This window comes from Desulfotruncus alcoholivorax DSM 16058 (assembly GCF_000430885.1).
Classification (GTDB): domain Bacteria; phylum Bacillota; class Desulfotomaculia; order Desulfotomaculales; family Desulfallaceae; genus Desulfotruncus; species Desulfotruncus alcoholivorax.
The window spans coordinates 1-57671 of sequence record NZ_AUMW01000003.1 but is presented as its reverse complement, the minus strand read 5'-3'; the positions used below and the strand labels follow the sequence as shown (position 1 = coordinate 57671).

Here is a 57671-nt window from a genome sequence, read left to right as displayed (position 1 = left end):
TCTGGGGGTGAGTTGATGTATATCGGTATCGATGTTGGGGGGACCTGCACTGATGCTGTATTGCTGGATAATGGATTAGTACGGGCAACCGCAAAGGTGCCCACCGGCAGCAATGATATACTTACATCTCTGCTAAATGCGCTGGATCAAATTATGAAAGGTGTTCCTGCCGAATTAATTGACCGGGTGGTTTTTAGCACAACATTAATAACTAATTTTATCGTGGAGAGAAAATATGACCCGGTAGGCCTTATTTTAATCCCCGGACCAGGATTGAGCCATGTTCACTACCGGTACAAAACCGATACCTATATAATCTCCGGTGCCATAGATTACAGGGGACGGGAGATTATGCCATTACGATTCGATGAGATAGAAAACGCTGTAGTGGATTTGCTAAATAAAGATTATAAGAAGGTAGCAGTGGTAGGAAAATTTTCAGTACGTAATAATAAGCATGAAATTGAGGTTGCGGAAGTACTTAAAAAGTATTGTCCTGAATGTCATGTTGAGATGGGACATCAAGTGTCGGGACGATTGAGTTTTCCGCGGCGTGTCGTCTCTACTATGTTGACTTGCGCTACCAGGGATAAGTATTCTTATTTTATGGATTCGGTTAAAGAAGCAATGGCTAGGCGCGGTATCACCGGTTCAGTTTTTATACTTAAAGCTGATGGTGGCACGATGCCACTTGGTAAAGAAACATGTGTCCCCATAGAAACAATTTTCAGTGGCCCCGCAGCCAGCACCCTTGGTGTTCAGGCATTAATTCCCCCTGGGGAGACTTCGGTAGTTGTTGATATCGGTGGTACCACCACCGATTTGGCCCTTATATTAAGCGGCCAGCCGCTGCTTGCAGCCAGGGGGGCTACTGTTTACGACCAGCTGACTCAAGTGCGTGCGCTAGCGGTTAAATCCGTACCCGTGGGCGGTGACAGCATAGTTGAGCGGGTTGGCAAAGAGATTGTCGTTTACTCCGAAAGATTGGGTGCGCCATTTTGCCTTGGCGGGCCAATGCCCACACCCACTGATGCACTGCGGGTGCTCGGCCTGACAAGCGTTGGAAATGAAGATAAGGCGCGGGAAGCGATGGAATCTTTAGGAAAACCGCTGGGGATGAGCTGTTATGATGTGGCCAATCACATTACCAACCTGGTTATTGATATAATTATCAAGGAAATTGATGCAATGTTCCTACAATGGGAGCAGGAGCCTGCATATAGAGTTTGGGAGGTATTACAAAAAAGAAAAGAACGCCCCCGAATAGTTGTTGGAGTTGGTGGCGGTGCAGCAGGTTTTATCACTAAAATAGCGGCTAAAATAGGCTGTTACCCGGTAATTCCACCATATGCTCCAGTAGCCAACGCCATCGGTGCAGCTGTGGCCTTACCGACTTTACAGGTTAGTTTAAGAGCAGATACTGAACAGGGCTATTATACCATCGAAGAAGAGGGTTTTCAGGGTCAAATTGCCAAAGAGCGTTTTACTGAAGAGGACGCCTTGACTCTGGCTAATGACTGGATTAAAAAACGGGCGAAAAAGTACGGGCTTACAATGAATATTGAAAAAACCGAAGTGACCCGTAGGGATGTTTTTACTATGGTGCGTAATTGGGTGACCACCGGTAGAATATATGATATTTGTGTGCAAACTCCAAGGGGCATAATGGGACATATCGGGTCAAGGGGTGATTTTTAATGGAAAAAACCGGTCTAATATTTTTCCCTGCGTTCGATTGGGCCATATCACCAACTCACCCTGAAAGGGAAGAAAGGTTGTTGTATACCCGTGACCAAATATTTGAAGAAGGTGTAATGGATTTACCCCAAATCAAAGAGTTTGCGCCGCGACTGGCAACCTTGCACGATATTGCCAGGACACATTTTTGTGTGCCGCGGGTACAAAGCCAGGTAACTGAGGCCCATCTTATCGCTGCTGGTTCCACTTTACAAATGGGAGATAGTTTAATTAGCAAAGAAATTAAAAATGGATTTGCTTTAGTGCGTCCTCCCGGTCATCACGCCATGCGTGTGGTTCATGGGAACCGTGGATTTTGCAGTATCAATAACGAAGCCATTTTGGTTGAGTATCTGCGACGGCGTCACGGGATAAAAAAAGTTGCCATTGTGGACTCAGATGCCCACCACGGTGATGGAACGCAGGATATTTTTTACCATGACCCCGATGTATTATTTATATCTTTCCACCAGGATGGTAGAACTATTTTTCCCGGAACCGGTTTTACCCATGAATTAGGAGGACCGGGGGCTTACGCCAAGACGTTGAACGTACCACTGCCGCCGGGTACATCTGATGAGACCTTTCTATACGTTGTAGATAATTTAATCTTACCGGTTCTGAACGATTTCAAACCGGATATAATTATCAACTCGGCAGGCCAGGATAACCACTATACCGACCCGCTTGGTAGTATGCGTTTTACCGCCAGGGCTTATGCCGATTTTACGAGTAAGTTAAAACCTCATCTTGCCGTTCTGGAAGGTGGTTACGCTATTGAATCAGCTTTGCCTTATGTTAATCTGGCCATAATATTAGCATTGGCAGGCGAAGATTATTCATACGTAATGGAACCCGACTACTGGCCGGGTAGGTTTCAAGAGAGCCAGGATAGACTGGCACAAGTTAAAAAAATGGTTGATAAACTCTTGGAAACTTGGGAAAACAGGGACAAAGCAGATATCCAAAAGATTTTTGGCACCGGCAAATACTATCAGAAGAAGAAGTTTATATATTATGATACCGATTATATAGAAGAAGAGCAATTTGAAAAGGTTCGTGTTTGCCCGGACTGCCCGGGTTATATTATTATTGAATCCCGTGGCGACAGGGGGTATAAACAACCGGTTAGAATTTTTGCAGTTTCAGTACCCTTTCAGGCCTGTAATGCATGCCAGAATGAAGCATATGAAATATATGACGAGGCCAAAAACAAAAAAGATTTTGATTATATATATATGCAGGATAAATCTACCGACACATGTATTTCCTTCGATAAGAAAAAGGGTCAAGAGTGGGTAACGGAAGGGTAGATATGTAAATGCCTAAAATTATTATTTTGGATGAAAACACAGCCTGTAGAATTGCTGCCGGTGAAGTCGTTGAAAGGCCTTTATCAGTGGTAAAAGAACTGGTGGAGAATTCATTGGATGCAGGTGCCGGAAACATTACTGTCTCTATAGCCGGCGGGGGATTGGAGTCCATTACAGTGGTCGATAATGGTTGTGGTATTAGCCAGGAGGATGTCCCCCTGGCTTTTCAGCGTCATGCCACCAGTAAAATAAAAACAGCGGGAGATTTATACCAGATTCAAACCCTGGGATTCAGGGGTGAAGCACTTCCGAGTATTGCCGCTGTTTCCGATCTGTTAATAAAAACAAGAATACGCGAAAACAGTGAGGGGTATTACCTAAATCTACGTGGTGGTAAGTTAATTGAAGAAGGCCCTGTCGGGTGCCAGGTGGGGACGACGGTGACTGTGCGTAAGCTGTTTTTTAACACCCCTGCCCGGTTAAAACATTTAAAATCAAAGGCGACTGAAATTGGACTAATTAACGAACTACTTTATAAAATGGCCTTAATTAACTCTGGCGTTGGTTTTATTTTAACCCATAACGGCCGCCAAATATTTCAGTCACCGGGTTCGGCCAAACTTTTGGAAACGGTTGCTGCGGTTTACGGCGTAAACGCTGCGTCCGTAATGGTACCGCTGGAATTTAAAGATAATGAGATTCAAATCGAGGGATATATTAGCAAACCGGAATTAAGCCGTAGTTCAAGACAGCAAATAACAACTGCAGTTAACGGGCGGCTGGTAAGAAGCTTTGCCATAAATTCCGCTATTGAAGAAGGCTATCGCGGGCTTTTGACCGTTGGGCGATACCCGGTGGCAGTGCTTTTGCTGCAAATGCCACCAGGCGTGCTGGACGTTAATATTCATCCTGCCAAGATGGAAATTAAAATTGAAGCGGAAGAAAAGGTTTTATCGCTAATTACTACCGCAGTACGCAGCGCTCTGCGAGAAGTCAATCTTATACCTGGATTTAGCCGGGTTGTACATGAAAAGGTAAGTTTGCCACCGTCGGAAGAACCCTACCATTTAGATATGCTTTCCATTGAAAAAACAAAGCCCGAATCACAGCAAAAATTTTCTTTGATCCCTTCTTCTAAGGAATCTGCTTATCTAAAAAAAGATGAAGGCTTAAAGAATAGCTCAAAAAATTATTTAAAACAAGACAATTTGAACATGCCAGAACAAGCCATGCAGTTCTCAACACAGGATAACGTGGAACGGCAGGTGTTTGCTGAAACAGTTTCTAATTATCTAAGCAGCAACTTTCCTGAACTGCGTGTGGTAGGTCAACTTATTAACATGTATATTATTGCCAGCAGTGATGCAGCATTGTATATTATTGATCAACATGCTGCTCATGAACGGGTTTTATTTGAAAAATATTTTAGTAATTTACAAAACGGGAATGCTGAAATCCAATATCTGCTTGCTCCCGTTAATGTAAATTTAAAATACTATGAATTAGAATTATTAGCTCAGCATAGCCAGTCACTAAAAGCGTTGGGTTTTGTTTTTGAAGAGTTTGGCAAAGACGCCGTATTACTGCGCGGTATTCCTGCAGATTGTTCCGCAGTCGAGGCCCAGCAGATTATTGCAGACATGATGGAGATATTGGTTGATACCGGGAAACTGGGAACTACCGATCTAAATTATAAACTTGCGTCTTTATTGGCATGTAAGGCGGCTATCAAAGGCGGGGAGAGTTTATCTATTCAATCCATGCAGACACTAATCAATTTGTTATCCAAGTCTAAAGAACCGTATACTTGCCCTCATGGCAGGCCAACTGTGATTTCTTTTTCACGTCAGGAACTAAATGCAATGTTTAAACGTACTTAGCGGAAGGATGCTTGGAAAGTACATATGGTTAATTCCGAAAAAAATTTTATTATTACTACGTCTTTAGGTGCGCGAGCAGACCAATATGAATTGGCAGCCCGTATAAGCAATGAAACAGGAATACCTTATGTTGCCAGGGGCAAGAAGACTATTAGTGAGCTGAAAGATAGCTGGAAACCTGACGGCATGGTTGTGGTGGAACCACTTAGGATAATTTGCATTGTTGGTGAAAGTGAATTTTTTTTTCATCCGTCGATGGCTGTAATTCGCATAAAGGAAATTAAGTCTGGAAAAAATGATCAGATGATTAATGCCATGGGTTTATGTGATGGGCAGCGCTTGCTGGATTGTACCTTGGGTCTGGCAACTGATGCAATAGTTGCCAGCTATATTTTGGGGCCGAAAGGTTTTGTTTTAGGAATTGAAAGTTCACCTCTGGTTGCCTCCATTGTTCAGATCGGACTTCAAAAAAGTTATAAAAAGACAAGTCATGATGTATTAAATGCAATGAGCCGGATTAAGGTTTTCAAAGGTGATCACAGGATTACCCTGGAGGAGCTGCCGGATAATAGTTTTGATGTAGTTTATTTTGATCCAATGTTTAGGATACCAATGTCTAAATCAAGTGGTATAAACGCTTTAAGGCCACTTGCGGACCACAGACCTATTACAAATAGGGTGCTTGATTCAGCTCTGAGAGTTGCATCAAAAAGAGTTGTTGTAAAGGAAAACAGGTGGGGCAATGAATTAGAAAAACTGGGTTTTAAGTACATTGAGGGGGGTAAAAACAGCTCCGTGAGATACGGAATTATGTTTAAGGATGGTTGAATTAATTAGGATGAAACAAATTTCCAAAATACCGCTATTGATTATAACTGGTCCAACTGCTTCAGGGAAAACATCTGTAGCCGTAAAAGTGGCAAAAAAGCTGGATGGTGAAATTATATCGGCTGATTCTATGTTGATTTACCGCTATATGAACATAGGGACCGCAAAGCCAACCCCCGAAGAAATGGAAGGAGTGCCCCATTATCTAATTGATATCGTTGATCCTGACGATAAGTTTTCGGTCCAAATCTATCAAAGACTTGCCAGGGAGGCAATCCAAAATATATATGGCAGGGGGAAAATTCCGATCTTAGCCGGTGGAACCGGTTTCTATGTTGATTCGGTAATATATAATTATGATTTTGGTTTTTCAGGGGTCGATCAGGAGTATAGAAGTTTCCTGCAACAAATAGCTGAAGAAAAGGGTAAACAAACAATACATAATATGCTTAAACAGGTTGACCCGGAAGCCGCGGAGCGCATACACCCAAATAATTTAAAACGGGTAATCAGAGCTTTGGAAATTGTTCGCCAAGCAGGTAGAACCGGTTCCATAGCCAGAAGTGATTACAAAAATGAATATGAATCATATAATATGTTACTTACCGGTTTATACTACGACCGCAACAAACTATACCAAAGAATAGAAACGCGTGTGGATCAGATGGTAGCCCGGGGCCTTGTAGAGGAGGTTTCGAATCTGTTAAAGGCCGGCTATCAAAAAGAACTTGCTTCTATGCAGGGTTTGGGCTATAAAGAAATTATAGGTTATCTACTAAACGAGTATTCGTTGGAAGAAGCGGTTATGATTTTAAAAAGAAACACACGGCGATTTGCTAAGCGACAGTTGACTTGGTTTAAACGATATAGTAATATCAATTGGATAGATATGGAGAATTATGATACAATAGATCAGACGGCGGATGATATAGTTAAGCTTTGGGATAGTACAGTTGGGGCAGAAATAAAGAAAAAAGAAAAATAGCCAACGGAGGGAGACATATGTCAAAGACCCAAATAAATTTACAGGATGCTTTTTTAAACCAGGTTAGAAAGGATAATATTCCTGTTACAATTTTTTTGATTAACGGCTTTCAATTAAAGGGAATGGTTAAAGGGTTTGATAATTTTACGGTAATCATGGAAAGTGATGGTAAGCAAATGATGGTTTATAAACATGCTATTTCCACAGTAAGCCCCATGAAACCTGTTAATACCTCTTTTTCTGAACCAAAGTTAGGTTAAGCCTTATCATACAACCCAGGGTCTATCAAAATGCAGGTCTCTCTTTAGAGAGACTTTCATTTTTAAGGCAGTTTAACCAAGCCGGTTGCATAAACATTTTAATAAATGCCCGGTGAGGTGATCTATATTGGTAAAAGTTCGAATGTGGCAGTCTTCCGAGGTTAAGAACTCGACCTTGCAGCAGCCAATAAATCGGGCATCGTCCGTAAAGGATAGGATCAAATCCAATCAGCCCAATGAAAATGAGGACAAAATCAAGGCAATTAAACTGGAGTTGGAATCCCTGGTTGGATTAAATAATGTCAAGAAACATATCAATGAGATCTATGCTTTTGCCGAAATACAAAAGAGGCGTTCAAGAGAAAAGCTGCATACAGAAGCCCAGGCATTGCACATGGTATTTAAGGGCAACCCCGGAACTGGTAAGACAACTGTAGCCAGAATACTTGGTAAATTATTTAGGGAAGCAGGTATTTTACCAAAAGGCCACCTGCAGGAAGTGGAAAGAGCGGACCTGGTAGGGGAGTACATAGGACATACGGCCCAAAAGACAAGGGAGCAGATCAGAAAATCGCTGGGAGGTATTTTGTTCATTGACGAGGCCTATTCACTTGCCAGAGGTGGAGAGAAAGATTTTGGTAAAGAAGCTATAGACACTATTGTTAAAGGCATGGAAGATAATAAGGATAATTTGATTATCATCTTGGCTGGATATAAGTATGAAATGGAAAAGTTTATGGATACAAACCCCGGGTTAAGATCACGTTTTCCTATCCACATAACCTTCCCCGACTATTCAACAGCCGAACTGACGGATATTGCGGATTTGATGCTGCAGCAAAGACAATATCTTCTTTCCAGCGGCGCCAGGGAAGAGTTGATTATGGTTTTAAAATCTATAAAAAAATTGCATGAGCATAATGGAAATGCAAGGCTGGTCAGGAACCTGATTGAAAGGGCCATGAGGGTTCAAGCGGTTAGGTTGGTCAAAATGAGTGAGACAACCAGGGAGGACTTGATGGTAATAAACAGGCAGGATATGTTGGGTGCCAGGGAATCAATTGATAATTGACATACGAGGAGTGCGTATTTTGAAAGATTTAGCGTTGGTAGCGGAAAAAGTAAATAAGGAAGTTGTTGAAATATACCGTTCTATCGAACCCGTTGAATTATTAAATCATAAAAAAGTTATAAACGCTTTTAGACAATCCAAGGTAAGTTCATTTCACCTTGGAGGATCAACCGGCTACGGCTATGACGATGCTGGCCGGGAAAAGCTGGAAGAGGTTTTTTGCCGAATCTTTCAAACAGAGGATGCTCTGGTTAGGGGGCAAATAGTTAGTGGCACGCATGCTATTGCTTTGTGTTTATACGGCATTTTAAAAAGCGGCGACCTGTTGTTGACGGTACAGGGTAAACCCTATGATACACTGGATAAAATTATTGGCTATCATACAAAAAGCGAAGGATCGTTGGTTAGCATGGGGGTGTGCTGCCGTCAAATTGAACTGCTTGATGATGGGACTTTAGATTGGGGAAGGCTGGACGAAGAATTACGCCAGCCCGTGAAAATGGTTTCAATCCAGCGCTCTTGTGGATACAGTTTAAGACCATCCCTTAATATGGCGGAATTGAGTAAGCTGTGCAGTTTCATTAAGGCCAGACAGCCAGATACAATAATATTTGTGGATAATTGCTATGGCGAATTTGTTGAAGAATCAGAGCCAACGGAAAACGGAGCTGATATAATAGCAGGTTCATTAATCAAAAATCCTGGAGGAGGGTTGGCTCCTACAGGAGGATATGTAGCGGGAAAAAAGAAGTTAGTTGAGCTAGCAGCAAATAGGTTGACTGCTCCGGGTATCGGTGCTGAAGTAGGGCCCACTTTAGGCTGGCAGCGTCTTTTTTTCCAGGGTTTATATTTAGCTCCGCATCTGGTGATGGAGGCCTTGCGGGGAGCTATCTGGGCGGCTTTGTTTTTTAAAGAGTTAGGTTTTGATGTTTTTCCATCACCATATGATAAGAGAACTGACATTGTTCAGGCGGTAATTTTAAAAACCCCTGAACGTGTAGAGGCTTTTTGTCGTGGTATCCAGGGAGCCTCTCCTGTGGACAGTCATGTCGTTCCTGTCCCTTCACCCCTGCCCGGTTACCAGCATCAGGTAATAATGGCGGCAGGTACTTTTGTTCAAGGTGCTTCTCTTGAATTTACAGCAGATGCACCAATGCGAGAGCCATATGGGGTTTACTTTCAAGGAGGCCTTTCGCTTACTTATACTAAAATTGGTTTAATTGAAGCTGCCAGCGAAGTTTTACGGTGGTGATATACCATGAATTTTAAGCAGCTTGAGGCTTTTGTTCGGGTGACTGAGCTGCAAAGCTTTACACGTGCAGCAAAAAAACTTTATATGAGCCAGCCAGCTATAAGTTTTCAAATCAAAGCCCTGGAAGAAGATCTGAAGGTTACCTTATTTCAGCGTAATGAAAAGAAAATCATCCTTACAGAAGCTGGCCAGTTGCTTTATCCCGAAGCGAAAAAAATGCTTGGGCATTATCACAAAATAAAGACTGGTTTAGATGCAATTCGGGGTCTTAAAGCCGGGCGTTTAGCCATTGGTGCCAGCACTATCCCAGGGGAATATATTTTACCCGGATATATTGGCAGGTTTAAGCGCAAATATCCAGGCATTCATATGAGCCTGCGGGTTGCAGGCAGTGGAGAAGTAATATCCTGGGTACAGGATCGGGATATAGATATTGGCGTAGTTGGAAAAATAGTAAAAAAAGAGAATTTAAAATTCACAAAATGGTTGGATGATGAATTGGTTTTAATTGTTCCACCGGGCCATCGCTGGTCAGGAAAAGCTATTGAGGCAAAAGAATTGTTAACTGAAAAACTAATTCTCCGTGAGGAAGGTTCAGGTACACGCCAATCCATGTGGGAAATCTTAAACAGGTACGGGGTTGATTGCCAGCAAATTGAGGCTGAAATGGAACTTGGCAGTACCAGGGCGGTAATTAGCGCGGTTCAATCCGGAATTGGTGTTGGTTTTGTTTCCAGCCTTGCTGCTTCTGATGTGTTGGATACGGGGAAAGTTCAAAAAACATTGCTTAAAGGTGTCGACATGACAAGGAGTTTTTTTCTTGTTCGCTATACACCTGAAATGATCAACTATGCTACAGATGCCTTTCAAGAGTTAATTTTAAACAAGGGCGAATAACTCCTGTAACCTGGAACGGGTTACAGGAGTTATTCGCCTGAAGTTATTGTCTGACGTAAGAAAGGTTATTTTTGTTAAAACAATTTGGCTATGAAACATTTTTATATTTTTTAGAAGGATAAATTAAAAAATAGTCGAATTAATCAGAAGAATAAAAATTTACCCTAACGAGAAGGTGTAAATATTGGATAATAAGATTAAGGTGGCTATTATTGGTATTGGTGACGATGCTTTATCCGTTTATAACCTGCTTAGAAACTTAAAGGATATTGAGGTTACTTCTTTTTTTAATATTTATGATGAAATAGTGCCTTCTAATTTATTAAAGGCCAATAATATTACATTTCATAACTCACTTGATAAAATCTTTAAAATTAACGGTTTGAGCATAGTTATTAATACTGTTAAAGACATCAAAGTTGAGGAGAAGCTTAAGCAAATCAGGGGTAATGTTTCAATAATCGAAACCGGCTCGGTAAACTTAATGGTGCGCCTTTTTCAAGAAAAGAAAGAATTACTCAAAATTAAAAGAATTCAAGGTGAGCTGTCTACTATTTTGAATTCGGTCCAAGAAGCCGTGGAGGTGGCCGGCAAGGACGGGATCATTAAATACGTAAACCCCGCTTTTGTCAGGATAACAGGTATACCTGCTGAAGAAAGAATAGGCCAAAATCTTCTTGAAGTTTCCCCTGATGGGGCCCTGGCCATGGCTTTGCGAACAGGCAAAAATGTTTTTGGACATAGGACCAAAGTTGGCGGAAGTAATGCTGAGGTAATAAGTAATGCTTCACCAATTATTATTGATGGCAGTTTGGAAGGAGCTGTTGTAGTTTTTCAACATTTTACAGACGTTATGAAGTTAATGGACGAATTGAAGCAGCGAACTAGTCTAATAGAAAACCTTTCGGACAAGTTCGGCCAGGTAACGACTTGTAAGTATAATTTTTCTGACATCATTGGCGAAAGCAGCGAGCTAAAAAAATGCATCCAACTTGCTGAAAAATCTGCACGCAGCAATACAACCGTTTTACTGTTGGGTGAAAGTGGAACCGGGAAAGAACTGTTCGCGCATGCTATTCATCATGTTAGTTCCAGGCGGGAAAAACCATTTATTAAGGTCAATTGTGCTGCAATACCTGAAAACCTGTTGGAAAGCGAGTTTTTCGGGTATGCTAAAGGAGCTTTTACAGGCGCAGTAAAATCAAAGATCGGTAAGTTTGAACTGGCCAACGGAGGGACGATTTTTCTTGATGAAATAGGGGATATGAACCTGGCGCTGCAGGGAAAATTGTTAAGAGTACTTCAGGAAATGGAATTTGAAAAAGTTGGCGGCAATCAAACTATACGAGTAGATGTAAGAGTAATTGCAGCAACTAACAGAAACCTCAGGGAAATGATTAGAAATGGCAATTTCAGGGAAGATCTGTACTACAGGTTGAATGTAGTGGAAATTACTATTCCCCCGCTAAGGCTGCGCAAAGATGATTTACCCATGCTGGTTAATAATCTAATCGTTAAATTAAATAGAAAATTAGGCAAGAAAGTACAGGGCATATCCAAGGACGCTGAAGAAATCTTATATAGTTACGACTGGCCGGGAAATGTCAGGGAGCTGGAAAACGTTGTGGAAAGAGTGATGGTAACTGTTGATGATGTAATTCTCAAGAAACAACATTTTGTTCAGCATGTTAGCCAGTTTAAAACTCTACCAGAAAAAGATATAGATCTGATGCCGATTGAACAGATGGAACAATTACTGATTAAAAAGGCTTTAACTAAATTTGGTAACACTGTAGAGGGTAAAAGACGGGCTGCCCAGGCGTTAAATATATCTCTGGCGACACTTTATAATAAACTTAAAAAAGCTAAATTGGAAAATTCAAACATTTAGAAAAGATTAAAAAAATTAGACATTAATATTTCTATTTTTTTTATTATCGTTTCTAAAAACTAAAAATTTTTTAGTAAAACCAAGTTATTTTGTATTTTTTATAAATAGATATGTTAGAATTTTAAAGAAATGTTAGGTGGCATAATAATTGCGTGTATAATTTAGGCAAGCATTACTTTTTAAAGGGGGGAACTAAAATTAAAACCATTAATGTTGAAGAGATTACAAATGCCACTGCAAAGCTGTGTATGGAGGCCAATTTTTTTCTTGGTCAGGATATGATAGATGCTTTTAAAAATGCATATGAAAAAGAGCTTTCCCTAACGGGTAAAGAAATTATTGAACAATTAATTAAGAATGCTGAGATTGCCCGTACAGAAGAAGTCCCGATGTGTCAGGACACCGGTTTTGCTGTGGTGTTTGTTGAGTTGGGGCAGGAAGTTCATATCGTAGGGGGCCCCCTGGAGGATGCAATCAACGAAGGGGTGCGGAGAGGATATGCTGAAGGTTATTTAAGGAAGTCCATAGTTGGCCATCCTTTGGAACGCGTTAACACAGGTGACAACACTCCAGCAGTGTTACACTTAAAGCTAGTTCCTGGCGATAATTTAAAAATAACGGTAGCCCCAAAGGGTGGCGGTAGCGAAAACATGAGCGCCATTAAAATGCTCAAGCCGGCTGAAGGGGTTGAAGGGGTTAAAAAATTCGTTTTGGATACAGTAAAGGCGGCAGGACCCAACCCCTGCCCGCCGATTGTTGTTGGCGTAGGTATTGGGGGCACATTTGAAAAGTGTGCTTTGCTCGCCAAAGAGGCGCTATTAAGAAGTGTGGGCATACCCAACCCCAGGCCTGAAATTGCAAGTTTGGAAAAAGAATTGCTGGAGGAAATCAACAAAACAGGTATTGGGCCGCAGGGGCTTGGTGGTCGTTATACGGCACTTGCCGTTCACATTGAAATCTACCCCGCCCATATAGCAAGTTTGCCTGTGGCGGTTAATATCAATTGCCACGCCAGCAGGCATAAGGAAATAATTTTATAAGTTGCGGGAGGGGGAATTAACTTGACCAAAATTAAACTTACAACTCCTTTAACTGATGAAATGGTGGAAAAACTTCGTATAGGACAACGTGTTTTGTTAAACGGCGTTATATATACCGGTAGAGACGCTGCGCATAAAAAACTTGTTGAATTGCTGGATGCCGGTAGGGAATTGCCCATTGATGTAAAGGGCCAGATAATATATTATGTAGGACCTTCCCCGGCCAAACCAGGTCAGGTTATCGGTTCTGCAGGTCCCACCACCAGCGGCAGGATGGATGCCTATGCGCCCAGATTAATTGATATTGGCTTAAAAGGAATGGTTGGCAAGGGAAAACGCCTGCCTGAGGTTATCAAATCGATGAAGCAGCATAAAGCTGTATATTTTGCAGCTGTTGGAGGTGCTGCTGCATTAATAAGCAAGTGCATTAAAGAGTGTGAGGTAGTGGCTTATCCGGAACTTGGTCCCGAAGCAATTCACAGGCTTGTTGTCGAGGATTTTCCTGTAATTGTGGTAAACGACACTTTAGGCGGAGATTTATATGAAGAAGGCAGTAAAATATATGCTACAACATGAATGACGGGGAGGTGTATAAATTAAGGATAAATTACTATAGATTTTTTACATTTGAACTTGGATTAAATGGATTTATAGAAATTATAAATGGCAAGAGGGGGAAATGCGGTGAAATTATTTGAGTATATGGGTAAAGAAATTTTTGCATCGTACGGAATCAACGTACCCAGGGGTAAAATGGTTGAAACCCCCGAAGATGCAAGTACGGTTGCCAAGGAAATAAATGGCACTGTTGTGGTTAAGTCACAGATCCTGGCCGGTAAAAGGGGGAAAGGCGGGGGCATTAAATTCGCGGATACTCCAGAAGAAGCTGCCCGGGTTGCCGGTGAAATCCTCTCTATGACCGTTCAAGGACATAAGGTCGAAAAAGTGTTGGTAGAAGAAAAAATTAAAATTGACCAAGAGTTGTATTTGGCCATAACCATTGACGGCGCGGCTAAAAAACCGGTGATTATAGCCTCGTCCCAAGGGGGCATGGACATTGAAGAGGTTGACGATGAGTTCATAGCCAAACAGCATGTGGATGTATCAGTAGGTGTATACCCATATCTTGGCAGGGAAATTTGCAGGCGTATTGGGTTGACAGGTCCTGTCAGCAAAGAATTTAATCGTCTGCTAGGTTTACTTTATAAGATTTTTAGAGAAAAAGATGCAGAACTGGTTGAGATTAACCCGTTGGTAATCAGTGGAGATACACTAATTGCGGCTGACTCCAAGATGACTATTGATGATGATGCTTTATTCAGGCAGAAAGGAATGCCATATGTTGAAGACCGCACATCAATTGAGAAAAAAGCCCATGATTTAGGATTAGCTTTCGTTGAGCTCGGGGGTAATATTGCCGTCATGGCAAACGGGGCCGGTATGTCTATGGGCAGTCTGGACACATTAGTTCATTACGGCGGAAAGCCTGCCAACTTCCTGGATGCAGGCGGCGGTACAGGTATTGAGGGTACGACTAAGGCCATTGAATTGTTATTAGAGACAAACCCAAAGGTTATATTCATTAATATATTTGGCGGGATCACCAGGTGCGACGATGTTGCCAATGCGCTGGTGACAGTTAAAAAGAATAAGGAAATTCCTGTACCTGTGGTGATAAGACTGGTTGGCACCAATGAGGAAGAAGGAGTGAAAATTATCCAGGAAAACGGTATGGAAGCTTACAAGGTTATGCAGGAAGCTGCGGCCAAAGCTGTGGAAATAGCTAACGCCGGTTAAACCTTTCATTTTTTCAGACAGGGAAAAAGGAGTGTTTTAATAGTGGCTATTATTATCAATGAGAATACAAATGTTGTTGTCCAGGGCATAACCGGGAACCAGGGTAAGTTTCATACCCGGCAAATGCTGGCTTACGGCACTAAAATTGTTGGGGGCACTTCGCCCGGTAAAGGCGGGCAAGAGGTAGAGGGAGTGCCGGTATTTGACAATGTCTATGCGGCAATGGAGCAAGTGCGGGTTGACGCCTCCGTATTGTTTATACCGGCCCCTTTTGCTAAAGATGCTGCCTTTGAAGCAATAACTGCTGGAATCAAAGTGCTTGTCATTGTAACAGAACATATTCCTGTGCACGATGAAATGGATATTATTGATCTGGCCAGCAGAAAAGGGACTACAGTGGTGGGGCCAAATACGTTTGGCATTGTCTCATCGGGTAAATGCAAAATCGGTATCCCTCCGAACCAATTCTTTGTTCCGGGTTCCATTGGCGTAGTTGCCCGGAGTGGGACCCTGACCTATGAAATAGTTGGCAATTTGACTGCTAATGGTTTTGGACAAACAACCGTTGTTGGACTCGGTGGCGACAGAGTTGTTGGTTTATCATTTGTGGATGTGCTCGAAAAATTTGAAAAAGACCCGGAAACCCAAGCGGTAGTGTTAGTTGGTGAAATTGGCGGAAATGCGGAAGAAGAAGCGTCCCTTTTTATTAAAAAAATGACCAAGCCCGTAGTTGCTTACATTGCCGGTAAGAGCGCACCTCCCGGAAAACGAATGGGCCATGCCGGTGCTATTATCGAAAGAGGTAAGGGAACATTTAATGCGAAAGTAGAAGCACTGACGGCTGCGGGAGCAAGTGTTGCCACTCTGCCGTTTGAAGTTCCTGAGTTGCTTCGTGAAAAACTGAAGTAGCGGAAAAGGATTGTGAGAGGAGGAGATAGCTTGTTTGACAAGGATTTGGTGGAAAAGATAAAAGCCGGCAAACAAAAGTACAATGAGAAACTGGATAAACTGAAATCCAAGCGTCCGGAGCGCCAACCCCAGTTTGTCACCGATTCGGGAATTGAAATTGATACTTTATATACCCCTGAAGAGATTGAATATTTAAGTTATGAGAATGACCTTGGTTTCCCTGGCAGTTTCCCGTATACCAGAGGCGTTCAGCCCAATATGTACAGAGGCAGATACTGGACCATGCGCCAGTATGCCGGTTTTGGCACTGCTGAGGAAACCAATAAAAGATTCCGGTACCTGCTGGAACAGGGGCAAACAGGTTTAAGCGTGGCCTTCGACCTGCCCACCCAAATAGGTTATGATTCCGACCACCAGCTTGCCATGGGAGAAGTCGGCAAGGTTGGCGTGGCCATTGATTCCTTGTTGGATATGGAAACTTTATTTGACCAGATTCCACTTGATAAAGTAAGCACTTCCATGACCATAAATTCTCCGGCTGCTATCCTGCTGGCCATGTATATAGCCGTGGCGGAAAAGCAGGGAGTCAAGGCCGATCAGCTTAAAGGCACAATTCAAAATGACATATTGAAAGAGTATATTGCCAGGGGAACTTATATTTTCCCGCCGGATCATTCCATGCGTTTAATAACCGATATTTTTGAATACTGTGCTAAAGAGGTTCCCAGCTGGAACACTATCAGTATCAGCGGATATCACATTAGGGAAGCCGGGTCAACCGCTGTACAAGAAGTTGCCTTTACGCTGGCTGACGGCATTGCCTACGTGCAAGCCGCTATTAATGCCGGCCTGGACGTTGATGCTTTTGCTCCCAGGCTTAGCTTTTTCTTTAATGCTCACCTTAATTTCTTTGAGGAAGTAGCCAAGTTTAGAGCGGCGCGCCGCCTTTGGGCCAGGGTAATGAAAGAACGTTTCGGGGCCAAGGATCCTAAGTCACTGATGCTGCGCTTCCACACCCAAACGGCCGGGTGCACCTTAACCGCCCAGCAGCCGGACGTAAATATCATGCGTGTAGCCTTCCAGGCATTGAGTGCGGTTTTAGGCGGAACACAGTCCCTGCATACCAATTCACGGGACGAAGCATTGGCGCTGCCCAGTGAAAGTTCAGTTTTAATTGCCCTTCGCACCCAGCAAGTTATCGGCTATGAAATTGGCGTTGCAGATACTGTGGATCCGCTGGGAGGATCTTATTTTGTAGAAAAACTAACGGATGAAATAGAAAAAAGGGCAATGGATTATATCAAAAAAATTGATGATATTGGTGGTGCGCCCAAAGCCATTGATTTTATGCAAAAAGAGATTCAAAAGAGTGCCTACAGGTACCAGCAGGATATCGAAAGCGGCAAGAAAACAGTTATTGGAGTGAATAAGTTCCAATTAGATACAGATAAACCCAAAGACCTGCTGAAAGTAGACCCGGAAGTAGGAAAACGCCAGGAGGCCAAACTGGCCAAGTTAAGATCCGAACGGGATAACGAAAAAGTCCGGAGTGTATTAAATCAGATTAAGCAGGTAGCGCAAACCAGTGAAAATTTAATGCCTTACTTTATTGAAGCCGTAAAGAGTTATGCGACCCTGGGAGAAATCTGCGGCGTACTTAGAGAAGTCTACGGCGAATACCAGCAGCAAATCGTTTTTTAGTCGAGGAGGAATGCTTGGATGAGTGGAAAACCAATCAGGGTGCTGGTTGCAAAACCGGGACTGGATGGACATGACAGGGGGGCCAAAGTTATCGCCCAGGCCCTGCGTGATGCCGGCATGGAAGTTATATATACCGGCCTGCGACAGACTCCGGATCAGATAGTGGGGGCGGCGTTGCAGGAAGACGTTGACGTGGTCGCATTGAGCTGCTTGTCCGGGGCCCACATGCACTTATTCCCTGCTGTAGTTGAGGGACTCAAGCAACAAAACGCGGGTGATATTTTGGTGTTGGGTGGAGGAATTATCCCTGAAGAAGATATTCCGGAACTGAAAGCAAAGGGAATTGCTGAAATATTTACTCCCGGAACCAGCACGGTAGATGTTATAAATCACATCAAGCAAAAAATAGCTCAACGTTAAATGACCACAGGTTGCAGTGGTAATAATAGTTTTTATTTGGGGAGGTGTACCACATGATTAAAAAAATTGACCACATAGGCATTGCGGTTAAAGATTTGGCTGCGGCCAAAGAATTTTATGAAAAAGTTTTGGGGCTTTCGGTTACTGAGGAAGAAGTGGTGGAAGACCAAAAAGTAAAGGTAGCCTTTATCCCAACCGGAGACAGTGAAGTGGAGTTATTAGAAAGCACTACTTCGGACGGTCCCATTGCCAAATATATTGAAAAAAATGGTGAGGGGATTCAACATATAGCTTTCAGAGTAGATAATTTAGAGGAAAAACTTGCTCAACTGAAAGCTGCCGGCGTAAGGTTGATTGATGAAAAACCCAGGCGCGGGGCTGGAGGTGCCAGAATAGCATTTTTACATCCCAAAGCCAGTTTTGGTACGTTAGTGGAATTGTGTGAACGTGATTAGGGAGGTATTGCATTTTGAGTATGCAGGAAAAGCTTGCGCAATTAAATGAGCTGCGGGCTAAAGTACGGGCCGGGGGCGGCGAAAAAAGAGTTGAAAAGCAGCATGCCGCTGGAAAGAAAACAGCCCGCGAGCGGATCGAGTATCTTTTTGATTCAGGTACCTTTAGAGAGATTGATGTATTTGCCGGGGACCCGGATAAAAACCCGAGCGAGGGAGTTGTTACCGGGTATGGCATGGTTGAAGGAAGAAAAGTATTTATCTACGCTCAGGATTTTACGGTAACCGGAGGGTCGCTGGGTAAAATACACGCTCAAAAAATTTGTAAGGTTCTGGATTTAGCTATGAGAACCGGTGCCCCGGTAATCGGCTTGAATGATTCCGGAGGCGCTCGGATTCAGGAAGGCGTGGATGCCTTAAATGGTTATGGCGAAATCTTTTTTAGAAATACTGTTGCTTCAGGGGTAATTCCCCAGCTTGCAATAATAATGGGGCCGTGTGCCGGCGGAGCTGTTTATTCTCCTGCATTAATGGATTTTATATTTATGGTCAAGGAAACCAGCCAGATGTTTATCACCGGGCCACAGGTGATTAAAGCTGTAACTGGTGAAGAAGTGTCAATGGAGCAACTGGGCGGGGCGATGACCCATAACCAGACCAGCGGCGTTTCTCATTTTGCCGCTGACAATGAAGAGCACTGTCTGGACCTGGTCAAGCAACTGCTGGGCTTTTTACCCTCCAACAATTTGGAAAAACCTCCGCTTCGTGAACCAAAAGAACCTGTAGTAGACAGAGAGGAACTAATTAATATCGTTCCTGCTCAGCCGATACTGCCCTATGACGTGAAAAAGGTTGTAGCTGCAGTTATTGATGGCGGTGAATTTTTAGAGGTTCTGCCGTATTACGCCAAAAACGCTGTGATTGGCTTTGCCAGGATCGACGGGCAACCTGTCGGTATAGTGGCCAACCAGCCTGATCACCTGGCTGGCTGTCTGGACATAAACGCATCAGATAAAATAAGTCGTTTTATCAGATTCTGTGATGCCTTTAATATCCCGTTAGTAACATTCATGGACGTGCCTGGTTTCTTACCGGGAACCGCTCAGGAATATGGCGGCATTATCAGGCATGGAGCTAAAATGCTTTACGCCTATTCCGAGGCAACTGTTCCCAAAATAACGATTATATTGCGCAAGGCTTACGGTGGCGCCTACCTGGCCATGTGCAGCAGTTCATTGCGGGCTGATATGGTATATGCCTGGCCTACAGCGGAAATAGCAGTTATGGGCCCTGAAGGAGCTGTCAACATAATCTACCGCAATGAAATAGCAAATGCGGAAAACCAGGCACAGGAAAGGGCACGCCTGGTACAGGAATACCGCGATAAGTTTGCCAATCCCTACATTGCCAGCTCCAGGGGGTTTGTGGACGATGTTATTGATCCAAGGGATACCAGGAACAAGATTATTGACGCATTAAAAATACTGGTCACTAAAGAGGAAGAAAGACCTTACAAAAAACATGGCAATTTGCCTGTCTAGATAAAATAACTGGAATCAATATTAAAAGGAAATGGGACACAACTCCCTCGGAGGAATGTCCCAAACGATTGGAGGCGTGATTTGATGAAGAGAAACAAGATAACCGTGGTTGGATCAGGCAACGTGGGCGCTACCTGCGCACACTGGGCTGCAGTGAAAGAGCTTGGCGATATTGTATTGATTGACGTAGTGGAAGGAGTGCCCCAGGGTAAAGGACTAGACCTGCAGGAAGCGGCTCCTATTGAGGGTTATGATATTAACATTACCGGCACCAATAATTATGAGGACACAGCCGGGTCAGATGTGATTATCATAACTGCCGGTATTGCCCGCAAGCCAGGCATGAGCAGGGATGATTTGGTAAACACCAATGTTAAAATAGTTAAATCGGTTGCTGAGCAGGCAGCTAAATATTCGCCAAACGCATTCATCGTTGTTGTAACGAACCCGCTTGATGTCATGGTTTACGCAGCGTATAAAGCCAGCGGCTTCCCTGCCAACAGGGTTATAGGCATGGCGGGAGTGCTGGATTCTGCCAGGTTCCGCACATTCTTGGCACAGGAATTAGGTATTTCATATAAGGATGTAAGTGCTTTCGTATTAGGTGGTCATGGCGACGACATGGTGCCTCTGGTGCGTTACAGCTACGCCGGAGGAATACCTATTGAAAAACTCATACCCCAGGATAGAATCGAGGCCATTGTGGAGAGAACCAGAAAAGGTGGCGCCGAGATTGTTAATTACCTAAAGACCGGAAGCGCGTATTATGCGCCGGGTGCTTCGGTAATCGAAATGGTAGAAGCCATTCTTAAAGATAAAAAACGCATCCTGCCCGTTGCAGCTTATCTCCAAGGTGAGTATGGCGTAAAAGATATGTATTTGGGCGTTCCGGCCATTATTGGCGGCAATGGAGTAGAAAAGGTCATAGAAGTTGATTTAACTGAGCAAGAGAGAGAAGCCCTGCAAAAATCAATAGAGTCAGTAAGAAAGGTTATGGCTTTTGTAGATTAGATTAAGAGTAAAAAAAAATTCAGTCTGGAGGGGTAATTAATGACTGAACCGAGAAAGGTTTTGATTTGCGACACCACAATGCGGGATGGCCATCAATCGCTGCTGGCCACCCGTATGCGCACAGAACATATGCTTCCCATTGCTGAGAAAGTTGAACAAGTTGGATTTTATTCAATAGAAATTTGGGGCGGGGCAACTTTTGATACCTGTATGCGTTTCTGCAACGAGGATCCCTGGGAAAGGCTGCGCGCTGCACGCAAGCACTTCAAAAATAGTAAACTGCAAATGTTGCTTCGCGGTCAGAATGTTGTTGGATATAAGCACTATGCTGATGATGTTTTGGAGGAATTCATTAAACGAACAGTTGACAATGGACTGGATATCTTCCGTATCTTTGACGCGCTAAACGATACCAGAAATATGGAAAAAGCTATCGAGTATGTAAAACGGGAAGGTGCACACGCCCAAGGAACTGTTGTTTATACAATAAGTCCCGTTCATGACTACGACTTTTACATGCGCATGGGCGCTGAACTAAAGGAAATGGGTGTGGATTCACTATGTCTTAAGGACATGGCAGGAATATTGGCACCTATGCCTGCTTATGAAATTATCAAGGGTTGGAAGGAAAACCTGGGCCTCATGGTTCAATTGCACTGCCATTACACCAGCGGCATGGCCTCTATGACCTATTTGAAGGCAGTAGAAGCCGGCGTAGACGTACTGGATTGTGCAGTATCATCAATGGCTCTACAAAGCTCACAGCCTGCCACTGAAAGCATGGTTGCTGCTCTTAAAGATACTCCTTATGACACAGGTTTGGACCTTGGACTGCTATCCGAGATTTCCCAGTACTTTAGAGAGGTACGTGCAAACTATGCTGAATTCGACAACGCCAGCTGCAGCCCTGATACAAACGTATTGACCTATCAGATACCCGGCGGTATGATATCAAACTTTATTGCACAGTTAAAAGAACAAAATGCTCTGCACAAGTTGCCGGAAGTATTGGCTGAAGTACCCAGGGTCAGGGAAGATTTCGGGTATCCTCCACTGGTTACTCCGTCCAGTCAAATTGTCGGTGCCCAGGCTGCTTTAAACGTGGTGCTTGGCCAGCGTTATATGATAGCAACTGACGAGGTTAAGAACTATATGCGCGGGTATTACGGGCGTCCTCCGGCACCAGTAAACGAAGAAGTCAGGAAAAAGATTATCGGTGACGAAAAGCCAATTGACTGCCGTCCGGCTGATTTAATTGAACCTGAGCTGCCCAAAGCCCGGGAAGCATGCGAGCCATATAAGCGCCAGGAAGAAGATGTTGTTTCAATGGCAATTTTCCCTCAGGTTGCCAAAGCGTTTTTTGAAGCTCGCAACGGCAAGGAATAGAAGAAGGATAGTTTAATATATGGATGCAGGTATCGCTCCTGCATCTTTTTTTAAAAAACAACTTCCGATAATAGATATTATGTAAACTAATAACTTTTTAAAGGGTAGAGGAGACTGTTTTTTTATTTATAGTTTTTGCAAAAGTGAATTAAAAAAAGAAAGCCCAAGGATTTTATTATAATCCTTGGGTTGTTCTTATTATTAACTTTTTGATTCAGGATTGATTCAGGCTTTTCTCTAAGGCATTTTGAAATCTGCTATACGGCTGAGCACCTGTGATGCGAAAGTTATCTGCAATAATAAATGTAGGTATAGCTGTGATATTATTTTTTATAGCTGCGTTACGGTTCTGTTCAACAACTTCAGCATAAGTTTGGTTTCTTAAATCTTTTTCAAGTTTATCCTTATCCAGTCCAATTTCCCGGGCCAGATTTAGGAGAATCATAATATTTCCAATATCCTGTCCTTCAGCAAAATAAGCTTTAAACAAGCGGTCATGAAACTGAGAAAATTTACCATGTGCATGTGCAAATTCACTCGCTTCCAGAGCCAATCTGGTATTGGGCAGGAAGTCATTACGTTTAAAGCTGATGCCGTATGGTGCACCATTATCATTTAAATTGCGGTTCATTAGATCAATGTCAACATCAGGCAGTAATTCTGCGATTTTAACTCCACTCTTGGGTGTTTCCGGGTGCAGCTCAAAACCTATCCATTTTTCCATGAGATTATATTCAGTTTTCAACCTTTCGACAATACCTTTGCCGATAAAGCAAAATGGTCACGCATAATCGGAAAATATAGTTATGTTAACTGGTTTCATCTTTTAACCCCTTTTAAACTATTTTATGTAAACTAAAATTTATGTTAACCTAAATTTTCATGGAGGAACATTTGCTCCCTCATGAGAACATTCAGTTTATTATTTCCCTTTTTTTACCGGGAAGATCCCACCGTGAATTCTTTTTGCATCAGAAACATTGAAAAAGGCATTTGGACACGTTTTGTTGATAATATGAAGCGCCCTATTTAAATCTTTCCTTTTTATCAGAACAAAAAGAATCATTCTCTCCCCATCTCTTCCGAACCCATTGACGCAGGTAACGCCAAAGCCTTCGTTTCGAAATAGTTCTGTAAAATGATTAACTAGGTTATTAGGTGGAAAGATTTGAATTGATAGGTAACCCATAGCAAGTCTCTCTTCAATAAGGCTTCCAATAAAGTTACCTGTTGCAAATCCTCCAGCATAAGCAATTATTTTGCCCGGGTCAGTAAGACCTCCCTTTAAAACTTCATTTAAGGCCAGTACAAATACAGAAACCTCAAAAAAACCGATAACAGCCGCAATTAACCTGCGATCTCGCATCAACATCAAAACCCGTAGAACATCCAGGGACATGTCTATAACTCTAGCGCAAAAAATAAACAAATAGCCAGATATTACTGGCAGCCAGACTTCCACAATAACCCTCCATCAAGTTTCAATTATGGTAAGCTTATTCTTAAATTGTTAAGTTGGAAAACTTTGAAGCTTTGTGTTGTTTTTATTAGCATCAATAATATCGTAATAACTATGTAACAGTAAATTCGCGCAGCTTCGTGAAGATATCTTTTCTGCATTGATTATAGCATTTTTACTCATTTCATTCCTTAGATCTTCATCGGTCAAAACTTTAATAGCTTTATCAACAAACTTATCCGTGTCTAAATCAGTGAGAAAACCATCTATATTATTCTCAACCATTTCCGAAATACCAAAAGCCTTTACAGCGACAACCGGCAATCCTGCTGCCTTTGCTTCGCCCACAACTAACCCCTGCGTTTCTGTAACTGATGCAAATACAAATAGATGTGCGCTGTTATATGCTTTTACCATTTCTTCTTTGTTTAATGTTCCTGTAAAAATTACTTTATCACTTATACCCAAAATTTCGCACTGGTTAGATAACGATTCCCTTTCTGGACCGTTTCCTACAAGGACTAATCTGGTATCCGGAAATAAATCACTTATGCGTTTGTAGCTATTAATAAGAAATGAAAAATTTTTCTCTTTGCCCAGTCGCCCTACGCTTATAAGCAACTTACAGGATGGGTCTATATTAAACTTTTGAAAAAGCCAGTCCTTTTGATTAATCTTAAATTCACTGACATTAATACCTGTCGGAATTGCTTTAATATTGCTTTTAACGCCCCAATTAATAAGTCGTTCGCCAACGACAGACGTCGGTACAATTATGAGATCACAATTGTTACAAAAATCAGTGCAAAATTTTTTGGTGATCTCCCGGGTAATATTTTGGCCAATAGGGATGTAATGAACATACTGATCATACAGGGTATGAAAAGTAAAAACCAGTGGAACGTTAAGTTTTCTTGCATACTTTGCCCCCAGACGGCCCAGTAAAAAAGGTGAGTGTACATGAATGATATCCAGGTTTAATTTTTTTAGGGTTGGACGAAGTCTTATTGAAAAAGGCATAGCCAGGGCATATTCATGATTTGTCGGCGCCGGTATTGATGAAAACCGAAAAACGCCGTATTCCTTTTTACAATTAGGGTAGTCGGGAGCAAAGATATATGTTTTATGTCCTTGAGCTCGGAATTCTTCAGTAAAAGTTTCAATAGAACGTACTACACCACTGGTATATGGCCGATAGCTATCGGTAAATACTCCGATTTTTAGGCCCAACGAATCTCACCATCCCTTAAGAGGTAGCCCTGCGGTGACAAGACGAAATTCTTTAACCGCACTATTTATGTTAACAAGGTTTTTGATGTTTATAATCCTCTAATATAATCGGGTCTGAGCGGAATCTTTTCCGGTTCTGTAATAGCCCGATCTAATACACCCATGATATTAGCTTTATCCCGGTTCAAAACACCGCGCAGTGGCAAATAATTTGAGGCATGATTAGTCCGAAAAACACATTTAGTTAAATTGGTGTTTTCGATTAATAACTTTAGTTCTTTTAATATTCCCCGGGAATCTGGTATAACAAACGTGCCTTGCTGAACTTTATTATAAAGAGGAGTATTGGGCACAACCATTAACGTTAGAGCCCCTAAATATGTAGGGTCAATTTCGGTTAGCACTTTACCTGTATCAATAGCATGTTCTTGCCACAACTCAGTTCCGCCAAGTCCATTAATTACCGTGACAGATAGTTCAAACCCGGCTTGAAGTGCCTTACTCCCGGCCTCTATCATTTGCCGTGAGGTTACTCCTTTACAAACTGCATTTAGAATCTGATCATTACCGCTTTCAACACCCAAATACAAAAGTTTAATACCCGAAGAACAAATTTCCTTTAGCTCTTCCGTTGATTTTCCCAAAATATCTTTGGGGCCGGCGTACATACTTATTCTTTCTAATCCTGGAAACATCTTGAAAAGGTAACTGGCGGTATCTTGAATAAGTTGTGTCGGCGTTGCCAGCGCATCTCCGTCAGCTAAAAAAACTCGGTTAATATCTTTAAGCTGCTCTACACAAGTGTCGATATCGTTTTTTATTTCTTCCCAGGTTTTAATCCGAAACTTTTTCCCTTTATACATGCCGCAAAAGGTGCATGCGTTATGGCGGCACCCCAAAGTAAGTTGCAGAATTAAACTAAATGCTTCGCTTGGTGGCCTAAATACAGGTGGTTCAAGGTGCATGTCCAAAACCTCCGCTAAGCAAAAAACATATTAAATGGAAATTTATGTTTAATGATATTTATATGCCAATCTGATAAATTTATTAACGCCATATTAATGTCTGGGATTTTTTTGTACTATTTGGATAGCAGATGTTAGTGCTGCAATTACTTGTGCTTTGCCACCTATTTGATCGTAAACTGCTTTAGTATATATACGACCATGGTCCGTCACGACGTATTTAACAGGCAAGTTGTTTAACGCTAAAGCCATTATATCGTTGCGACACCGCTCGCACCTGCAAGTGCTCGGGTTTTTTAAAATATAACTATCAAGAACTTCGTCTATAAGCTCCTTAACGGCGACTTCAGGATAATTGATAATCATCTTTATATCCTACCTCCTTTGTCCATGGCCGTAATTGGCAAATTTTTAGGATAAACCTCCATGCCGCTAACTAGGCATCAGAAGGATAAAAAAAGTATGCGGCTACTGTAACCTTTAATCGCCCAAACATATTCCTAATTGTCTTGCAACTTTAACCAACTCACCGTGTACGGGTACATTATGAAGTTCGCCAATTGCTTGTTCCAAAGGTACATCTTCAATGTTCTGCCCTTTTAAACATACCATCCGCCCAAATTTTCCTTCTGCCAGCAGGTTAACTGCACCTGTTCCGTAGCGGGTAGCCAGAATCCGGTCATAGGCCGTAGGTGACCCGCCCCTTTGCAGGTGCCCTAAAACAGTAACCCTGGTTTCTTTTCCTGTTAGGGATTCTATTTGCTGGGCAATAACATTGCCTATACCGCCCAGGCGCACAGGGTCAAAGCTGTCTTCAACACGCTTATTCACCACCATTTCGCCTCCAATAGGTTTGGCGCCTTCAGCAACCACTATAATACTGAACTTTTTCCTTTCCTGGCTTCGCGCGTTGATTTTTTCTGCGACTATATCAATATTATAGGGTATCTCCGGAATAAGAATAACATCTGCTCCGCCTGCAAGCCCGGAGGCTAAGGCAATCCACCCTGCATACCGGCCCATAACTTCCAGCACCATGACACGGTGGTGTGATTCGGCTGTGGTATGTAATTTGTCAATAGCTTCAGTTGCAGTGGTCAGCGCGGTATCAAAACCAAACGTTTGGTCTGTTGCCGATAAGTCATTATCAATAGTCTTAGGGACACCCACAACTTTCAATCCTTTGTCATATAGTTCTTTCCCTATTGAAAGGCTGCCGTCCCCACCAATAACTACCAGCGCTTCGATTCCATGAATGCTTACGTTTTCAAAAATTCTGTCTGAAACATCAACAAAAATTTTTTCGTTACCTTTAACGACCGGGTAATGAAAAGGGTTATCTCTGTTAGTTGTTCCGAGGATTGTTCCACCCCTTGGCAAAATGCCTACTACATCGTTTTCTGTCAGCTCTCTAACCTGATTTTTTATCAGGCCACCAAAACCGTTTTCAAAACCTAATACCGTCATACCATATTCTCGCACGGCTGTTTTAACAACAGCCCTAATTACAGCATTCAGACCCGGAGCGTCGCCCCCTCCGGTTAAAACGCCAATTCTTCTTACCGCTGGTCTATTCATTTGTTTTCACTTCTTTCTGTGATAAATTGTTCAATTTTTATGTTAACTTCTTGAGGTCTTTCCAGCATCATCATGTGTCCCGCATGATCAATTATATCTACTTTGGAATTTTGGATCTTCTCAGCCAGATATAGACTATATTTTGCTGGAGTCAGTTTGTCTTGTGAAGCCCCAATGATAAGACATGAGCTGTTAATCAAATGTAGTCGATCCACAATATCGAAACTGTCACAGGCTTGGAAATCTTTATAATAAACTTCTGCATCGGTTACTTCCATTTCCTGTCTTGCTCTTGCCAGCATTTCTTTAGACGTATCGCTACCGTATGCAAAATCAATCATTTGGGGAAACTTTTTGCCCGAAGCAAAAGTTTCCAGCATTACAGGGGCAACCCTTAATTTTGCTCCTGTTCCGATTAGTATAATTCCTTGCAACTCTTCTGAGTAGTTTAAAGCAAAATCCATAACAATGGCACCGCCCATGGAGTGCCCTGCCAGGTAAAAACCGGTGCCGACAACATGCCTGCTGAAATTATATACAAAATCGGTGTATTCTTCTAGTTTATTCGTGGCTGTTCCACCCGACGATCCATGTCCGGGCAAATCCAGTGCTACAGTTAAATACTTTTCACCCAGTCCTTCTACCTGGTTAATCCAGTGCTTATGGTTGCCTCCTGCACCGTGCACAAAAACTATTGCACATTCTGGATCTCTTTTAGGCATTTTTACAGCATAATGATAAACAGTACCATCAATAACCACATTGGGCAAGGTAATCCCTCCTGCTTAAAAAAAACTACCGGCTTCCTACCGGTAGTAAGGTTATTTTAGGACGGTAACCGGTTTGCTAGTGTTTCAGTGTAATTATTATGTTCAATCACTAGCAGTGTTGCTATTCAGTATTCAGGAGTCAGAATTCTGTAGTCAGAATGCCCCAAGCCCTGTTCTCTCATTCTGGCTCCCGGCTCCTATCACATAAGTAGTTACAGATGCTGAATAGTTACGTTACATTATATTTAGTTTAATGATGGGAATCACATGAGTGCTTCTGTACTTCAGTTCCTTCGTATTTCTTCCAGGCATTGGCAAACGCGGCGCAAACAGCCAGCATACCAACAGTAGTAACAATACCAAAAATTATTGCCTGCCACCAGGTTCCGAAAAACATTAAACTCATCTCCTTTACTTGATAAAAATCATATTTAGATCATATTTAACTTTATTGTTTAACAGATTCAGACATAGCTCCTAAAACTTCTTTTAGCTTACTTATTGCCTCGCCATAGCCGGCCCAATCTCCGTTCTTTAACCTATCCTGGGCTTGGTTATATAAGTCATTGGCCTGGTTTATCAGTTCCTGTATGGTATTTGTTTGATCAGTCCTTGGCTCTGTTGCAACAGATTCTTGCCCGGTTTTAACAGGTGTACCAAAAATTTTATTTAGAGCCATATCAAGTGTAGGTTCCATTACCACTTTATCTCCATGGGCTACGACAACCCGCCGCAATTCAGGCATTTTGCTTTGTTCAGCCTGCAAGTAAATTGGTTCCACATAAAGCAGTGAGTTCTTGACCGGTATAACTAACAGGTTACCCCTAATTACCGACGATCCCCGTTGATTCCACAGGGTTAACTGTTGAGAAATTGTTGTGTCTTGATCAATTCTGGCTTCGATTTGCATTGGACCGTAGACCAGCTGTTGCTTGGGAAACTCATAAACCAATAGATCACCATAGTTGGGGGCATCTGATCTGGCAGCCATCCAAGCAATCATATTTGTTTTATTCTTTGGTGTAAAAGGCAAGATTAAAACATATTCAGGATTTGTGCCGTCGGGCAATCTGGTAATGGTGTAATATGGCTCCATATTCTCTTCCTGGTCAAAGAACTTTTCAGTGGGAAGATTCCATTTATCTTCTTGATTGTAAAACATTTCAGTATCAGTCATGTGATAAACGGCATATTTTTGGGCCTGGATATTAAACAAATCAACCGGATACCGAATATGTTTTTTTAAATCACCAGGCATTTGTTCAATAGGCTTAAAAACTCCGGGGAAGATTTTTTCATAAGTTTTAATAACAGGGTCTGTTTTATCGCTAACATAAAAGTCAACTTGTCCGGTATAAGCGTTTATAACAACTTTAACGGAATTGCGAATGTAATTTGCATTATTATTAAATGGCTCTGAATAAGGGTACATGTCGGAAGTAGTATAAGCATCCCACATCCATTGGAGGTTACCGGCATCATCCAAAACGATATAGGGATCGCTGTCAAAACTAAGGAACGGTGCCAACTTCCTTGGAACTCTCTCTTTAATGTTACGGTAATAAAGAAATTGACTAGAATTTTGCAAGTCAGTAGCAAGTAGTATTTTGTAATCGGCAAAGGCCAGGGCAAATATTGCTCTTCTAAACAATCCCCCGGTTTTTACCCCATAGCTACCCCTATACGTTGAATAGGCATTTTCATTTCCACCAATGGGATAGTCAAATTCCTTTGTTTTTGTGTTAACAATAACGTAACTATCGGTTAATTCTCCAAAGTATACTTCCGGCCGTGCTACCTTTTTATTAATACTGCTGGCAGGTGGTATGTTTTGGATAAAGAAATTGGGCAACCCTTCACTGGTCATTTCATTTACCGGATTCATGGCAATTCCATAACCATGCGTGTATTTTAAACGCATGTTAATCCAAGTCTGGGCTTGCTCCGGCAATTGCTTCTGGTCAAGTTCCCTGGCTGCCAACATGACCTGCCTGTATTGATTATCTATTTTATAGCGGTCAATATCAATATTTTTCAAATCATAATATGGTCTTATCTCTTGTAATTGCCCGTATGTTTGAGTCAACGGCCTCCAGTCCCACAGCCTGATATTGTTAATAATTCCCTGGCTGTTTTCTATATCCTGACCGGATAAAACATTTCCTGCCGGGAATGGCTTGGTTGCAACTTTGTCCAGTCCATATGCTAACCTGGTATACTTAATCGAATTTGCAATATAGGGTGATTCCCTGTTTAATTCGTTGGGTTTTACCAATAGGCTCTGTATAAGTGCCGGGTAAACTCCGCCAAGTATTATTGACGCCAATAATAAAATACCAATGCTATAGAGTACTAATCTAAATTTGCGCATAAACAAATTGATTAAAATAATAATGGCAACAGCAATAGAAATTAATAACAATGCCTTAAAGGCTACCAATCTGGCGTGTATGTCCGTATAACCCGGCCCAAAAACAACGCCTGTGTTGGAATATAAAAGCATATATTGTTCCAGGCGAAACCCCCAGGCGCGGGCAAGGAAGAATAAAACTGCCAGGAAAGAAAAATGGACCCGGGCCCCAATTGAATTAAACAGTTTACCAAGGCCGTTTCTACCGGTTTCGGAAATGAAATAAACCAGGCCGATGCTGAAGGCAGCTATTATTATAAACCAGGTTACCAGTCTGTAAATGAACTGGTAAAAAGGCAGTTTAAAGACATAGTAACCAATATCTTGATTAAAAATGGGATCGCTTAAACCAAAAGCTGTTGCGTTTATAAATTTTTGAATTATTACCCAGTCCCCGGTTATAGCGGTGCTGATAAAAAGTCCAAGCACTGCACTTATAGCCAGGTAAGTTACTGTTAACAACCTTGGGGTTAAATATTTGCTAACCGGCGATTGATATAAGTTGATAACGTCTTCACTTTCAAAATACTGTCTTGAAGAAATAGCTTGCAAAACGTACTTTCTAGTAAACAATAAGTTTATAAAGATAAACAGAAAGGCACTTAAGCCTACTAAAACTCTTAGCCCTATTTCTGATAATAAGATGGTTTTAAAAATGCTTGCATAACCGAGAGACCCGAACCAAAGCCAGTCCAAGTAAAGATTTGCAAACCATTTGGCCATAAATAAAAATAAAATAATAGCCGTTATTGTTACAATGGTTAACCACTTAAGCCCTTTCCGCACAGGAAACCTCCTTAAAAGTGACCTCATTCCTTACATAGGCTTAGGTACTTTTTTCGCATCGTCAGCCTCATGCCTGATCTTGGCCTCGCATAACTGGCAAAAGGACGGTGTCTTCTTGGGAAGATCTTCTTCTTCGAGGTAAGGATTTTTATTGCTTTCAATAACATGATCAGGGTCAAATAATCTACCGCACATAATACATTTTTTTTCCGCCATTTTACCTACCTCCGGAATTATGTTTAGTTAGTTGACACTCTGAATTATTATTCTTCGCCGGACAGGGAAATTCCTTCAAATGAAATATGGTGCTTTTATTCAGGATGATTAAAAATATTTCCTTAGCCCTTCGGCTATTGATTCAGGCAGTGCCACTGTCCAAGGATCATCGTGTAAAACCTGCATGTGAGTAATATCGCTGCCTACCAGAGGGAATATTGTAAATCTGCCTACAATTCTTACATGGATACTATACCCGGTATCCTTGACGCCGGCGAAATAAATCGCCGCATTAAATGATACAATATTAATGCTATGATAATAATTTATTATATTCTTTAAACCTGTTGCCAATTCTTCCAGGTCTTTCTCAGCAAGTTCATTAATAGTTTGTTTACCGGGCAAGATCCCTATAACTTCTCCTACATGTCGCGGTGCAAACGCGCTTACCCAGTGCACTCCTCCTGTTTGACCCAGGTATCTGTCTCCATTATCTTTTTCGGCAGCTATCAGGTCTGCCCAATAATTACTTCGCTTATTCTGATAGTATTTAGCGGATGCATCTAATAATTGTTTATCAAAAGTACACGGCTCCGATCCCGCCAAAACTTGCAAATGTGGATGAACTAAAGATCCCCCGGAATAAGGCATATAGTTCCAGTTAATTGATGAATAGGCAGCTCCTGCCGGGTCAACGGATGCGGCTTTTTGTAAATATGCAAGGCCGGCCTTAAAACTATCTACCATTAACTTAGTGTCTATTTCTTCCATTGGTATATAGTGACGTGTAGACATAACAACAACTGAAGCGTATTTTTCATACGGGTTTAGATTTGGGATGGCAACAGCGTCGCCTACCCTTATTCGCCCTTCGGGGACAAAATCCGGAGTAAACTTAGGGGTTACAGTTTCTAAAACTTCAGGGCAAAAGGGACAAAACCTTTTTTTTGATTCCTCAACAAATGGAGTCCAATCGTGACGATGCAAAATTAAATTTCTAAAAGGAAATATCCGGGATATCTTACCCGTTAAGGGGTCCCAGCGAATTTCAGTTTCCACTGTTTGGGGTTCAAAATTTTTCCTTGGATCCAAATAGGATGATTTATTTATTACCTTTTTAAATTCAATTGACATAGCGGCCCTCCTGCATGTCTACGGAATCTTTACTGATTCCGTTTATTTTTTTACAGCTAAATCTACAATCTTCTTAACTAACTCTTCAAAGGAAATTCCTGCGGCTTTGGCTGCATCAGGAAAAAGACTGGTCTCAGTCATGCCGGGGATCGTATTCACCTCTAATGCAAATGCTTTTCCAGACGCATCAACCATGAAGTCCACCCTGGCCAACCCCCTGCATCCTACTGCCTGAAAAGTCTTTATCGCCAGTTTTTTTATCTGTTCTTGCAGCTCATCATTAATTCTGGGGGGAATAATATGGTCGCTAAGCCCTACTGTATACTTGGCTTTATAATCATATACCCCTGTTGCTGACACAATTTCAATTAGTGGAAGTGCTTGTGGGTTTTCGTTGCCAAGCACGGATGCAGTAATTTCTATCCCTTCAATCAATTTTTCTACCAGAGCATTTTCATCGTATTTAAATGCTTCTTCAAAAGCGCTGTTCAACTGTTCCATTGTATGAACAAAGGATATACCAATGGTTGATCCCTGAGTTGCTGCTTTGATGACCACCGGTAGGCCAAGTTTTTGAACGTTGGGGGCAATTAAGCCGGGTTTGTTGTAATATTCCCACCTTGACACGGTAAAATAGTCGGGAGTCGGAATACCTTCATAAGCCATAATTTTTTTTGTGGCAATTTTATTAATGGCAGTTGCACTGGCTAAAACGTCAGAACCTGTATAGGGTATGCCTAAAATCTCTAATAGGCCTTGGATGGTACCGTCTTCCCCATATTTTCCATGTAAGGCCAAAAAGGCTAATTCAATGTTATTTTCTTTGAGCTTTTCTGCGATATTTTTATCAACATCAATTTTAACAGCATTATATCCATTTTTTAAAATAGCTTGATAAATAGCCTCACCTGTTCTTAATGAAACTTCTCTTTCCGCAGAAAGACCACCACACAAAACGCCGATTCTGGGGCCCATTCAGCCACCTCCAAAAATAATAGTCCTACCTGTAGTTAAATATATTCGTTTAGGTTCACAAAAATCCTTTATGCACCACATATTTCCCTTGACTGGGGCAAAATATTAATTTATAATATCCTTGCTGTGCTAGTTGTAATGGTTTTTAGGGGAGTAGCTCAATTGGTAGAGCAACGGTCTCCAAAACCGTGGGCTGCGGGTTCGAGTCCTGTCTCCCCTGCCAGGTAAACCAGTAATCGCAATGTTATGCGGTTACTGGTTTATTTTATTATGCCACTTTGGCAGCTACTGATCAAAATTCCTAAGTGATATGGGAAGGGTTAGAACCAAGAAATATTGAAAAACTGGGCTGTATAAAGCCCAGTTTTAGAAAATAAGCAGTAATGGTGGGCCATGAAGGAATCGAACCTTCAACCTGACGATTAAGAGTCGCCTGCTCTGCCAATTGAGCTAATGGCCCAGTAAGGTAGTGTTATGGCTGGGGCGGATGGATTCGAACCATCGAATGGCGGAGTCAGAGTCCGGTGCCTTACCGCTTGGCTACGCCCCAACAGCTAATTAAGTCTGCTTTATCATACCTCAGTATTTTAACATAAATATTTTAAATTTGCAAAATGCAATATTTTTATAATTTAAATGTTTATTTTCATTCACCCGTTATTACTAAATACGTCTCCCGTTTGCTATTGCTTCTGTAACCTTGATGGCACTCAGGCTTTCTTAAAAAGAGTCGGGTGCAATGACTATTTTATCCAATCGGTTCACTCTTTGCATATAGTTAAGGGCTGGATTTACATCCAGCCCTTGATAATTATTTACTCTCAGCCTCAGCCTCGGCTTTGGCTTTTTTAATGATATCCTCGGCAAGTTTGGCGGGAACTTCTTCGTAGCTGTAGAACTCCATTTTAAACTGGCCGCGGCCCTGGGTCATAGACTTTAAATCATTGGCGTATTTAAACATTTCAGACATGGGAACATGGGCCTTGATAAGCGTTCCGTCTTCAACCTGATCGGTGCCGAGAACACGCCCGCGCTTGGTGTTGAAGTCGCTGATGATGTCGCCCATAAACTCATCTGGTACCGTTACTTCCACATAATTAATGGGTTCCAGCAGGACAGGCTTGGCGTTCGGTATACCCTTTTTAAAAGCCAGGGATGCCGCAATTTTAAAAGCCATTTCTGACGAGTCAACGCTGTGATAAGACCCGTCATATAGCGTTGCTTTTACTCCGACTGTGGGGTAGCCCGCTAATACACCTTCCAGTAAGGATTCTCTTAAACCTTTTTCTACCGCCGGGAAGTAGTTGCGCGGCACGGCACCACCAAATACTTCCTCATGAAATTCAAAATCACCTTCTGCCAGGGGTTCGAAGCGGATCCAAACGTGACCGTACTGCCCGCGACCGCCGGATTGTTTCTTATGCTTACCTTCCACTTCAACTTTTGATCGTATTGTTTCACGGTAAGGAACCTTGGGTTCTTCTACAGTTACATCAACACCGTAGCGGCGTTTAAGATTGCTGATGGCGATGTTAACGTGAGCTTCCCCAATCCCTGTTAAAATGGTTTGTTTGGTAACGGTGTTCTTTTCAACTTTTAAAGAAGGATCTTCTTCCAAAAGCTTATTGACTGCATCTCCTAATTTATCCTCGTCGTTCTTACTCTTAGGCGCAATAGCCAGTGTGTAGTTGGGTACCGGGAAATCGATTCCTTCAAGTTTTTCCTTTTTATCTTTATCGCAAAGCGTGTCGCCGGAAGATGTATCTGTCAGTTTTACAACTACAGCTAAATCTCCACATGGAACTATAGGGGTTTGCTCGGAATGCTTGCCGCGCACATATAATACCTGGCCAATTTTCTCATTCTTTTCCTTGGTGCTGTTATACACCTGTGAATCGGCTTTTAAGGTGCCGCGGAATACACGGATGAAATTCATTCTGCCCACATAGGGGTCAGCCAGGGTTTTAAATACCAGAGCAGCCAGCGGCCCTTCCTCGCACTGAGGAGCAGGAAGGTATTGGGCTAAGAATACCATTAATTCATTTATGGCCATGTTTTTGGTTGCAGAACCACAAAGGACAGGAACGACTTTAGCGTTGGCAATACTTTTTTGTAAGCCGTCGATAATCTCTTCCGGTGTCAATTCCTCCCCTTCCAGGTACTTCATGGTCAGGTCGTCGTCACCTTCGGCTGCTGCCTCAATCAGTTTTTCCCGGTATTCTTCCAGCTGGTCTTTCAGGTTATCGGGTATGGTGATTTCTTTAGCCTTGCCGTTATTGTCATACTCATAAGCTTTTTGAGCAAGAACATCAACAGTTCCCTTAAAATCAAGGCCGTCACCAATGGGGAAATTAATGGGCGCAAAATTTGCACTAAATTTCGCATTTAAATCATCCATTAATTTTTTGAAACTTGCATTTTCCCGATCCATTTTATTAATAAAAGCAACCTTGGGCATATTGGCCTTCTGGGCGGATTTCCAAATTAATTCATGCTGAACCTGAACACCGTCAACTGCTGAAAAAACAAACATTGCAGTGTCGGCAACCCTTAGTGCCCCTCTGACCTCACCTATGAAGTCAGAAAAGCCCGGGGTATCCATTAAATTTAATTTAGTGTTATTTATTTCAATGGGGATTAAACTGGTATGAACAGTGGATTGACGCTGGGCCTCTTCGGGATGGTAATCTGCAACGGTGGTCCCGTCTTCAACCCGGCCTATTCTGTTTATAACCCCAGTATCAAATAGCATGGTTTCAACCAGAGATGTTTTTCCTACGCCACCGTGACCAACAATGCAAATATTGCGCAGCTGTTCAGTACTATAATTCTTCAAGATACTTGCCTCCTTTTGTAAATAATGGTTTCCCTCCAACCCATTTTCTATACTTTATCTGCTGCAAAAAATTCCATTTATTGGTTTTAAACACAAAAATAGCCCACAAGGGCTCCCTGGCCGCAGCAAATACGGGTTTCAACTAACTTTTATCTTTTCTACAAATTGTTTTTAAATTCCTGTGTAGTTAAAAAAATATTTTAATTATAAGCGACATAAACATATTTTAGTAAATCTCGGGGTGGTTAACGTGGCTAATAGTTCTTTCTTACAAGGTGCTATGGTGTTGCTTGTTGCAGGTTTAATCAACCGGTTGGTTGGCTTCCTCTACCAAATTGGGATGATGCGCTTAATCGGCCCTGAGGGCGTTGGGCTGTTTAATATGGTTTTTCCGGTGTATATCATGGTTCTTGTTCTGGCTACAGCCGGCATACCGCTGGCTATTGCAAAGCTGGTAGCCGAAGAGGTAGCTAAAAAAAATTTATCCAGTGCTTGCCGTATTTTTAAAATATCATTTTTATTACTTGCATGTTCAAGTATTTTTTTTACAGCTTTGCTGCTTGTTGGTGCTCCCTTTTTGAAAAATCATGTTTTTGCCAATCCCAAAGTATATAACTGCTTTTTGTGTTTAATTCCCGGTGTATTAATTGTTTCTATAAGCTCTGCGTTTCGAGGATTCTTTCAAGGGTTGCAACAAATGGGGCCGACAGCTGTTTCACAAGTTATAGAACAATTAGTTAGAGTTTTTACCGGTTTGTTTTTTGCCTCACTAATGCTCCCCCGGGGAATTGAGTATGCAGCTGTGGGGTTATCATTAGGTGTAGTTATCGGGGAACTGACGGGGTTAATTATTATGTTGCGGATATATGCCAGGCAGAAGCCGCGAATTGTGTATAGGGGTTCAGCCAGGTTTGGGTTAATAGATATGTTGACAAGAATTTTTAATCTTGCCATCCCGGTTACGCTTACCCGTTTTGTTGCAACAGCACTAATGTCAGTTCAGACTGTAATCATTCCGCAAAGGCTTTATGTTTCAGGTCTATCACTATCACAAGCAACCAAGGAATATGGTCAATTGGTTGGTATAGCAGAATCGCTGCTCTTTATTCCCGGTGTTGTTACAATGGCCCTGGCTACTGCATTGGTGCCGGCAATGTCTGATGCTATGGCTTTAAAAAATATGAGTTTAGTTCGGGTCAGGATTGCAGATGCCGTTCGCATTGTCATGCAGGTTGGGGTACCTGCAGCATTTTTCTTTCTTATTCTTTCGGACGAGCTCTGTGGCGCCTTATTTGGTTACCCGACGGCAGGAGGCATTTTGAAGATATTAGCATTATCCGGTCCATTTTTATATTTGCAACAGGCTATAACCGGCATACTGCAAGGGATTGGTAGGGCGGATGTACCATTTAAAAATTTACTTTTATCGTCCACGGTTAGTATAACTGGCATCTATTTTCTAACCGCTCTACCTGAACTTGGTATCAAAGGAAGTGCAATCGCCATAGGAACAGGCTTTATTATTATGGCCTTATTGAACACTTTTGGCCTGTACAGGTTAACTGGTTTTTCCATCGGGTTGCGGTATAACGTAATCAAACCGGTATTATGTTCCATAGGGATGTATATTGTAATAGGCTACATTAAGGCTTTTCTAAAAACCTACGGTACGGGTGAAGGTTTTATTTTATTTATATCCTTCTTTATAGGTAGTTGTGTATATTTGTCTTTAATGCTAATTAGTGGTGGAATAAATAACCAGGATAAGGATAAGTTTAAAAGAATTTTTAAATTTATAAATCTATAACGAAGATTCTCCGATTAATCCAATTATTTTTTCCATTTCACCAATTCCGTTAAAATCAGTTAAATCAAAATGCAATGGTGTAATTGAAATAAAACCATTATTAACAGCATCAAAATCTATATCTGCGTCAAATTTGGGTCTTTCCGGCGTCATGTCTTTAGGCTCACCAGCCATCCAGTAATAAACGCCTCCCCGCGGGTCAATTCTCTTATGGAATACATTTTCGTAACGTCTGTTGCCCAATCGTGTTACTTTGACACCTTTGGGTGAGCCCGGTGGGACATTGATATTGATTAAAGAACATCCACGCTGAAACTTGTTTTCTGTTATTACTGGTACTACCCTGGCGGCAAACCGGGCAGCAGATTCAAAATCTTTGTTTTCGTATGTTGCAAGTGAAATCGCTACAGAGGGGATGCCGTTAATTATGCCTTCGATGGCAGCGGAAACAGTGCCGGAATATAAAACATCAGTACCCAAATTAGCACCCCAGTTTATTCCCGAGATAACAATATCTGGTGTATCATCCATCAATGCTTCTATACCCAGCTTTACACAGTCAGCAGGGGTGCCGTTGACGGACCAGCCGGTCGTGCCGTCGGAAAAGCTAATCTGCTTAGGCCTTAGGGGCTTATGAACAGTTATACCATGACCTGTACCGCTTCTTTCGCGGTCAGGGGCAACAACAAGAACTTCGCCCAAGGGATCTAGAGCTTGCTTTAGCTTCAAAAGCCCCGGGGCATTAATTCCATCGTCATTGCTAATAAGGATACGCATTTTTACCTCCACAAGAAATCTAAAATTCATATATAGTAATGGTCATAAAGTCATCTTCATTATTTTTTGTAAGGCCAAACATTATATTATATTTCTCTTTCAAAGTTTTATTTAAGAAATCCACAATTCTATACATTTCTTCGTAAGATGAAAATGATTTTTGAGCAATTGGAATTAATTTTTCTTGTTTGGAAACTTCGTTATCCAATTAATGTTCCTCCTTGTGCTATTTCCCGATTAATGAAAAAGCTTCAGCTCTTGTGGCCTCACTTCGTTGAAACTGGCCGCGGACAGCTGATGTTATTGTTTTTGATCCCGGCTTTTTGACACCGCGTAAAGTCATGCACATATGTTCAGCTTCAATGACAACAAGGACACCATGCGGGTTGAGCTTTTTCATTATTGTGTCCGCTATTTGGCTGGTTAATCTCTCCTGAAGTTGGGGCCGCTTGGCATAACCTTCCACGACACGTGCCAATTTAGATAAGCCGGTCACGTTTCCTTTGCGGGGAATATATGCTACGTGGGCTTTACCATAAAAAGGCAGCAGGTGATGCTCGCACATAGAATAGATAGGGATGTCTTTAACTAAAACCATTTCCTCATGTTCTTCGGAAAACATTTTGGACAAGTGCTGTTGGGGGTCTTCCCAAAGTCCACAAAAAATCTCACTATACATTCTTGCAACTCTGGCCGGTGTTTCCCTTAATCCTTCCCTTTCAGGATCTTCGCCAATGGCTTCTAAAATCATTCTTACCGCAACTTCAACTTTTTCTCTGTCAACCATATATCTCTATCTCGCTCCTTTTAAAAAACTAACATATATTACATTAAAATATTATAACTCGACATTTATACTTTAAATTATTTCTCTATTTTTGCGGTTCGTCCTGCAAAAAATAATAAACAAAAAGCGGGTGCTTTTTCGCACCCGTGATTTAGCCTGCTAAACCCAACGCTTTTCGGTAGCTTGCAGCAGCCTCACTTGTCCTTCCCAGTTCATTTAGCAAGTCTGCTTGGATTCCCCAGATCTCAATATCGTCGTATTTTGATAAAATTAATTCACATAGATCCAATGCATCTTCGTATCTATTATGTTTTATCAGGCAATGAATCTTGTTTTTTAATATTTTGTTTTGATTACCTGCATCTCTTTCAATTGAATAAGCTTTTTCGTATTGTCTTATGGCTTCCTTTGACTTGCCCTTGATTTCCTGGCACATGGCTAAATTATTGATTAATAGAGCATCGCCGGGATTGTTCTTTACAGCAGCAATAAAGCAACTCTCAGCTTTGTCCAGCTGGTTTGTTTTAACATAACAGGCTGCCAAATTGTTTAATACGATATAATCATTGGGAGCAAGCCCGCGAGCCAGTTCGTAGCACGTTTGCGCTTCCTCAAACCTGTTTAAACAAAATAAACTGTACCCTTTATTATTTAATAGTTCAAGGCTGTTTAACCCCGCGCTTTGAGCCTCAATATAATATTCTAGCGCTGTAGTGTGGTTGTCCAGTTTACTATAAGCCAAAGCGGTGTTAAACAACAAATTGGAATCATTTTTGCTGTTTTTCAGATCTTGCAAAAATATTTGCAATGCTTCATTAACATAGCCCCTTTCAAGTAATCCCAGCCCAACATCGTTTAATACCGGCTGTTTCACCGGCCATTTTCTTACTACACCTGCCAAATCATCCCACGGGTTGTTATTTTTATGGTTGTTGTTATGAGTTTCCTTGCCAACTATGTTGGCTTTTTTTGTTTTATCCAACCAGTACAAAAAACTGCCAATGTTTTCGGGTCCTGCAGCTTTTTTCCAATGCGTTACCGCTTGATCGACCTGCCCCCCTTTTAGATTTAACCGGCTCGCTTGTAAATTTAATTCTCTATTACGGGGATCCTTGGCCAGTGCCCGGTTTACAATTTTTATCGCACTTTTGTTTGAACCTACTGTTTCCAGGATCAATGCCAAACTGCAAAGAATAAATACGTTAGCTTTAAAACTTTTTAAGTGCTTAAACAATTCTTTCACCCCAAACCACGCCCCTTTCATGTTTGGATAATAATAATTTCTATCTTGTTAATCCCAAACCCTACCAGTAGAACCATAAAATAATAAAACATATTGCGAATATAATTGACAAATTACAAAAAAATAGGATGTAAATAAAGTAGATTTATATTTCATGTTAGATAAATTCCTCAGGAGGTTGTAGCTAATGGCAAAAAAAACAAAGCAAAAAAAATTAATCGGGGAGAAGGAATCCTTTGTGGAAGAGCCAACCGGCTCAGCAACTATGATAAATTTGGATGGCCGTTGGGACAGGGATTTTACTGATCACGAAAAGAATTAAAAAAAACCGGTGCCAAGCCGGTTTTTAAATTGGTATAATACTAAGTTTATTACATAAAAATGATGATAAACGGGAGGTGACTGGATATGGCCGCCATGCGGGAACAAAAAACAGGGGCGTTTTTGAGTGCGAATGCTGTTTTGAAAGGTTTAGTTGCAGCATTGATAATAACAGTAATAGGTTGTGCCTTAATGGGTACAGCATATCATTTGACATCGTTGTCCGAGGCATCTTTACCACGAACGTCTGCTTCACTGTTTTATTTCAGCATATTTGCCGGAAGTATTGTTGCGGCCAAGGAAGCTGCTTATAAGGGTTTTTTGCATGGTGTGATGGTGGCATTGATGTTTGTATTGATTAGCTGGTTAGTAGCTAAATTTTTTATGGGCCTGGGGGTAGGTTTTATCTATACCATTAAGAAAGCATTAATATCAATAGTTTCAGGAGCCATTGGAGGAATTTTGGGGGTTGGACTTTCTAGGTAAGAAATAATTATAGTTTTAACAAAGATATGACATACAAAATTATCCCAGCTGTAATAGTTATTATTCCGATGATTAAACGGAGATTAGTTTTGCGGGTCATTTTTTCACCTCCGTGGTATCGGTATAAATCGGTATAATAGTATATGTTTTGTTGGACTATTTGATAAACAAGTCTAAAAAAGAGAAGCAGGTTTTTACCTGCTTCTCCCTACTTTATAATTTTCATTAACCAATTACGTAGAAAAGAAGGAAGGCGCACGAAATATACCTTCAATTCTCTCACACTCCTTCGCGTTTTATATTAATATATGGTGTAAAGGTTAGGATGTGCTTTGAATTATTAAATGGTTAAATTAACCAGCCAGATATCTTCTTTATAACCGCATCCAATTCACCTGATAGATATGATTTTATGGGTAAAGAGTTCAAAAATACTTTTCCATATTTTTTTGAAGTGATACGTCCATCAAGCACTACCACCAGTCCCCGGTCCCCTTCACTCCTAATTAATCTGCCAAAACCTTGTTTGAAGCGAATAACTGCTCTAGGTAAACTTAGTTCATAAAAACTGTTAAATTCCGGCTGGTTTAATCTTTCCATTTTAGCTTGCATTATTGGCTCATTGGGGGGGCTAAAAGGAAGCTTAACAATGATAACTTGGGCTAAAGAATTACCTGGTATGTCCAAACCCTCCCAAAAACTTGAGGCGCCGAATAAAACATTATTCTCCCCTTTTTTAAATTCACGAACCAACTTTGTTCTACCTCCGTCTATTTTATGACCCAGCAAGCATATGCCTGCATGGTCAAATAACGGTTTGGTTCGATTGTATATTGCTTTTAACATAGAATGTGATGTGAAAAGAACCAGTGTCCTTCCACCCAGACGTTCTGTTAGTGAATAAATTGCTTTTGCAATTGCTTCTGTGTATAGTTTTTCTTCTGCATTATATTGGGGCAAGTTTTCTATTACAGATAAAAAACACTGTTGATCAAAATTAAAGGGCGAATTCACTATTACAGTTTCCAATTGGTTGGGTGGCAGGCTTTCCAGACCCCATTGCTTAATAAGATGGTCAAATTTTTGGTTTACCGATAATGTGGCCGAGGTAAATACGATACCTTTTGCTTTTTTAAAAAGTTTTTCATTTAACAGGTCCCCAATTTCAATTGGCGTGGCATAGAATATACAGTTCATTTCAGGGTGGATCGAACCTTCGGATATTTCCGCCCAGCAAACATAATTATCCGGTGTGCTTTCCCAAATTAATGAAAAATCCTCTTGGAATGTATTTATTTTATCCAGCATGATGCGCAAATCAGCATGGTTAAAACTTTCAAGCATTTGATCTGGTGAGGGTTGGAAACCAAACACATCGATTATAGCTTTGATTTGTGACTTTAGACTTTTTAAGTGGAAAATTAAATTAAAGTAATCCGCTTGGGTTGTCTGGACTATTTCGGAGTCCTGGCTGAGACGTACTTTGGTTATACCAATTCCTGTTTTATGACCAAAATGCTCTGTGCTTGTTCCAATAAAATGTTGGACAAATGTTTTGATAGCTGATTGTAATTCCTTTATGGCATTGTAAGCTGCCAAGAGTAATTTTTTTAGTTCATTATTATTAAAATTTAACAATTTCGTATATGCATTTTGAAAGTACTTGCTTACTGACAATAACCAGTGGTTTAATTCAATAAATGAAATCTTTTTACCCAGATAAATATTTGCCGCTTCTTCAAGATGGTGGGCTTCATCTATGACAAGGGCGTTATAAGATGGCAGTATTTTTACATCAGCAACCAGATCGGAAAAAAGCAAAGAATGATTGGTAATTACTACGGGTGAAATTTCAGCTTGTTGCCTGGCCCGGGAGATGAAACAGCTGCTTTGCCACGTGCATGAGTTACCAAAGCATAATTCGGCATCGGAACAAACCCGTAACCAGTAATAGTTTTCCGGACCCGTGACATTTAATTCGCTTTTATCACCGTTTTTGGTATCCTGCAGCCAAATCAATATCCTTGAAAAAAATATGATGGCACTGGGGTCGTATGTGTTAATGCTAATGCTTGAAATGATATTAAAAAAACGTCTGAGGCAAAGATAATTTTGTCTGCCTTTTAAAAATGCAAAACCAGTGTCAATGTTAAGCATGTTCTGGAGTAAAGGTATATCTTGGTGCCTGATTTGTTCTTGAAGGTTAATAGTATTTGTTGATATAACTGCCTGCTGCTTTGTTTTTATGGCCCATAATAAAGTTGGCAGTAAATACGCTATCGTTTTTCCTGTTCCCGTCCATGCTTCGATAAAACACACTTTCTTTTCTTTCAGCGTCTCCGTGATAATTTTTGCCATTTTAACCTGGCCAGGTCTTAATTTGTAATTAGGTAATTTTTTTGCTAGCTGCCCTTCCTTACCAAGATAGTATTCAATATTCCTATCTGGTAACTCTATCTGACTGTCTCTTTTAACTTCGGGGTTAATATTGATTGCCAAATGATTTTCAAACAGCGGTTCATCATTTTCAGTTACATTAGCGGGTAATTTCTCTAAAACTTCAAACCATGGGGAATTCCCGGCTCTCAAAAGTACTATAAGGTGTTTTAAAACGGTCGAATCCAGTTTGCCGGCGCGCGCAAATAATGCCGAGAGTAATTCAACGGTGGCTATGGTATCATCCATTGCTCTGTGGCAAGGCTGGTGATTAAAATTAAGCTGACTTGCCAAGCCGGATAGACTATAATCGCTAAGATGCGGGAAAAGTATTTTGGTTAGCTCGTATGTGTCTAAATAAGCTGAGAATGGTAGATGGCCTATTGAGCAGGTCAGAAAAGATCTGTCAAACTCAACATTATGTCCCACCATTGGAATTTCATCGATAAAACTAATGATGTCAGGCAAAACTTCGTTAATAGTGGGACTGGCTTCAAGCTCAAGGTCAGTAATTCCCGTTAACCGGGTAATCCTAAGAGGTAGTTTTATTCCCGGGTTAATTAAGGTTTGATAAGTCTCAACTATTTGATAATCTTTAACTTTAATCATAGCAATTTCAATAATCTTATCTTTTTGGGCGTCAAGCCCGGTGGTTTCAAGGTCGCAAACAATATAATTATTCATATTTTTCACTTCCTGATTTTATCCGTATGTTGTATTATTCTTGGAAGACGATTGTTATCCTTTAACGTTTATAAACGGAGGAAATCTATGAGGGAAATATTAATGGCAGATTCAATAAATTCTTTTGAAAAGATAATGGGGAGAGCTTGGTTAGAAGAAAATTTAAAATTAATAAAAGCAGGACATGGTGGTGGGGTCGCGTTTGGACGGGGCGTTGAACCCTCAATGAATGTTCCTATGGCCGCATACCACTGGTACAGAGCACGGGAAGAAATGGCCCTGGGTGAAATCACTGGTGAAGCTAAATTCGGCAGTAATTCACTGATAACTGCCGCAATTGGCGCGGATCTTCAATTATTAGAACAAGTAGAAGGATTCCCCCTATTGGTTCAAAAGCTTAAAAGCAATGATCAACCTTTAACTGCCCAGGGCCAATTATGCATTGCCTCCGGTTACTTGCGCGAAAACTGTAATATTACTATAAAAATAGAATACTCCATTGCAGCCCGCGGTGAGAGACAAATTGCATATATTGTCAAGCATGCTAATGAATTTCAAAATAATGAGAATAACAAAAACTGGTTTATGAAGAATTCGATAATTTATATTTTTATTGGAAATATAGAGCATGATGTTAATCAGTTGCTGTTTAACTGGTCTCCACCACGCTCAGTGCTGGAAGCAGCTTTAAAATACAATACTTGCTTGGTAACCTGCGGTATGGCAATTGAAAAGGAAAACAACCGGCCTGTACTGGTCAGAAAAGGCCGGTTGTTGGAAAGTTTTAATAGTAGGGGCCTAAATAGCTTAATTTATATTCCAAATGAAAAAATATACATCCATGTCGCTGGCCCGGCGCCAGCAAAAAAGAATGAATGATAGACTTAGTTTTTAGTTATGGCAATCACATTTATGCTCAGTTATCACCGGGCGTAAAATTAATGCAGCTTTTTCTCCCAAATTTCCAGGACCGGGAAAGAGTGTTCTTAACGCGATAGCTATGCCTGAAATTTGGCCGTGTAAAAAAGCACAGTAATTTTCCGGCTGATTATTGTTCCTGGCCCGGTCCAATTCTTCAACTATACTGGCCAACAATTGAATAATGGTTTCGGGTGTGGAAGTTGAGACATCCGTTGATTTTTCCTGGTTAAGGGTCATGATTATTCTCCCGTGGCTTTTTTAGCAACATAATCCAGTATGGAATATGCTGCGGTATAGGGGTCGATTTGCTTTTGGGTTACCTGTTCCAAAAGATCATTAACCTTCCCCGGCAAACTTAACTGTTTGTAAACTTTATTCTGCCATTTATAGTTAACAATGTCCAGGGTTTCAGCCTTGGTTCTTTCAGCACGTTTCTTGTTTATTAGGTTATTTACTTCTAAATAAGAACGGTGTTCTTTGATTGATTTCAATAAATCGTCTATTCCCTGCCCTGTTAACGAGGAGACCAGCTTTACCGGAGGCCTCCATTTGTTTTGGTCACACTGGTGATCAAGCATAATTTCCACCTCGGCGGCCACCCTGTCGGCACCGGGTAAGTCGCATTTATTAATGGCAAATACATCTGCAATTTCCATAATCCCGGCCTTTATCGTTTGAATGGAGTCGCCGGCGCCCGGGGTTAAAACTACGATTGTTGTGTCTGCTACATGGATTATATCATACTCCGCCTGACCTACACCTACCGTTTCGATGATAACCCAATCAAAGCCAAAAGCATCCATCACTTTGACCACGTCTTTAGTGGTCTTAGCCAGGCCTCCCAGACTACCTCTGGTACCCATGCTCCTTATAAAAACGCCTTTATCCAGAGCGTGTTCCTGCATTCTAATCCGATCGCCCAAAAGGGCACCACCTGTAAACGGACTGGTGGGGTCCACTGCGATTATCCCGACGGTTTGTTGTTGTTGGCGAATTTTTTTTACTATTTGATCCACAAGCGAACTTTTACCTGCTCCAGGTGAACCGGTAAAACCGATAACGTAAGCCCGCCCTGTTTGCTGAAAAATTTTTTTTAAAATTTCTTCGTGCTGCGGGTCTTCGTTTTCGAGCAGTGAGATCAGGCGGGCAAGGGCCCGGGTTTCTTTGGCGTTGAATCGATCGAACAAATCCTTCATAAAGAGGCCTCCTGATCAAATATTCTAAACCTTTTTAATATAGTATAAATTCGTCGGTCAAAGGTTAAATTCCTGTCTGAACAGCTGATTTTAAAAATAAAGGCCTTCTATATTACCTAGAAGGCTTTAAAGAACCAATATATAGGTTATTTATCCATTAACGTCTTAATTTTGGCCATTTAAGAGATAATTGTTTTAAATATCGGCTTTTCCAAATACAATAAAACTATCAAGTTGATGATAACCTAATCTCCTCTCCCTTTCTCCGCTGTATCCTTGGATACAGCTATTCTTTTTTATGGCTTTAGTTTTTCAAGGTATTTTTCAGCAGATACGGCGGCAATTGCTCCGTCAGCGACTGCGGTTACAACTTGCCTCAGAGATTTTTTCCGAACGTCTCCTGCTGCAAAAATGCCTGGCCTTGAAGTGCACATATTTTCATCTGTTAATATATAGTTTCGTTCGTCAAGATCAATAAGACCTTTTAGTGTTTCAGTCACAGGACGGGTGCCGACATAAATAAATATGCCGTCCACTTGGAGTGATTTCTTTTCGCCACTGCGGACATCTTTGATATTTATTTCTTTGACCGTTGCTTCGCCGTTAATTTGTTCAACTACTGTATTCCACAGGAAAGAAATTTTACCGTTATCCTTTGCCCTTTGTTGCAGTATTTTGGTTGCCCTTAATTCATCCCTGCGATGAATTATGTATACTTTTTGGGCAAACTTGGTAAGATAAAGAGCTTCTTCTACGGCAGAGTCACCGCCACCGACAACAGCGACAATCTTGTCTTTAAAGAATGCGCCGTCGCACGTTGCGCAATAGGATACACCACGCCCGTGGAATTCATTTTCTCCGGGAATCGCTAATTTTTGCGGCTGGGCTCCGGTTGCTACAATTACAGTTTTAGCAAGTATCTCTTCGTCATCTGTTATAATGCGAAACCCGGTATCTGAGGGAGTTATCGTTTCAACATTGGCTGATTTTACTTGCAGCCCAAATTTACGCGCCTGGGCATCCATTTGCATTGCCAGTTCCGGCCCGCCGATACCTTGGGCAAAACCTGGATAGTTTTCTATCATTTCTGTGCTTGCAGCCAGGCCTCCGGGCATTCCTTTTTCTATTAAAACTGTTTTTAAAGCTGCTCTTGATGCATATATTCCTGCGGCCAGTCCAGCCGGGCCGCCACCTATTATGGCTACGTCAAACTGATCCATACTATTACCTCCGATGGTAAATTTGCTTTATTATATTATCGTAATTATATGTTTTTGTCAAATATTAATCGGGGAGGGATGGTTGTGAAACCACAAGGCAGCGAAATCCTGGGGAAAAGAATAAAGGAAACGCGCTTAAAGCTTGGTTTAACCCAGGATGGTTTGGGAAAACGCGCTAATTTGCATTATAGTTATATCGGTCAAGTTGAACGCGGCAATAAAGTCCCATCTGTAAAAACGTTAAAGAGAATTGCAGCTGCGTTAAATATAAGCGTCGAATCGCTTTTGTATGAGGAATCAGGCTTTGAAATTAAAGATGAGGATATTCTGGTGAGAGAATTAATAAATGTTGTAAAAGGCTGTACGCCGCAGGAATTAAGGATGTATATCAGCATCATTGAGCAGATAAAACATTATCTACAAAGATAAGTATAAAATTATTGATTAGTTCGATAATAAATCGAGTAGCTCGAAGTCGAGATAGCTAATCCTGACTTCGAGCTACTCGATTTTAATGACCAAGATATGCTTTTTGTACTTCTTCGTTTTCAGCTAGTTCCTTGGCGCTCCCCGACATTGCTAAAGAACCTGTTTCCAAAACATAAGCACGGTTGGCAATAGAGAGTGCCATTCTTGCATTTTGTTCTACCAGTAAAATTGTTGTACCTGTTTGATTAATTTCCTTGACTATGTTAAATATTTCTTGAACAAGCATTGGTGCGAGGCCCATTGACGGTTCGTCCATTAGTAATAGTTTCGGCCTGGACATAAGTGCTCGTCCAATAGCAAGCATTTGCTGCTCGCCTCCGCTTAGAGTGCCTGCCGGTTGCTGCTTGCGTTCTTCCAAACGGGGGAATCTTAAAAAGATGTTATTTATATCTTCTTTTATACCAGCTCGGTCTTTTCTTGAAAATGCCCCTAATTCAAGGTTTTCAAGTACTGTCATAAGGGGAAAAACCCTTCGTCCCTCCGGAACTTGTGAAATCCCTATTTCAACCACTTTGTGCGGTGGAAAATTATGAATTTCTTTTCCCTCAAATATTATTTTTCCGCTTTGCGGTTTTACCAGCCCTGAGATGGAACGTAAAGTTGTGCTTTTACCTGCTCCGTTAGCTCCAATTAAAGCCACGATCTCCCCTTCGTTGACTTCCAGGGAGACTTGCACCAATGCTCTGATTGCTCCATAATTAACATCAATGTTTTCTATATTAAGCACTAGACCACTTCCTTTCCCAGATACGCAGCAATCACTTCGGGATTTTTCTGAACTGCGTCAGGAGGACCGTCAGCAATCTTTTTACCATAATCAAGAACCGCAACTCTATCTGATATACCCATGACAAATTTCATATCATGCTCAACCAAAAATATAGTTAGGCCCATTTCCCTGATCTTTTTGATTTTTTCTACCAAAACCGTTTTCTCCTGAGGGTTCATGCCGGCCGCAGGTTCATCAAGCAGCAATATTTCCGGTTCTGACGCCATAGCCCTTGCAATTTCAAGGCGCCGCTGTTCACCATAGGGAAGATTTTTAGCCAGTTCTTCCGCTTTATCGTCCAAATCCATTAACCTGAGACATTCTAATGCCTTTTGTTCAATCTCTTTTTCCTCGCGTTTAACCGAAGGCGGTTGAATTATACCACCAAAAGCACCAGCCTTACTCCTGCAATGACGCCCAATTTTAACATTATCGAGAACGGTAAGCTCATTAAACAAACGAATGTTCTGGAACGTGCGGGCTATACCAAGTCTTGTTATGTTGTATGGTTTTTTACCGTTTATGGCCTGGCCTTTAAAACTAATTGTACCGCTGGTGGGAGGATAGATGCCGGTTACCAGATTAAAGACTGTACTTTTACCGGCTCCGTTAGGTCCGATTAAAGCTTGAATTTCACCTTTTTCTATTGTTAAATCCACGCTGTCCACTGCTATCAAACCGCCAAATTTAATGGTTACTTCATTTAGCTCCAGTAACGGCAACTTCTCACCCCTCCATTCCCGACTTTTTATCTTTATTGTTGTTAGTATTAAATACTCTAAAAGTGCGTTTTGCCAGTTTGTTAAAATCAGTATTCCCCATCAGGCCATGAGGTCTGAAAATCATCATTATTACCAGTAAAGCACCGTATATTACCATACGGTATTCAGACGAAAAACGAAGAATTTCAGGTATAGCTGTCAACAGAGTCGCCCCTAGAATCGTTCCAGGTATGCTGCCTAAACCTCCAAGGACAACCATGTTCAATATCTCAATAGATTTCATAAAGCCAAAATCCCTTGGTTGCAATACCATAATTTTATGTGCCCACAGGGCTCCGCCCAAGCCTGCGGTAAAGGTGCCGATGGCAAACATTTGCAGCTTATACCTGAAAGCATTAATTCCCATACATTCGGCAGCAATTTCATCTTCCCTGATTGCCACTAGAGACCTGCCGAACCTTGACCGCTCCATTCTGACCATAACTATAATAACAATTAACGCTATTATAATCGTGTTAAGCAGTGTTGTTTTGGGCGGTATGCCTGCCATACCCATTGCCCCACCAACATAAGGCATATTAAATAATATGGATTTTAATATTTCACCAAAACCCAGTGTGCAAATCGCCAGATAATCACCTGTCAGTCTTAATACCGGGAATCCAATGAAAATACCAAAAATTGCTGCAACTATGCCTGCGCATAACAGTGCTACAATGAACGGCAGACCCAGCTTCATTGAAACAATTGCTGAAGTATAAGCACCTATGCACATGTAGGCTGCGTGTCCCAGAGAAAGCTGACCGGTGACGCCGGTAATTAAATTCAAGCCAAGGGCAAGGATAATATATATGCCGACGGTGATTATAATAGATTCATAATAAGCTGGTAACAACCCATCGAGAAATGCCATATCGTTTGCCACCTACACTTTCTTCTGAATTTCTGTACCAAATAACCCGGTGGGTTTTACAAGTAAAACTATAATTAAGATGCCGAAAGCAATAGCATCCCGATAGGAGGAGAGTCCTATTGCAACTGCAAACATTTCCCCTATACCAAGAGCAATTCCCCCGAACATGGCGCCCGGAATGCTGCCGATACCACCCAGTACTGCAGCGGTAAAAGCTTTGAGGCCTACCAGCGTACCCATGTTATATTTAACTACTCCAAAATAAATACCTACCAGAACCCCCCCTGCGGCAGCCAGGGATGAACCGATCGCAAATGTGTAGGAGATAATCTTGTTGACGTTTATACCCATTAACGCTGCAGTATCGTAGTCCTGAGAAGTGGCCCGCATGGCTTTGCCAATCCTGGTATTTTTTATAAAATATTGCAGGATAATCATTAATATAGCCGAAGTGGCAATAATTAAGATTTGTAAATTGGTAACCTGGGCCCCGGCAAATAGTTCAAAAGACTTGACGGGGAACAGAATCTCTTTAGTGGGGGGATACGAAGTGGGGTTAGCACCAAAAATGAGGTTGGCCAGGTTGGATAAAAAAATAGAAACACCGATGGCGCTGATTAAAGCTGCCAGCCGGGTTGACCTGCGCAGAGGTTTATAGGCAATTTTTTCAATAATTACACCCATGATCATGCAAAAAAGCATGGCGCCCAAGAAGGCAATTATAATATGAACATGAAACACTGTGACCAATATAAGGCCTACAAATGCACCCGACATAAAAATTTCGCCGTGAGCAAAGTTAATCAGTAAGATAATCCCATAGACCATGGTGTAACCCAGGGCGATAAGGGCATACGTTGAACCCAATGCTATTCCATTCATTAGCTGGACAAAAAAATTGCTTAACATGTCTGCCCTCCTTGGAAATTCATAAATAAGGGCCTGCCACCTCTCGGCGGAGGCCCTTATTTTAGTAATTAATCCATTTTAACCGGAACTTTCTTCAGCAGGCTCCACTTTTGATCTTTAACCTGCAGCAGGTAAACAGGGCTCTTGATGGGCTCGCGGTTTTCGCGGAAGGTAGTTACGCCGGAAACGCCCGGGAAATCTTTGGTTTGGGCCAGAGCGTCACGGAATACCTTGGGATCCGCGCTTTTCGCTTTTTCCATGGCCGCAGCAATGATATTTACAGCGTCATAACCCTGGGCATCGAACAGGTCGGGATCCTTGTTGTACTTAGCCTTGAACTCTTCAATAAATTTGGCAGTTTCGTCGGTAGGTTGCTCCGGAGAGAAACCACAGTAGGAAATGCTTCCTTCCACAGCTTGACCGCCCAGTTCCCAGAATGTTGGGGACTGCAGTCCGTCTCCACCTACCATGACGATGTCTTGCATGCCCTGTTTGCGAACTTCTTTCATAATTAAGCCGCCCTCGGTATAATAACCGGAGAATACGATAACGTCAGGATTTTTAGCTTTAATGTTACTTACCTGGCCGCTGAAATCGGTGTCGCCGTCCTGGACGCTTTCTTCAACGACTATTTCTCCACCGTTGGCGAGAATGGCGTCTTTGAAGATCTTGGACAGGCCTACGCTGAAATCATTGTTGACCGAGGTTATCAGGGCAACCTTTTTCCATCCCAGATCGTTAATAATATAGTCCATTGTTGCCGGGCCGCCTACGGAGTCAAGCAGTGTGTTGCGGAAAATATAGGGGCCGATTTCAACAACATCAGGACCTGTAGAACCGGCTGAAAGCTGAACAACTCCGGCTCCGTTGGAAATCGGAGCGGTTGCCTTGGTTATGCCGGTAGTTGGGTCGCCTACAATGGCAGAAACTTTGTCCTCATTGATAAACTTCTGTACGATATTGGCTGCTTCAGCTTTATCATAGCGATGGTCGGCCTCTACAATTTCTACTTTTTTACCTAAAACTCCACCGGCAGCATTAAGCTTTTCAGCTGCCATTTTCATTCCTTCCAGGGTATTCTTGCCGTAAGAAGCTGTATCGCCGGTCAGGTCACCCAGGAAACCGATTTTAATAGCGTCGCCTGCTGCAGTTTGTTCACCGCTTTTTTCAGCGGATTTGCCGCCGCAACCTACAACAATAAAAGCAACCAGAAGTAGCGCAACCAGAACAAATAATTGTTTGTGCTTAAACATTTTTCAATCCCCCTCAGAAATATTTTACCTGCAAGATTTCACCGGCGCGGCTATTTGATTATGTAACGCCAGTGGTACAGTCTATTCCGCTATGATTCACCTCCCCCGCAGGTGGTTTTGTCTTTGGATTAAGAATCCTGCTATAAATCTTGATTACTAAAAATTTAAACTATTGCAACAAAGAGAGGTATTGTTAATAAGATGTTTGATTTGTTAATTAAGTTAAAATTATAAATTCGTAATAAAATCGATTTTTCCTGCAGGCGAATATTTTAATCATAGATAATTTTTTCTAATCTATAACGGTAATATAGTTTAGAGTAATTTTTTAAAATAGAGCTGCCTGAAATAACCCGGTTGAACAATTCTCAATCATTACCGCTTTTTCGGGCCACATAAAAAATACGAATACTTTTTTCATGGGCCGGCGCCAGCTTGAACGCATCAAAGCTGCCCAAGAGGGTAAAGCCTGTTTTGTCAAGGCACAACTTAATCTCTTCCTGACTGTAAGCCTTTTCGTGATGAATTTCATGAAATTTATGGTAATGGTCCCCTTCTTTAAAGAAACCGGTTAAATTGATGCTCCAGATATTTGTTTTTTTGTTATAACTGGTTTGCCAGATTAGTGTAATATCATTTTCATCAACGAAATGCACGCTCTCATCGGCATCAGACAACCAAATCACGGTATTAAGGTCAAAAATAAAAGAACCTTTCTTATTTAAGTTTTTATTAACAGATTTAAATGTTTTTACAATGTCTTTAATATCGGTTAAATAATTTAACCCGTCATGAAAACATGTTACCAGGTCAACTTTTTCAGGTAAAAAAAAATGGCGCATATCCTGTTTTGAAAAGTTAATGTCAATGTTTTCTACGGCTGCCTGATTACTAGCTAATGCTACCATGTCTTCAGATATGTCGACGCCAAAAGTTTTGTATCCTCTTTTGGCGAAAGGAATGGTAGTTTTGCCTGTGCCACAAGCTATATCGGCCACGCTTCCAGCATGAAGTCCAAAATGTTTTAGCAATAACTCAGCATAATCTATCCAGCCTTCAAAGTCAACGCCTGAAACCAGGTAGTCGTATATGCTGGAAAGTCCACTGTATTGATTCATTTATTAAATCAACTCTCAATTTGAGTTAAAGCCTCCGGTTTTATTTTAACCGGAGGCTTTTGTAATTATTTTTTAAGGCTGGATAAAATGTCTTCTAATACTTTTTTGATATCCTGGTCTCCGTTAATATTAATTAACAGTCCCTGAGACTTATAATAGTCGATTAACGGTTGAGTTTGAGCCTCGTATACGTCTAAACGGTTTCCTACAGCCTCTTCATTATCATCACTGCGCTGGTAAAGCTCGCCGCCACAGCTGTTGCATTTGCCTTCAGCCTGCGGTGGATTAAATAAAATGTGGTAGCTGGCCCCGCAGCCGCGGCATACCCTGCGGCCGGTTAACCGTGCCATTAATTTTTCCCTGGGAACGGCAATGTTGATAACCCCGTCAAGTTTAATGCCCATAGCTTGCAGTGTGGCATCAAGTGCCTTGGCCTGCTCAAGAGTCCTGGGAAATCCGTCAAGCAAGAAGCCATCAGCGCAATCAGACTTGGATAGCCTGTCCTTAACCATTCCAACCACTACTTCATCAGGTACAAGGGCGCCTTTGTCCATATATTCTTTGGCTTTTAAACCCATTTCGGTTCCTTCTTTGATTGCCGCCCTAAACATGTCACCGGTAGATATATGGGTAATGTTCAATTCTTTAACCAGAACTTCCGCCTGTGTCCCCTTACCGGCTCCCGGCGGCCCCATAATTAAGAGTTTCAAACAAATCCCCTCCTCAATTTTACAAAATAATAAACTTGTACACATTATAGCATGTATTATCCGCAGGTGAAAATATAAAAACTACCACCTTTAACTAATTAAACGTCTATGGCAAATAAAGAGTTTTTGCGTATATCAATCCAATCTTGTGTCTGTTCCATTAAAGCAGCAATTTGAAACAATAAATCTTCTCTGCCTCTGCCTGTCATAAAATGTGCACCTACGGGCAAACCATCTTGTGTCTGGTGGAACGGTAATGTCATAGCAGGCTGCCCGGTGAGATTAGCAAGTTGGGTGAATGGTGTTCTCATTAAACTGGTTTCAGCTATTTTATCTACAATACCTGTTTTTTTCAAAAGCCCACCCAAACCTAATTTACCTACAACAGCTATAGTTAATTTTTCAAATGAACTGGGCTCAAGCTCGCCAATTTTTGCCGGAGGAAAGGCAGTTGTTGGTGTTAGATACAAGTCATATGTTTCATGGAAGTTTTCCATAGCATAGGCTGCTTTATCCCATTCTCTTATGCTAAGAACAAAATCCTTCGCAGAGGTTGCTTCCCCAAGCAGGCTCAATAGCCATGTAGTAGGCTCGACATCATTGGGCTTAGCTTTGCGTCCAATTAATTCTTCCAGCTCCGCTAAGGCCGCAGCTACCTCGCCAAAATACATCGTTATATAGCTTTTAGCAATTTTAGTCCCGTCTACAGGAGCATCTTTTTCTTCAACTATATGACCCATAGATTCTAATGATTTAGCTGCCTTTATCACTACCTTCTTGCATTCTGAATGAACATCTGTGTCTAGTGGAGATTTAACAGAAAAAGCAATCTTTAGCTGTTTTTTAAGTGGTTTTTTTAACATTTGTAAATAACTGCCCTGAAAAGGCGGGGCATGATATGCAGATGCTTTTTCATACATAATCAATTCATCTAACATTGCCGCGCTGTCACGCACAGACCTTGAAAGAATATGGTCAACGGAAGCCCCTTGCCAGTGTCTTCCGTACCTTGGTCCAACTGGCGTTCTGCCTCTTGTTGGCTTTAGGCCGAATAAGCCACAGTAAGCACTAGGAATACGAATGGATCCACCGCCATCATTAGCACCGGCAATGGGAACCATCCCAGAGGCAACTGCAGCAGCTGACCCGCCACTGGAACCACCTGGGGTATGGTTTAAACTCCAGGGGTTTCTAGTTGGTCCATAGTAGGCCGGTTCAGTTATGCCCATTAAAGCCAGTTCAGGCACGTTGGTTTGCCCCAGAAAAATGACGCCTGCATTTCTTAATTTGCGCACATATTCTGAATCTTGTTTAGCCCGGTAACCTTTAAAAGCTTTAGAACCTGAAGTAATCGGCTCCCCTGCTACTTCTTGTGTAATGTCCTTAAGCAGCATCGGAACACCGGCAAATGTACCATTAAGATCTTTTTCCGCTGTTATTCTGGCCTGATCATACATCTTATTAATCACTGCATTTAACTGGGGGTTTAAAACTTCAATTCTATTAATAGCTTTCTCGACTAATTCTCTTGGATGTATTTCCTTTTTCTTTACTAATTCTGCCAAACCTAAACCGTCGTAATCTTTATATGATAATTCCGACACTTTACCACCTCATTATTACCAACTAATTAATTAAATGGTAGTTCTATAAAAGTGAGTATTATCCTTTATACAACATAAAGCTCTTTAGTAAAAACATTAGCATGAAATTTTTTACAATGGGTTGGGATTCCTATGTTTTAGCAAGTTATCTAATTTTTTTGTCAGTCTTCAATAAACTTAAGTTCAAACTTAAGACAATATGAAAAAATGTCAATAACTTGACATTTTGTATACTTCATTCATTAAATCCTCGGCAAACTCAAAATCAGAATAATTAGCTGGCGCAACTTTAGCGGCCACAGGGATTGGCCCAACCGTGGTATTAACAGCTGCCAGATGAAGCTTATAGCCATAAAAAAGCTCGGTTTCCCCAGCGGAAGCAGTGCGGTGTCCGAAACTAGCGCCGGTTTCACTTTCCTTGTTAGGACGTTCCACAGCAGAAATATCAGTGCTATCGATGGCTATTTCCCCGTTGGAACCAACAATCGCTAAAACCTGACTTGCTAAATCATTACATAAATCACTAAGCGCCTTTTGTAAATTCAGCTCATTTAAATCCTTCTCAAAACGGGAAA

Annotated in this window: 55 protein-coding genes and 3 tRNA genes; 26 read left to right on the top strand and 32 right to left on the bottom strand. The window is 41.5% G+C overall.

All coding sequences use genetic code 11. The features are described 5' to 3' along the window. Positions 1 to 15 precede the first annotated feature (15 nt). From H569_RS0102710 to H569_RS19000, 20 genes are all read left to right on the top strand, one after another. Complete coding sequence (locus tag H569_RS0102710; RefSeq protein WP_027363714.1) at positions 16 to 1698, top strand: hydantoinase/oxoprolinase family protein; 1683 nt, start codon at positions 16 to 18, stop codon at positions 1696 to 1698. Then, on the top strand, positions 1698 to 3050 hold the full coding sequence (locus tag H569_RS0102705; protein WP_027363713.1) for a histone deacetylase family protein: 1353 nt from the start codon (positions 1698 to 1700) through the stop codon (positions 3048 to 3050). The genes H569_RS0102710 and H569_RS0102705 overlap by 1 nt, the downstream gene beginning before the upstream one ends. A gap of 8 nt (positions 3051 to 3058) precedes the next feature. Continuing rightward, positions 3059 to 4930: a DNA mismatch repair endonuclease MutL gene (gene mutL / locus H569_RS0102700; protein ID WP_027363712.1), complete on the top strand. Its 1872-nt coding sequence runs from the start codon at positions 3059 to 3061 to the stop codon at positions 4928 to 4930. A gap of 186 nt (positions 4931 to 5116) precedes the next feature. Next, on the top strand, positions 5117 to 5758 hold the full coding sequence (locus tag H569_RS0102695; RefSeq protein WP_157833450.1) for a class I SAM-dependent methyltransferase: 642 nt from the start codon (positions 5117 to 5119) through the stop codon (positions 5756 to 5758). 10 nt (positions 5759 to 5768) lie between these two features. Further along, on the top strand, positions 5769 to 6743 hold the full coding sequence (gene miaA / locus H569_RS0102690) for a tRNA (adenosine(37)-N6)-dimethylallyltransferase MiaA (RefSeq protein WP_027363710.1): 975 nt from the start codon (positions 5769 to 5771) through the stop codon (positions 6741 to 6743). Positions 6744 to 6760: 17 nt separating this feature from the next. Further along, complete coding sequence (gene hfq, locus H569_RS0102685) at positions 6761 to 7003, top strand: RNA chaperone Hfq (protein ID WP_027363709.1); 243 nt, start codon at positions 6761 to 6763, stop codon at positions 7001 to 7003. A 127-nt stretch (positions 7004 to 7130) separates the two neighbouring features. Then, entirely contained in the window at positions 7131 to 8075 is a 945-nt protein-coding gene (locus tag H569_RS0102680) for an AAA family ATPase (protein ID WP_027363708.1), read from the top strand. 19 nt (positions 8076 to 8094) lie between these two features. Continuing rightward, a complete protein-coding gene (locus H569_RS0102675) occupies positions 8095 to 9327 on the top strand; it encodes a methionine gamma-lyase family protein (RefSeq protein ID WP_027363707.1) in 1233 nt (410 codons plus the stop codon). A 6-nt stretch (positions 9328 to 9333) separates the two neighbouring features. After that, positions 9334 to 10224: a selenium metabolism-associated LysR family transcriptional regulator gene (locus H569_RS19005; protein WP_034629296.1), complete on the top strand. Its 891-nt coding sequence runs from the start codon at positions 9334 to 9336 to the stop codon at positions 10222 to 10224. A 484-nt stretch (positions 10225 to 10708) separates the two neighbouring features. Next, a complete protein-coding gene (locus H569_RS0102665) occupies positions 10709 to 12115 on the top strand; it encodes a sigma-54 interaction domain-containing protein (protein ID WP_407638019.1) in 1407 nt (468 codons plus the stop codon). 197 nt (positions 12116 to 12312) lie between these two features. Beyond that, the gene (locus H569_RS0102660) at positions 12313 to 13155 is read left to right on the top strand and encodes a fumarate hydratase (protein WP_027363705.1); all 843 of its coding nucleotides are present in this window, start codon (positions 12313 to 12315) and stop codon (positions 13153 to 13155) included. Between the two features lie 21 nt (positions 13156 to 13176). Continuing rightward, positions 13177 to 13731 (top strand): Fe-S-containing hydro-lyase, encoded by a 555-nt coding sequence (locus tag H569_RS0102655; protein ID WP_027363704.1) that lies wholly within the window; start codon positions 13177 to 13179, stop codon positions 13729 to 13731. A gap of 108 nt (positions 13732 to 13839) precedes the next feature. Beyond that, positions 13840 to 14952 (top strand): ADP-forming succinate--CoA ligase subunit beta, encoded by a 1113-nt coding sequence (sucC, locus tag H569_RS0102645; RefSeq protein ID WP_027363703.1) that lies wholly within the window; start codon positions 13840 to 13842, stop codon positions 14950 to 14952. A 42-nt stretch (positions 14953 to 14994) separates the two neighbouring features. Then, positions 14995 to 15861 (top strand): succinate--CoA ligase subunit alpha, encoded by an 867-nt coding sequence (gene sucD, locus H569_RS0102640; protein WP_027363702.1) that lies wholly within the window; start codon positions 14995 to 14997, stop codon positions 15859 to 15861. 30 nt (positions 15862 to 15891) lie between these two features. Beyond that, positions 15892 to 17562: an acyl-CoA mutase large subunit family protein gene (locus H569_RS0102635; RefSeq protein ID WP_027363701.1), complete on the top strand. Its 1671-nt coding sequence runs from the start codon at positions 15892 to 15894 to the stop codon at positions 17560 to 17562. A gap of 18 nt (positions 17563 to 17580) precedes the next feature. After that, the gene (locus tag H569_RS0102630; RefSeq protein ID WP_027363700.1) at positions 17581 to 17982 is read left to right on the top strand and encodes a cobalamin B12-binding domain-containing protein; all 402 of its coding nucleotides are present in this window, start codon (positions 17581 to 17583) and stop codon (positions 17980 to 17982) included. Positions 17983 to 18035: 53 nt separating this feature from the next. Continuing rightward, on the top strand, positions 18036 to 18437 hold the full coding sequence (gene mce, locus H569_RS0102625; protein ID WP_027363699.1) for a methylmalonyl-CoA epimerase: 402 nt from the start codon (positions 18036 to 18038) through the stop codon (positions 18435 to 18437). Between the two features lie 14 nt (positions 18438 to 18451). Beyond that, a complete protein-coding gene (locus tag H569_RS0102620; RefSeq protein ID WP_027363698.1) occupies positions 18452 to 19975 on the top strand; it encodes an acyl-CoA carboxylase subunit beta in 1524 nt (507 codons plus the stop codon). 84 nt (positions 19976 to 20059) lie between these two features. Further along, entirely contained in the window at positions 20060 to 20986 is a 927-nt protein-coding gene (mdh, locus tag H569_RS0102615; protein WP_027363697.1) for a malate dehydrogenase, read from the top strand. Positions 20987 to 21025: 39 nt separating this feature from the next. Then, positions 21026 to 22372: a pyruvate carboxylase subunit B gene (locus H569_RS19000; protein WP_034629287.1), complete on the top strand. Its 1347-nt coding sequence runs from the start codon at positions 21026 to 21028 to the stop codon at positions 22370 to 22372. 214 nt (positions 22373 to 22586) lie between these two features. Here H569_RS19000 and H569_RS0102605 read toward each other — a convergent pair whose 3' ends face one another. From H569_RS0102605 to H569_RS0102550, 12 genes are all read right to left on the bottom strand, one after another. Next, a complete protein-coding gene (locus H569_RS0102605; RefSeq protein ID WP_081410847.1) occupies positions 22587 to 23141 on the bottom strand; it encodes a DsbA family oxidoreductase in 555 nt (184 codons plus the stop codon). A gap of 153 nt (positions 23142 to 23294) precedes the next feature. Then, positions 23295 to 23834, bottom strand: coding sequence for a DUF2179 domain-containing protein (locus H569_RS0102600; RefSeq protein WP_027363695.1), 540 nt, complete (start codon positions 23832 to 23834; stop codon positions 23295 to 23297). A 48-nt stretch (positions 23835 to 23882) separates the two neighbouring features. Beyond that, the gene (locus H569_RS0102595; protein WP_027363694.1) at positions 23883 to 25061 is read right to left on the bottom strand and encodes a glycosyltransferase family 4 protein; all 1179 of its coding nucleotides are present in this window, start codon (positions 25059 to 25061) and stop codon (positions 23883 to 23885) included. Between the two features lie 89 nt (positions 25062 to 25150). Continuing rightward, complete coding sequence (locus H569_RS0102590; RefSeq protein WP_027363693.1) at positions 25151 to 26026, bottom strand: radical SAM protein; 876 nt, start codon at positions 26024 to 26026, stop codon at positions 25151 to 25153. A gap of 93 nt (positions 26027 to 26119) precedes the next feature. Then, positions 26120 to 26392, bottom strand: a complete 273-nt coding sequence (locus tag H569_RS0102585) for a late competence development ComFB family protein (RefSeq protein WP_027363692.1) — start codon at positions 26390 to 26392, stop codon at positions 26120 to 26122. 114 nt (positions 26393 to 26506) lie between these two features. Then, positions 26507 to 27604, bottom strand: coding sequence for a 6-phosphofructokinase (locus H569_RS0102580; protein WP_027363691.1), 1098 nt, complete (start codon positions 27602 to 27604; stop codon positions 26507 to 26509). Continuing rightward, entirely contained in the window at positions 27601 to 28365 is a 765-nt protein-coding gene (locus tag H569_RS0102575) for an alpha/beta fold hydrolase (RefSeq protein WP_238492453.1), read from the bottom strand. Before H569_RS0102575 ends, H569_RS0102580 begins: the two co-directional genes overlap by 4 nt. 259 nt (positions 28366 to 28624) lie before the next feature. Further along, the gene (locus H569_RS22695) at positions 28625 to 28771 is read right to left on the bottom strand and encodes a hypothetical protein (RefSeq protein ID WP_169726442.1); all 147 of its coding nucleotides are present in this window, start codon (positions 28769 to 28771) and stop codon (positions 28625 to 28627) included. 51 nt (positions 28772 to 28822) lie between these two features. Then, the gene (locus tag H569_RS0102565; RefSeq protein WP_034629285.1) at positions 28823 to 31570 is read right to left on the bottom strand and encodes a UPF0182 family membrane protein; all 2748 of its coding nucleotides are present in this window, start codon (positions 31568 to 31570) and stop codon (positions 28823 to 28825) included. 30 nt (positions 31571 to 31600) lie between these two features. Further along, entirely contained in the window at positions 31601 to 31786 is a 186-nt protein-coding gene (locus tag H569_RS0102560) for a hypothetical protein (RefSeq protein WP_027363688.1), read from the bottom strand. Positions 31787 to 31894: 108 nt separating this feature from the next. Beyond that, on the bottom strand, positions 31895 to 32920 hold the full coding sequence (locus tag H569_RS0102555) for a hypothetical protein (protein ID WP_027363687.1): 1026 nt from the start codon (positions 32918 to 32920) through the stop codon (positions 31895 to 31897). Between the two features lie 42 nt (positions 32921 to 32962). After that, positions 32963 to 33895, bottom strand: a complete 933-nt coding sequence (locus tag H569_RS0102550; protein ID WP_027363686.1) for a D-alanine--D-alanine ligase — start codon at positions 33893 to 33895, stop codon at positions 32963 to 32965. 147 nt (positions 33896 to 34042) lie between these two features. Here H569_RS0102550 and H569_RS0102545 point away from each other — a divergent pair. After that, positions 34043 to 34118 (top strand) — tRNA-Trp (locus H569_RS0102545). A 161-nt stretch (positions 34119 to 34279) separates the two neighbouring features. Here the strand turns inward: H569_RS0102545 and H569_RS0102540 are convergent. The 3 genes from H569_RS0102540 to fusA all read right to left on the bottom strand — a co-directional run bounded on the left by H569_RS0102540 (position 34280) and on the right by fusA (position 36731). Beyond that, positions 34280 to 34355 (bottom strand) — tRNA-Lys (locus tag H569_RS0102540). A 15-nt stretch (positions 34356 to 34370) separates the two neighbouring features. Continuing rightward, positions 34371 to 34445 (bottom strand) — tRNA-Gln (locus tag H569_RS0102535). Positions 34446 to 34706: 261 nt separating this feature from the next. Continuing rightward, on the bottom strand, positions 34707 to 36731 hold the full coding sequence (fusA, locus tag H569_RS0102530; protein ID WP_027363685.1) for an elongation factor G: 2025 nt from the start codon (positions 36729 to 36731) through the stop codon (positions 34707 to 34709). Positions 36732 to 36981: 250 nt separating this feature from the next. On the opposite strand from fusA, the gene spoVB reads away from it, so the two are divergent. Further along, on the top strand, positions 36982 to 38538 hold the full coding sequence (gene spoVB, locus H569_RS0102520) for a stage V sporulation protein B (RefSeq protein WP_027363684.1): 1557 nt from the start codon (positions 36982 to 36984) through the stop codon (positions 38536 to 38538). Here spoVB and surE read toward each other — a convergent pair. The 4 genes from surE to H569_RS0102500 form a co-directional block, all read right to left on the bottom strand. Next, positions 38533 to 39315, bottom strand: a complete 783-nt coding sequence (surE, locus tag H569_RS0102515) for a 5'/3'-nucleotidase SurE (RefSeq protein WP_027363683.1) — start codon at positions 39313 to 39315, stop codon at positions 38533 to 38535. The two genes, spoVB and surE, sit on opposite strands and share 6 nt — an antisense overlap. Positions 39316 to 39334: 19 nt before the next feature. Further along, positions 39335 to 39523 (bottom strand): YpmA family protein, encoded by a 189-nt coding sequence (locus H569_RS0102510; RefSeq protein WP_027363682.1) that lies wholly within the window; start codon positions 39521 to 39523, stop codon positions 39335 to 39337. An 18-nt stretch (positions 39524 to 39541) separates the two neighbouring features. After that, on the bottom strand, positions 39542 to 40102 hold the full coding sequence (gene folE / locus H569_RS0102505; RefSeq protein ID WP_027363681.1) for a GTP cyclohydrolase I FolE: 561 nt from the start codon (positions 40100 to 40102) through the stop codon (positions 39542 to 39544). 151 nt (positions 40103 to 40253) lie between these two features. Continuing rightward, entirely contained in the window at positions 40254 to 41336 is a 1083-nt protein-coding gene (locus H569_RS0102500) for a tetratricopeptide repeat protein (protein ID WP_169726441.1), read from the bottom strand. Between the two features lie 196 nt (positions 41337 to 41532). On the opposite strand from H569_RS0102500, the gene H569_RS23300 reads away from it, so the two are divergent. Beyond that, on the top strand, positions 41533 to 41667 hold the full coding sequence (locus H569_RS23300) for a hypothetical protein (protein WP_257720080.1): 135 nt from the start codon (positions 41533 to 41535) through the stop codon (positions 41665 to 41667). Positions 41668 to 41753: 86 nt separating this feature from the next. Then, complete coding sequence (locus H569_RS0102490) at positions 41754 to 42152, top strand: TIGR04086 family membrane protein (protein WP_027363679.1); 399 nt, start codon at positions 41754 to 41756, stop codon at positions 42150 to 42152. A gap of 348 nt (positions 42153 to 42500) precedes the next feature. On the opposite strand, the gene H569_RS21160 is transcribed toward H569_RS0102490, so the two are convergent. After that, the gene (locus H569_RS21160; protein ID WP_051273157.1) at positions 42501 to 45272 is read right to left on the bottom strand and encodes a helicase C-terminal domain-containing protein; all 2772 of its coding nucleotides are present in this window, start codon (positions 45270 to 45272) and stop codon (positions 42501 to 42503) included. Between the two features lie 87 nt (positions 45273 to 45359). On the opposite strand from H569_RS21160, the gene H569_RS0102480 reads away from it, so the two are divergent. Beyond that, on the top strand, positions 45360 to 46151 hold the full coding sequence (locus tag H569_RS0102480; protein WP_027363678.1) for a hypothetical protein: 792 nt from the start codon (positions 45360 to 45362) through the stop codon (positions 46149 to 46151). Between the two features lie 12 nt (positions 46152 to 46163). Here the strand turns inward: H569_RS0102480 and H569_RS18990 are convergent, their stop codons facing one another. The 3 genes from H569_RS18990 to trxB form a co-directional block, all read right to left on the bottom strand. Further along, a complete protein-coding gene (locus H569_RS18990; protein WP_034629282.1) occupies positions 46164 to 46430 on the bottom strand; it encodes a hypothetical protein in 267 nt (88 codons plus the stop codon). A gap of 2 nt (positions 46431 to 46432) precedes the next feature. After that, positions 46433 to 47389: a methylmalonyl Co-A mutase-associated GTPase MeaB gene (meaB, locus tag H569_RS0102470; protein ID WP_027363677.1), complete on the bottom strand. Its 957-nt coding sequence runs from the start codon at positions 47387 to 47389 to the stop codon at positions 46433 to 46435. A 296-nt stretch (positions 47390 to 47685) separates the two neighbouring features. Beyond that, positions 47686 to 48609 (bottom strand): thioredoxin-disulfide reductase, encoded by a 924-nt coding sequence (gene trxB / locus H569_RS0102465; RefSeq protein WP_027363676.1) that lies wholly within the window; start codon positions 48607 to 48609, stop codon positions 47686 to 47688. Positions 48610 to 48693: 84 nt separating this feature from the next. Here trxB and H569_RS0102460 point away from each other — a divergent pair, with 84 nt between their 5' ends. Further along, positions 48694 to 49038 carry a helix-turn-helix domain-containing protein gene (locus tag H569_RS0102460; protein ID WP_027363675.1) on the top strand — a complete coding sequence of 115 codons (345 nt, stop codon included), beginning with the start codon at positions 48694 to 48696 and terminating at the stop codon, positions 49036 to 49038. An 82-nt stretch (positions 49039 to 49120) separates the two neighbouring features. Here H569_RS0102460 and H569_RS0102455 read toward each other — a convergent pair whose 3' ends face one another. The 9 genes from H569_RS0102455 to H569_RS18975 all read right to left on the bottom strand — a co-directional run. Beyond that, a complete protein-coding gene (locus tag H569_RS0102455) occupies positions 49121 to 49825 on the bottom strand; it encodes an ABC transporter ATP-binding protein (RefSeq protein ID WP_027363674.1) in 705 nt (234 codons plus the stop codon). Beyond that, positions 49825 to 50589 (bottom strand): ABC transporter ATP-binding protein, encoded by a 765-nt coding sequence (locus tag H569_RS0102450; protein ID WP_027363673.1) that lies wholly within the window; start codon positions 50587 to 50589, stop codon positions 49825 to 49827. Before H569_RS0102450 ends, H569_RS0102455 begins: the two co-directional genes overlap by 1 nt. A gap of 4 nt (positions 50590 to 50593) precedes the next feature. Beyond that, positions 50594 to 51502, bottom strand: coding sequence for a branched-chain amino acid ABC transporter permease (locus H569_RS18985; protein ID WP_034629281.1), 909 nt, complete (start codon positions 51500 to 51502; stop codon positions 50594 to 50596). A 12-nt stretch (positions 51503 to 51514) separates the two neighbouring features. Further along, positions 51515 to 52411 carry a branched-chain amino acid ABC transporter permease gene (locus tag H569_RS0102440; protein WP_027363672.1) on the bottom strand — a complete coding sequence of 299 codons (897 nt, stop codon included), beginning with the start codon at positions 52409 to 52411 and terminating at the stop codon, positions 51515 to 51517. Positions 52412 to 52479: 68 nt separating this feature from the next. After that, a complete protein-coding gene (locus H569_RS0102435) occupies positions 52480 to 53664 on the bottom strand; it encodes an ABC transporter substrate-binding protein (protein ID WP_027363671.1) in 1185 nt (394 codons plus the stop codon). 368 nt (positions 53665 to 54032) lie between these two features. Further along, positions 54033 to 54782 carry a class I SAM-dependent DNA methyltransferase gene (locus H569_RS0102430; RefSeq protein WP_027363670.1) on the bottom strand — a complete coding sequence of 250 codons (750 nt, stop codon included), beginning with the start codon at positions 54780 to 54782 and terminating at the stop codon, positions 54033 to 54035. A gap of 65 nt (positions 54783 to 54847) precedes the next feature. Continuing rightward, the gene (locus H569_RS0102425; RefSeq protein ID WP_027363669.1) at positions 54848 to 55492 is read right to left on the bottom strand and encodes an adenylate kinase; all 645 of its coding nucleotides are present in this window, start codon (positions 55490 to 55492) and stop codon (positions 54848 to 54850) included. A gap of 98 nt (positions 55493 to 55590) precedes the next feature. Continuing rightward, positions 55591 to 57096, bottom strand: a complete 1506-nt coding sequence (locus tag H569_RS18980) for an amidase family protein (protein WP_034629279.1) — start codon at positions 57094 to 57096, stop codon at positions 55591 to 55593. 210 nt (positions 57097 to 57306) lie between these two features. After that, positions 57307 to 57671, bottom strand: a 365-nt coding sequence (locus tag H569_RS18975; RefSeq protein ID WP_034629277.1) for a transposase, incomplete at its 5' end; no start/stop codon positions are given.

Excerpts from the sequence above, each read along its gene's own strand:
- H569_RS0102710 (WP_027363714.1), top strand. The coding sequence starts at position 16 with ATGTATATCGGTATCGATGTTGGGGGGACCTGCACTGATGCTGTATTG.
- H569_RS0102705 (WP_027363713.1), top strand. The coding sequence starts at position 1,698 with ATGGAAAAAACCGGTCTAATATTTTTCCCTGCGTTCGATTGGGCCATA.
- mutL (WP_027363712.1), top strand. The coding sequence starts at position 3,059 with ATGCCTAAAATTATTATTTTGGATGAAAACACAGCCTGTAGAATTGCT.
- H569_RS0102695 (WP_157833450.1), top strand. The coding sequence starts at position 5,117 with ATGGTTGTGGTGGAACCACTTAGGATAATTTGCATTGTTGGTGAAAGT.
- miaA (WP_027363710.1), top strand. The coding sequence starts at position 5,769 with ATGAAACAAATTTCCAAAATACCGCTATTGATTATAACTGGTCCAACT.
- hfq (WP_027363709.1), top strand. The coding sequence starts at position 6,761 with ATGTCAAAGACCCAAATAAATTTACAGGATGCTTTTTTAAACCAGGTT.
- H569_RS19005 (WP_034629296.1), top strand. The coding sequence starts at position 9,334 with ATGAATTTTAAGCAGCTTGAGGCTTTTGTTCGGGTGACTGAGCTGCAA.
- H569_RS0102665 (WP_407638019.1), top strand. The coding sequence starts at position 10,709 with ATGGTGCGCCTTTTTCAAGAAAAGAAAGAATTACTCAAAATTAAAAGA.
- H569_RS0102630 (WP_027363700.1), top strand. The coding sequence starts at position 17,581 with ATGAGTGGAAAACCAATCAGGGTGCTGGTTGCAAAACCGGGACTGGAT.
- mce (WP_027363699.1), top strand. The coding sequence starts at position 18,036 with ATGATTAAAAAAATTGACCACATAGGCATTGCGGTTAAAGATTTGGCT.
- mdh (WP_027363697.1), top strand. The coding sequence starts at position 20,060 with ATGAAGAGAAACAAGATAACCGTGGTTGGATCAGGCAACGTGGGCGCT.
- H569_RS19000 (WP_034629287.1), top strand. The coding sequence starts at position 21,026 with ATGACTGAACCGAGAAAGGTTTTGATTTGCGACACCACAATGCGGGAT.
- H569_RS0102590 (WP_027363693.1), bottom strand. The coding sequence starts at position 26,026 with ATGCACCTTGAACCACCTGTATTTAGGCCACCAAGCGAAGCATTTAGT.
- H569_RS0102585 (WP_027363692.1), bottom strand. The coding sequence starts at position 26,392 with ATGATTATCAATTATCCTGAAGTCGCCGTTAAGGAGCTTATAGACGAA.
- H569_RS0102580 (WP_027363691.1), bottom strand. The coding sequence starts at position 27,604 with ATGAATAGACCAGCGGTAAGAAGAATTGGCGTTTTAACCGGAGGGGGC.
- H569_RS22695 (WP_169726442.1), bottom strand. The coding sequence starts at position 28,771 with ATGTTTTTCGGAACCTGGTGGCAGGCAATAATTTTTGGTATTGTTACT.
- H569_RS0102560 (WP_027363688.1), bottom strand. The coding sequence starts at position 31,786 with ATGGCGGAAAAAAAATGTATTATGTGCGGTAGATTATTTGACCCTGAT.
- H569_RS0102555 (WP_027363687.1), bottom strand. The coding sequence starts at position 32,920 with ATGTCAATTGAATTTAAAAAGGTAATAAATAAATCATCCTATTTGGAT.
- H569_RS0102550 (WP_027363686.1), bottom strand. The coding sequence starts at position 33,895 with ATGGGCCCCAGAATCGGCGTTTTGTGTGGTGGTCTTTCTGCGGAAAGA.
- surE (WP_027363683.1), bottom strand. The coding sequence starts at position 39,315 with ATGCGTATCCTTATTAGCAATGACGATGGAATTAATGCCCCGGGGCTT.
- folE (WP_027363681.1), bottom strand. The coding sequence starts at position 40,102 with ATGGTTGACAGAGAAAAAGTTGAAGTTGCGGTAAGAATGATTTTAGAA.
- H569_RS23300 (WP_257720080.1), top strand. The coding sequence starts at position 41,533 with ATGGCAAAAAAAACAAAGCAAAAAAAATTAATCGGGGAGAAGGAATCC.
- H569_RS0102490 (WP_027363679.1), top strand. The coding sequence starts at position 41,754 with ATGGCCGCCATGCGGGAACAAAAAACAGGGGCGTTTTTGAGTGCGAAT.
- H569_RS21160 (WP_051273157.1), bottom strand. The coding sequence starts at position 45,272 with ATGAATAATTATATTGTTTGCGACCTTGAAACCACCGGGCTTGACGCC.
- H569_RS0102480 (WP_027363678.1), top strand. The coding sequence starts at position 45,360 with ATGAGGGAAATATTAATGGCAGATTCAATAAATTCTTTTGAAAAGATA.
- H569_RS18990 (WP_034629282.1), bottom strand. The coding sequence starts at position 46,430 with ATGACCCTTAACCAGGAAAAATCAACGGATGTCTCAACTTCCACACCC.
- meaB (WP_027363677.1), bottom strand. The coding sequence starts at position 47,389 with ATGAAGGATTTGTTCGATCGATTCAACGCCAAAGAAACCCGGGCCCTT.
- trxB (WP_027363676.1), bottom strand. The coding sequence starts at position 48,609 with ATGGATCAGTTTGACGTAGCCATAATAGGTGGCGGCCCGGCTGGACTG.
- H569_RS18985 (WP_034629281.1), bottom strand. The coding sequence starts at position 51,502 with ATGGCATTTCTCGATGGGTTGTTACCAGCTTATTATGAATCTATTATA.
- H569_RS0102440 (WP_027363672.1), bottom strand. The coding sequence starts at position 52,411 with ATGTTAAGCAATTTTTTTGTCCAGCTAATGAATGGAATAGCATTGGGT.
- H569_RS0102435 (WP_027363671.1), bottom strand. The coding sequence starts at position 53,664 with ATGTTTAAGCACAAACAATTATTTGTTCTGGTTGCGCTACTTCTGGTT.
- H569_RS0102430 (WP_027363670.1), bottom strand. The coding sequence starts at position 54,782 with ATGAATCAATACAGTGGACTTTCCAGCATATACGACTACCTGGTTTCA.